49 protein-coding genes (1 of these 49 only partly in view) are annotated in these 57671 nt (G+C 48.9%); 31 read left to right on the top strand and 18 right to left on the bottom strand.

Annotation, left to right across the window (positions count from 1 at the left end):
* The 14 genes from thiF to HUF13_RS17275 all read left to right on the top strand — a co-directional run.
* Positions 1-455, top strand: the 3' portion of a protein-coding gene (gene thiF / locus HUF13_RS05970; protein ID WP_173474270.1) for a thiazole biosynthesis adenylyltransferase ThiF. The gene continues 355 nt to the left of window position 1, outside the view; 455 of the gene's 810 nt are visible here — the last part of the coding sequence; its start codon lies beyond the left edge, outside the window; it ends in the stop codon at positions 453-455.
* 160 nt (positions 456-615) lie between these two features.
* The gene (locus tag HUF13_RS05965) at positions 616-1026 is read left to right on the top strand and encodes a M67 family metallopeptidase (RefSeq protein ID WP_173474269.1); all 411 of its coding nucleotides are present in this window, start codon (positions 616-618) and stop codon (positions 1024-1026) included.
* Positions 1027-1138: 112 nt separating this feature from the next.
* Positions 1139-1531, top strand: coding sequence for a Mov34/MPN/PAD-1 family protein (locus HUF13_RS05960; RefSeq protein WP_173474268.1), 393 nt, complete (start codon positions 1139-1141; stop codon positions 1529-1531).
* Positions 1532-1866: 335 nt separating this feature from the next.
* Complete coding sequence (gene moeB / locus HUF13_RS05955; RefSeq protein WP_173474267.1) at positions 1867-3333, top strand: molybdopterin-synthase adenylyltransferase MoeB; 1467 nt, start codon at positions 1867-1869, stop codon at positions 3331-3333.
* A gap of 130 nt (positions 3334-3463) precedes the next feature.
* Complete coding sequence (locus tag HUF13_RS05950; protein ID WP_173474266.1) at positions 3464-4426, top strand: family 2A encapsulin nanocompartment shell protein; 963 nt, start codon at positions 3464-3466, stop codon at positions 4424-4426.
* Positions 4413-6155: a SufS family cysteine desulfurase gene (locus tag HUF13_RS05945; protein WP_173474265.1), complete on the top strand. Its 1743-nt coding sequence runs from the start codon at positions 4413-4415 to the stop codon at positions 6153-6155. Before HUF13_RS05950 ends, HUF13_RS05945 begins: the two co-directional genes overlap by 14 nt.
* A 100-nt stretch (positions 6156-6255) precedes the next feature.
* The gene (epsC, locus tag HUF13_RS05940) at positions 6256-7218 is read left to right on the top strand and encodes a serine O-acetyltransferase EpsC (protein WP_173388429.1); all 963 of its coding nucleotides are present in this window, start codon (positions 6256-6258) and stop codon (positions 7216-7218) included.
* Positions 7219-7425: 207 nt separating this feature from the next.
* On the top strand, positions 7426-7959 hold the full coding sequence (locus HUF13_RS05935) for an alpha/beta hydrolase (RefSeq protein WP_173474264.1): 534 nt from the start codon (positions 7426-7428) through the stop codon (positions 7957-7959).
* Positions 7960-8131: 172 nt separating this feature from the next.
* A complete protein-coding gene (locus HUF13_RS05930) occupies positions 8132-9475 on the top strand; it encodes an O-acetylhomoserine aminocarboxypropyltransferase/cysteine synthase family protein (protein ID WP_173474263.1) in 1344 nt (447 codons plus the stop codon).
* On the top strand, positions 9476-10435 hold the full coding sequence (locus tag HUF13_RS05925) for a hypothetical protein (RefSeq protein ID WP_173474262.1): 960 nt from the start codon (positions 9476-9478) through the stop codon (positions 10433-10435).
* 7 nt (positions 10436-10442) lie between these two features.
* Entirely contained in the window at positions 10443-11045 is a 603-nt protein-coding gene (locus tag HUF13_RS05920; protein WP_173474261.1) for a dimethylsulfonioproprionate lyase family protein, read from the top strand.
* Between the two features lie 96 nt (positions 11046-11141).
* Positions 11142-12038 (top strand): DMT family transporter, encoded by an 897-nt coding sequence (locus HUF13_RS05915; RefSeq protein WP_173474260.1) that lies wholly within the window; start codon positions 11142-11144, stop codon positions 12036-12038.
* 160 nt (positions 12039-12198) lie between these two features.
* Positions 12199-13221 (top strand): sulfate ABC transporter substrate-binding protein, encoded by a 1023-nt coding sequence (locus tag HUF13_RS05910; RefSeq protein WP_173474259.1) that lies wholly within the window; start codon positions 12199-12201, stop codon positions 13219-13221.
* A gap of 28 nt (positions 13222-13249) precedes the next feature.
* On the top strand, positions 13250-14893 hold the full coding sequence (locus tag HUF13_RS17275) for a bifunctional indole-3-glycerol phosphate synthase/phosphoribosylanthranilate isomerase (protein ID WP_304038867.1): 1644 nt from the start codon (positions 13250-13252) through the stop codon (positions 14891-14893).
* A 333-nt stretch (positions 14894-15226) separates the two neighbouring features.
* On the opposite strand, the gene HUF13_RS05895 is transcribed toward HUF13_RS17275, so the two are convergent.
* Positions 15227-15571 (bottom strand): hypothetical protein, encoded by a 345-nt coding sequence (locus tag HUF13_RS05895; protein ID WP_173474258.1) that lies wholly within the window; start codon positions 15569-15571, stop codon positions 15227-15229.
* Between the two features lie 78 nt (positions 15572-15649).
* Positions 15650-15892 carry a hypothetical protein gene (locus HUF13_RS05890; protein WP_173474257.1) on the bottom strand — a complete coding sequence of 81 codons (243 nt, stop codon included), beginning with the start codon at positions 15890-15892 and terminating at the stop codon, positions 15650-15652.
* Positions 15893-15944: 52 nt separating this feature from the next.
* Between HUF13_RS05890 and trpB the strand changes: the two genes are divergently transcribed.
* The 9 genes from trpB (at position 15945) to HUF13_RS05845 (ending at position 30659) form a co-directional block, all read left to right on the top strand.
* Positions 15945-17258, top strand: coding sequence for a tryptophan synthase subunit beta (trpB, locus tag HUF13_RS05885; protein WP_173474256.1), 1314 nt, complete (start codon positions 15945-15947; stop codon positions 17256-17258).
* A gap of 120 nt (positions 17259-17378) precedes the next feature.
* Positions 17379-18122, top strand: coding sequence for a tryptophan synthase subunit alpha (trpA, locus tag HUF13_RS05880; RefSeq protein WP_304038865.1), 744 nt, complete (start codon positions 17379-17381; stop codon positions 18120-18122).
* 214 nt (positions 18123-18336) lie between these two features.
* The gene (locus tag HUF13_RS05875) at positions 18337-19170 is read left to right on the top strand and encodes a hypothetical protein (RefSeq protein WP_173474254.1); all 834 of its coding nucleotides are present in this window, start codon (positions 18337-18339) and stop codon (positions 19168-19170) included.
* Positions 19171-19265: 95 nt separating this feature from the next.
* Positions 19266-20483: a hypothetical protein gene (locus HUF13_RS05870; protein WP_173474253.1), complete on the top strand. Its 1218-nt coding sequence runs from the start codon at positions 19266-19268 to the stop codon at positions 20481-20483.
* Positions 20484-20667: 184 nt separating this feature from the next.
* On the top strand, positions 20668-22941 hold the full coding sequence (locus HUF13_RS05865; protein ID WP_173474252.1) for an aconitate hydratase: 2274 nt from the start codon (positions 20668-20670) through the stop codon (positions 22939-22941).
* 113 nt (positions 22942-23054) lie between these two features.
* The gene (locus HUF13_RS05860; RefSeq protein WP_173474251.1) at positions 23055-24464 is read left to right on the top strand and encodes a GGDEF domain-containing protein; all 1410 of its coding nucleotides are present in this window, start codon (positions 23055-23057) and stop codon (positions 24462-24464) included.
* A 91-nt stretch (positions 24465-24555) separates the two neighbouring features.
* A complete protein-coding gene (locus tag HUF13_RS05855) occupies positions 24556-26247 on the top strand; it encodes a sodium-dependent transporter (protein WP_173474250.1) in 1692 nt (563 codons plus the stop codon).
* A 267-nt stretch (positions 26248-26514) separates the two neighbouring features.
* Positions 26515-29916: an MFS transporter gene (locus tag HUF13_RS05850; RefSeq protein WP_173474249.1), complete on the top strand. Its 3402-nt coding sequence runs from the start codon at positions 26515-26517 to the stop codon at positions 29914-29916.
* Between the two features lie 275 nt (positions 29917-30191).
* On the top strand, positions 30192-30659 hold the full coding sequence (locus tag HUF13_RS05845; protein WP_173474248.1) for a RidA family protein: 468 nt from the start codon (positions 30192-30194) through the stop codon (positions 30657-30659).
* 54 nt (positions 30660-30713) lie between these two features.
* Here HUF13_RS05845 and HUF13_RS05840 read toward each other — a convergent pair whose 3' ends face one another.
* The 5 genes from HUF13_RS05840 to rapA form a co-directional block, all read right to left on the bottom strand.
* Entirely contained in the window at positions 30714-31196 is a 483-nt protein-coding gene (locus HUF13_RS05840) for a hypothetical protein (protein ID WP_290922767.1), read from the bottom strand.
* 161 nt (positions 31197-31357) lie between these two features.
* Positions 31358-33997, bottom strand: coding sequence for a DNA mismatch repair protein MutS (gene mutS / locus HUF13_RS05835; protein ID WP_173474246.1), 2640 nt, complete (start codon positions 33995-33997; stop codon positions 31358-31360).
* Positions 33997-34701 carry an SMC-Scp complex subunit ScpB gene (gene scpB / locus HUF13_RS05830; protein ID WP_012820032.1) on the bottom strand — a complete coding sequence of 235 codons (705 nt, stop codon included), beginning with the start codon at positions 34699-34701 and terminating at the stop codon, positions 33997-33999. Before scpB ends, mutS begins: the two co-directional genes overlap by 1 nt.
* 41 nt (positions 34702-34742) lie before the next feature.
* A complete protein-coding gene (proB, locus tag HUF13_RS05825; RefSeq protein WP_173474245.1) occupies positions 34743-35882 on the bottom strand; it encodes a glutamate 5-kinase in 1140 nt (379 codons plus the stop codon).
* Positions 35883-35989: 107 nt separating this feature from the next.
* Positions 35990-38980 (bottom strand): RNA polymerase-associated protein RapA, encoded by a 2991-nt coding sequence (gene rapA, locus HUF13_RS05820; RefSeq protein WP_173474244.1) that lies wholly within the window; start codon positions 38978-38980, stop codon positions 35990-35992.
* 66 nt (positions 38981-39046) lie between these two features.
* On the opposite strand from rapA, the gene HUF13_RS05815 reads away from it, so the two are divergent.
* Positions 39047-39823, top strand: coding sequence for an RDD family protein (locus HUF13_RS05815; protein WP_173474243.1), 777 nt, complete (start codon positions 39047-39049; stop codon positions 39821-39823).
* 5 nt (positions 39824-39828) lie between these two features.
* Entirely contained in the window at positions 39829-41106 is a 1278-nt protein-coding gene (gene murA / locus HUF13_RS05810; protein ID WP_173474242.1) for a UDP-N-acetylglucosamine 1-carboxyvinyltransferase, read from the top strand.
* Between the two features lie 147 nt (positions 41107-41253).
* Here the strand turns inward: murA and HUF13_RS05805 are convergent, their stop codons facing one another.
* The 6 genes from HUF13_RS05805 to HUF13_RS05780 all read right to left on the bottom strand — a co-directional run bounded on the left by HUF13_RS05805 (position 41254) and on the right by HUF13_RS05780 (position 46100).
* The gene (locus HUF13_RS05805) at positions 41254-42114 is read right to left on the bottom strand and encodes a tol-pal system YbgF family protein (RefSeq protein WP_173474241.1); all 861 of its coding nucleotides are present in this window, start codon (positions 42112-42114) and stop codon (positions 41254-41256) included.
* Positions 42115-42124: 10 nt separating this feature from the next.
* Positions 42125-42706, bottom strand: coding sequence for an OmpA family protein (locus HUF13_RS05800; protein ID WP_173474240.1), 582 nt, complete (start codon positions 42704-42706; stop codon positions 42125-42127).
* Between the two features lie 17 nt (positions 42707-42723).
* A complete protein-coding gene (locus tag HUF13_RS05795) occupies positions 42724-43983 on the bottom strand; it encodes a translocation protein TolB (protein WP_304038863.1) in 1260 nt (419 codons plus the stop codon).
* An 83-nt stretch (positions 43984-44066) separates the two neighbouring features.
* Positions 44067-44999: an energy transducer TonB gene (locus HUF13_RS05790; protein ID WP_173474239.1), complete on the bottom strand. Its 933-nt coding sequence runs from the start codon at positions 44997-44999 to the stop codon at positions 44067-44069.
* The gene (locus HUF13_RS05785) at positions 44986-45402 is read right to left on the bottom strand and encodes a biopolymer transporter ExbD (protein WP_072828243.1); all 417 of its coding nucleotides are present in this window, start codon (positions 45400-45402) and stop codon (positions 44986-44988) included. The genes HUF13_RS05790 and HUF13_RS05785 overlap by 14 nt, the downstream gene beginning before the upstream one ends.
* Positions 45399-46100, bottom strand: a complete 702-nt coding sequence (locus tag HUF13_RS05780; RefSeq protein WP_173389486.1) for a MotA/TolQ/ExbB proton channel family protein — start codon at positions 46098-46100, stop codon at positions 45399-45401. The genes HUF13_RS05785 and HUF13_RS05780 overlap by 4 nt, the downstream gene beginning before the upstream one ends.
* A gap of 194 nt (positions 46101-46294) precedes the next feature.
* Here HUF13_RS05780 and HUF13_RS05775 point away from each other — a divergent pair, with 194 nt between their 5' ends.
* Positions 46295-46837: an LPP20 family lipoprotein gene (locus HUF13_RS05775; RefSeq protein WP_173474238.1), complete on the top strand. Its 543-nt coding sequence runs from the start codon at positions 46295-46297 to the stop codon at positions 46835-46837.
* A 173-nt stretch (positions 46838-47010) separates the two neighbouring features.
* Here the strand turns inward: HUF13_RS05775 and HUF13_RS05770 are convergent, their stop codons facing one another.
* On the bottom strand, positions 47011-48303 hold the full coding sequence (locus tag HUF13_RS05770) for a folylpolyglutamate synthase/dihydrofolate synthase family protein (protein ID WP_173474237.1): 1293 nt from the start codon (positions 48301-48303) through the stop codon (positions 47011-47013).
* A gap of 219 nt (positions 48304-48522) precedes the next feature.
* Here HUF13_RS05770 and HUF13_RS05765 point away from each other — a divergent pair, with 219 nt between their 5' ends.
* Both HUF13_RS05765 and rpsD read left to right on the top strand, forming a co-directional pair.
* Positions 48523-49266 carry an endonuclease gene (locus tag HUF13_RS05765; RefSeq protein WP_173474236.1) on the top strand — a complete coding sequence of 248 codons (744 nt, stop codon included), beginning with the start codon at positions 48523-48525 and terminating at the stop codon, positions 49264-49266.
* 97 nt (positions 49267-49363) lie between these two features.
* On the top strand, positions 49364-49969 hold the full coding sequence (gene rpsD, locus HUF13_RS05760; protein ID WP_072828248.1) for a 30S ribosomal protein S4: 606 nt from the start codon (positions 49364-49366) through the stop codon (positions 49967-49969).
* Between the two features lie 62 nt (positions 49970-50031).
* Here rpsD and HUF13_RS05755 read toward each other — a convergent pair whose 3' ends face one another.
* Positions 50032-50568 (bottom strand): ORF6N domain-containing protein, encoded by a 537-nt coding sequence (locus tag HUF13_RS05755; RefSeq protein ID WP_173474235.1) that lies wholly within the window; start codon positions 50566-50568, stop codon positions 50032-50034.
* Positions 50569-50812: 244 nt separating this feature from the next.
* Here HUF13_RS05755 and HUF13_RS05750 point away from each other — a divergent pair, with 244 nt between their 5' ends.
* Complete coding sequence (locus HUF13_RS05750; protein ID WP_173474234.1) at positions 50813-51931, top strand: glycosyl hydrolase family 8; 1119 nt, start codon at positions 50813-50815, stop codon at positions 51929-51931.
* 134 nt (positions 51932-52065) lie between these two features.
* Here HUF13_RS05750 and HUF13_RS05745 read toward each other — a convergent pair whose 3' ends face one another.
* On the bottom strand, positions 52066-53391 hold the full coding sequence (locus tag HUF13_RS05745) for a GntR family transcriptional regulator (protein ID WP_173474233.1): 1326 nt from the start codon (positions 53389-53391) through the stop codon (positions 52066-52068).
* A 66-nt stretch (positions 53392-53457) separates the two neighbouring features.
* Here HUF13_RS05745 and HUF13_RS05740 point away from each other — a divergent pair, with 66 nt between their 5' ends.
* A complete protein-coding gene (locus tag HUF13_RS05740; RefSeq protein WP_173474232.1) occupies positions 53458-54069 on the top strand; it encodes an FISUMP domain-containing protein in 612 nt (203 codons plus the stop codon).
* 113 nt (positions 54070-54182) lie between these two features.
* Here HUF13_RS05740 and HUF13_RS05735 read toward each other — a convergent pair whose 3' ends face one another.
* Positions 54183-55622, bottom strand: a complete 1440-nt coding sequence (locus tag HUF13_RS05735) for a hypothetical protein (RefSeq protein ID WP_173474231.1) — start codon at positions 55620-55622, stop codon at positions 54183-54185.
* A 327-nt stretch (positions 55623-55949) separates the two neighbouring features.
* Between HUF13_RS05735 and galE the strand changes: the two genes are divergently transcribed.
* On the top strand, positions 55950-56966 hold the full coding sequence (galE, locus tag HUF13_RS05730) for a UDP-glucose 4-epimerase GalE (protein WP_173474230.1): 1017 nt from the start codon (positions 55950-55952) through the stop codon (positions 56964-56966).
* Positions 56967-57126: 160 nt separating this feature from the next.
* Here galE and HUF13_RS05725 read toward each other — a convergent pair whose 3' ends face one another.
* On the bottom strand, positions 57127-57594 hold the full coding sequence (locus tag HUF13_RS05725) for a hypothetical protein (RefSeq protein WP_173474229.1): 468 nt from the start codon (positions 57592-57594) through the stop codon (positions 57127-57129).
* Between the last annotated feature and the right edge of the window lie 77 nt (positions 57595-57671).

Here is a 57671-nt window from a genome sequence, read left to right as displayed (position 1 = left end):
AGGATTACGATTTCATCATCGATGGAACCGATAATTTCCCGGCTAAGTTCCTCATCAACGATGCATGCGTCATGGCCAAAAAGCCGTTCTCTCACGCGGGCATTATCCGCTTCCAAGGTCAGCTCATGACGTACGTTCCGGGCCAGGGCCCCTGCTACCGCTGCGTCTTCAAGGAACCCCCTCCGAAAGATGCCGTGCCGACCTGTAAGCAAGCAGGCGTTATTGGCGCTATGGGCGGTGTAATCGGCAGCCTCCAGGCCATGGAAGCCGTCAAATACATTCTCGGTGTCGGCAATTTGCTCACGGGCTACTTGCTCACCTACAATGCGCTCACGATGGAATTCCGCAAAATCAAGCTCCCAACCAAGACGGACGATTGCGCGGTTTGCGGCACCCACCCGAAGATTGACCATCTGATCGACTACGAACAAGCTGTGTGCGACTTGAAGCATTAGGAGCAATGAGCACGGACCTACGGTCCTCTGAGCTGTGAGCTATGAGTAAAAAACTCTTATGCTCACACCTCAAGGCTCAAAGCGAACCTATGAGCGACCTCATACCCCAAAGTGACCGAAGGGAACGACCTCACGCCTCATACCTAAAAAGGAATTTCATGTGATTACCTTATCTAAAGAAAACTACGAAAAAATCCTGGAGCATGCCCAGAAGAACCTGCCCGAAGAAGCTTGCGGGCTGATTGCAGGGCGCATCGATGGCGAAAACAAGCATATCGAAAAGGTTTATTTGCTCACCAATATCGACCATTCCAACGAACACTTTTCGCTGGATCCCAAGGAACACCTTGCCGCCATCAAGGACATGCGACAGAACGGTCTTTCCCCGCTCGGCAACTGGCATTCCCATCCAGAATCGCCATCTCGCCCCTCGGACGAAGACAAGCGCCTCGCTTTCGACAGCAAAGCAAGCTACTTGATCCTTTCGCTCATGGACCGTGCAAATCCGGTGCTCAATTCCTTCCACATCGAAGGCGTAAACGCCACGAACGAAGGTTTGGTGATAAAGTAATAAAAAAGCGCTTCGCGCATAGCGAAGACGCTCTTTAGAGTCTCCGTACAATGGTGTCCCCGGGATCCTTGTGAAATTCCGATTCCGGGGGCACTTCATGAGGAGAACCTCAATGGAACCCAAATTTAGTAAAATAGTTTCAACACAAATGGAATCCGCAGCAAAAAAAGCGTACCCGTGCGAATGCTGCGGCATTTTGGTTGGAAAAAAGTCCGAAAAAGGCGAAATCGAAGTGACCGAAATCCGCGAAGCTTCTAACCAGATTCAAGGCGGACAAGAAGCTACCCATTTCCGCATCGACCCACTAAATCTTTACTACATCGAACGCGAACTCGAAAGCAGCAATCTTGAAATCGTTGGTTTTTACCACTCTCACCCGGATTGCAAAGCCATCCTTTCGGATGAAGACCGCAAATATATGGTGCCGGGACTCGTTTACACCATCATGTCCGTAACCGCCCATGGCGTGGTGGATGTGAAAAGCTATACGCGAGATAGAGTCTAGTTCAAAGTAAACCGTGTACGGTGATTCTGGCTCGGAGGCCGGAATGAAAGCCAACACATCAAGCTCGGCACGCCCACGGAGGTGGGCATCCTTGAATAAAAATACGCGAGGATGACAAGTCGAGAAAAACTGTTCCGAGTACGCCTCTTTCCATATTTTTAAGCGAATTTACCGCCTTAATTATAGAATAAATCAATACCTCTACATAAAAAATAAGTATTGGACAAACACATTTTTGCGTTCTATATTTTGCTTCGAAAAATCCTACAAGTTTTGTGGGAAATTTTGTACGGAATAAACGATTTTAACACTTTTTATTGTACGGAGAAAAAAAAGTGAAAGTTTATATATCAGCAACACTCAGGAATTTCTTTGGGAAGAACTCCCAAGTAGAAGCCCCTGTCGATACCGTCAGGAAGGCTCTCGCATACTTAATCAGTACTTACCCGGAAGGCGAAAAAGTTCTTTACGACGACAATAAAAAGGTCAGGGACTTCATCCAAATTTACGTCAACAACAAGAAATTGACCGTTGAAACCATTTGGGACACCGCCCTTCCAGAAGAAACAGAAATTTTGCTTTTGCCCGCCATTGCTGGCGGCGCTCCGACCGACGCCCCCGTCGAGAGCTTGATTTCGGACGAAAAACGCAAGGCCGTTTCGTTCGACGATTCCGAAATTGAACGTTTCGGAAAGCACTTGATGCTCCGCGACATTGGCGTCAAAGGGCAAAAGCGCATCAAGGCTGCAAAAGTTGTTGTCGTAGGTGCTGGTGCGTTAGGCTCGCCCGTCATTCAGTACCTCGCAGCTGCAGGCGTTGGAACCATCAAGGTCATCGATTTTGATGAAGTCTCGCTGGAAAACTTGCAGAGCCAAGTTATTCACGGCACACGCGACCTCAAGCGTCCCAAAGTCGCATCTGCTAGGGACAAAGTCAAGAACATCAACAAGAACATCGACTTTATCGCCGAAAAAGAAGAACTCAAGGCATCTAACATTTGGGAACAAATCGAAGGTTACGATTTGGTTGTCGATTGCACGGACAATTATAAGGCCCGTTACTTGATCAACGACGCTTGCGCATTGCATGGCGTTCCAGTTGTATTCGGCGCGATTTACCAGTTCGAAGGCCAAGTCGGCGTATTCAATTTGGATGGCGGTCCTTGCTACCGTTGCCAATACCCGTCGCCACCCCCGTCAGGGCTCATCCCCTCTTGTGCCGAAGGCGGTGCCATCAGCCCGCTCCCGGGAATCGTGGGCAGCATCCAGGCTAACGAAGCGCTCAAGCTGATTTTGGGAATCGGCGAACACCTGAACGGAAAGCTATTGCACATCGACAGTTTGAATTTGTCTTCAAGAATCCTCAAAGTCGAAAGAAATTGCAACTGCCCGATTTGCGGAAATAACCCGACGATTACCGACGTCGAAGAAATCGACTACGAAGACCTTTGCGGATTGAAGACAAAGGATGAAGTTCCGGTGGAAGGATTCTCTCCAGAAGAACTCGCCAAGAAAATTGACAATGGCGATCCGATGACAATCATCGACGTGCGTGAACCGCATGAACGCGCGATTCTCCGCTTCCCGAACGCCATAGTCATCCCGATCGGACAACTTGTCCGTAGAATCAAGGAACTCGACCCGAACAAGGACACCGTCTTTGTCTGCAAGCAAGGCAAGCGTAGCGAGCTCGCCATCAACACCTTGCGCGAAGCGGGTTACACGGGTCCGCTTTACAACCTGAAAGGTGGCATTGACGCCATGAAAGACATCATGTTTACTCACGAAGGTGCATGGCTCTAAAACAAAGAATGTAAAACGTAATAACAACGTAAGAATGAAAAAGCCCCAATTTATTACATTTCCCTACTAGGAAAGTAGTTAATCTTATTACAATCCATCCAATTGCCACAAAACAAGAGAGGTACTCACAATGGCAAATGAAACAGAAAAGAATGTCGGCATCAACGCGCTTGGCGCAAAGGCTGCCTATAACCTTGCTAACGTCACCAAGACCAAGCCGCAATTTGCGTCTCTCACTCCGAAGTGGCTCACCAAGTTCCTTGAATTCAAGGGCCTGGAAACCGGTCTTTTCCGCGTGAACAAGGTAGTCGAAGGCCAGACACCGCTCGACGTTCTCTGCAGCGCCACCAAGAAGTCTGATATCATCCCGGAAGGCTACGTCGAATACGAAACCGAACCGCGTGAATACAAGCTCAACTCCATTTCCACGATCATCAACGTCAACACCGCCATCGAAGACGTTTACAGTTCCCCGTATGATCAGGTTCAGGAACAGCTCGGTCTCGCTATCGAATCTCTCCGCGAACGTCAGGAAAGCCAGCTCATCAACAACGATGACTACGGTCTCTTGAAGAACATTACTGACTCCCAGCGCATCCAGCCAATCCGCGCCGATGGCCGCCCCACACCGGACGATCTCGACGAACTCATCACGAAGGTTTGGAAGGAACCGTCCTTCTTCCTCGCTCACCCGCGTGCTATCGCAGCATTCGAACGCGAATGCACCCGCCGTGGCGTGCCGCCTGTCGTCGTAGATATCGCCGGTGGCAAGTTCCTCACCTGGCGCGGCATTCCTCTCATCCCGACCAACAAGCTCCTCGTTGACGGTGTGAAGGAACCGAAGTCCAAGGGTGGCAAGACCAACATCTTGCTCATCCGTACTGGCGAAGCCAAACGCGGCGTGATCGGTCTCTTCCAGGCTGGTCTCAAGAACGAACACTCTCGCGGCCTTTCTGTGCGTTTCCGCGGTATCGACAACAAGGGTGTCGCTTCTTACCTCCTTTCTCTCTACTGCTCTGCAGCAATCCTTTCCGACGACGCAATCGCAGTCCTTGAAGACGTAGAGGTTGGCGAATACTATGATTACGAATAATCCAGAAACCAGATCGCTGGAAGAACTCGCCGGAGTTCCCAATGCGGCTGAACTGGAGCAATTGGCTAACGCATATTTCCCTGATTTGACAGATAGCGCTTATGCCGCCCCCACAGCAGCACCCGAAGCACAGAATGCTTCTGCTGCACAGGGCGTAAGTGCCGCTCAGGGTGCCGCTGCCATCAACCAATCTCCAGCCTTTGACTGGGAACATCCGTTTGCGACTTACGGCGATCAGCCAGTGACCTCGGCACCGTTTACCTACGGCGGAAACGCTACAGACACTTGGCTCAACACCGTTGAAGCCCCTGCAGCACCTGAAGCGCAGTTTTTGCCGCAGCAGGGCGATATTTCTGTAACGCAAGCCCCGGCTAACGGATACTCTCCGAAAGTCGTTTCCAAGACTCAGGCCGCTCAGCAAGACCGCAAGGTGGACGCTCCGACTTCGCTCGGTGGCGATTCTGCTAAGGGCAACTCTGCAAATTCTGGCGCAAATTCCAGAAACGAATCGATCCGCATCGGTTCCAAGACGCTTGCCCAGATCCGTGCCGACTTCCCGATTCTTTCGAAGCAGATCAACGGTCATCCGCTGGTTTGGCTCGATAACGGTGCTACGACGCAGAGACCGCAGCAGGTCATTGACCGCCTCAAGTACTACTACGAAAATGAAAACTCGAACGTCCACCGTGGTGCGCACACGCTTGCCGCCGCTTCGACGGATGCTTACGAGAACGCCCGCGGCATTGTCCGTGACTTTATCGGCGCTCCGTCTGCACAAGAAATCGTTTTCGTCCGCGGTACCACCGAAGCCATTAACTTGGTTGCAAACGCCTACGTAAAGCCGACACTCCAGCCGGGCGATGAAATCATCGTCTCCATTTTGGAACACCACGCCAACATCGTTCCTTGGCAGCTCATTGCCGAAGAAACGGGTGCCGTGATCAAGGTGATTCCGTGCGATTCTACGGGTCAGCTCAAGCTCCACGACTACGAAGCTCTCTTTACAAAGAGAACCAAGTTCGTTTCCGTCACACACGTTTCGAACGTTCTCGGTACAGTCACCCCGATTGAAGAATTGATCGCCATCGCTCATAGACACGGCGTGAGAATCCTCATTGACGGTGCACAGTCTATTGCGCACATTCCGGTAAATGTTTCCGCCCTCGATGCAGACTTCTTCGTGTTCTCAGGACACAAGGTGTTCGCTCCGACAGGTATCGGTGTCGTTTACGGCAAGAAGGAATTGCTGGAAGCAGCCCGCCCCTACCATGGCGGTGGCAACATGATTGCCGACGTGACCTTCGAACGCACCATCTACAACGGAATTCCGAACAAGTTTGAAGCCGGTACCGGAAGCATCGCCGACGCTGTTGGCCTTGGCGAAGCCCTCAAGTACCTCTCCGAAATCGGAATGCCCTGCGTATTCAGATGGGAACATGAATTGTTGCAGTATGGCCTCAAGGAACTGAAGACCGTCAAGGGAATCCACCTTGTAGGAACCGCACTCAACAAGGCATCTGCGCTAGCCTTCAAGCTCGACGGATACTCCGACGAAGAAGTGGGCAAGAGACTCGACGCTTACGGCATCGCCGTCCGCACCGGGCATCACTGCGCACAACCTGTCTTACGCCATTTCGGATACGAAAGTACCGTGCGACCCACTCTCGCATTGTACAACTCGCCCGACGACATCGATGCACTCGTAAGAGCGTTGAAGACATTCGCGTGATAAATAGTGGTTAGTAAGCAGTGGTTAGTAAACAGGAATGTTTTCCTAACCACTAACCACCAACCACTAACCACTTTTCATTTTTACTTCGCATCAATCTATGCACGAACTTATCCAAGAATCTGAAGTTGCAAAAGCCGTACAAACTATTTTCGATGATTACAATCGCGGCAAGCATATCGATAACATCGACATCTACAATCGACCCGACCAGGCCGAAATCCAGACGATTTTGCAGAATTTGATCCGAGTCGTTTATCCAGGGCACTTCAGGGATCGTTCGCATAAGATTTACAACCCGAAAAACAGTTTCGCGGTTCTTATCGAAGATACCTTCTACCACCTCCACAAACAGGTGGCCATCGCCTTGGATTACTGTAAACTTCGTGGCACTATGGCTTCTGACGAACGCAAAATCGAAAGCTATAGAATTTGTAAGGAATTTTTCTCCAAGATTCCGCAAGTCCGTGAATTTTTGGAAACCGATTTACACGCCGCCTACGACGGCGACCCTGCTGCCGGCTGCCTTGACGAAATCATCCTCGCCTACCCCGGCCTCATGGCAACAACCATCTACCGCATAGCCCATGAGCTCTACCTTTTGCACGTACCAGTTCTCCCACGACTCATGACCGAATACGCCCATTCCAAAACGGGCATCGACATCCACCCGGGCGCAACCATCGGCAAGTATTTCTTTATCGATCACGGTACCGGCATCGTGATTGGCGAAACTGCAATCATCGGTAAAAACGTAAAGATTTATCAGGGCGTAACGCTAGGCGCGCTCTCGACAAGAGGCGGCCAAAGACTTTCCGGCAAAAAACGCCACCCGACAATTCAGGACAACGTCACCATTTACGCTGGAGCATCCATTCTCGGCGGCGATACTGTTGTCGGCGAAAATGCAGTTATCGGTGGCAACGCTTTCATTACGCGCTCCATTGACGCCAACACTCGCGTAAGCATCAAGAATTTAGAACTCGACTACACCACTACCGACAGCAAAAAGCACAAGACCACCGAATTCACGCAAAGTGACGAGTGGTATTATATTATTTAGTGGTTAGTGATTAGTAAACAGTAGGCAGTAGGCAGTAGGAAGTAGGAAGTGAACGCAGGGTATGGAGTCGGCACTACATGCCTTTGGGGTATGGGCAATGCCCGGAATGACATGAGATATGGAGATTGCTTCGGCCCTTAAAGGACATCGCAATGACGAACTCGCATAAACTTCCTATCTTTCAAATAGGAAACACACGGAGATTTTATGCATTACTTGATTGTTCCGGGTTTGAATAATTCTGACGAAAAGCATTGGCAAACTTTTTGGGAAAAGAGTCTGCAAAACACCAGCCGAGTAAAGCAACGCGATTGGGATTATCCGCAAAGAGATGAATGGGTTCAAGCGCTAGGCGATACCATTCAAAAACTTGACAAAGATACAATTATCATTGCACACAGTTTAGGCGTTGCAACTACAGTCATTTACCTTACTCAAAATCAAGGTAAAATTCCGTTGAATCTCAAGGGTGCTTTTCTCGTTTCGCCAAGCGACGTCGACAACATCGAAGTCATCAAGTCGTTTGCGCCAATGCCATTAGAAAAATTGCCAATTCCCGCTTGCGTTGTCGCGAGCGAAAACGATCCGTTCGTTTCCATGGAACGTGCAGAATTTTTCGCATCCGCTTGGGGTGTAAAGTTATTCAACGCCGGCAAGCTCGGGCACATCAATTCTGCAACAGACTTGCGTGAATGGGAACAGGGCCGCGCATTCCTCGCCGCATTCGAGCAATCAATTTAGCGTTTACCCAAACCGATGCAAACGCAACGTTTCAAATTTTATATTTAAAACAACGTTTCAAAAAACTACTAATAAATTAAATCTATAATACACGATATTAATTTAGTATTGGACAAAGCTATAACTGCGTTCTATATTTTCAAAAAAAATATAGCCACATGGAGGCTTTTGAATGTCCAAACTAAATTCGAAAAAAGATATCAATACAGCAAACATCGCTGATTCAAATAATTGGAATTTTGCAACAAAGTGTCTACAAGCCGGCTGGAAGCCCAAAATTGGCGAACCCCGCGTCCTCCCAATTTTCCAATCAACCACATACAAGTACGAAGACGTTGACGAAGTCGAAAGACTTTTTGCATTAAAGCAATCCGGCAACAAATATACTCGCACCGGAAATCCAACCGTAGCTGCATTCGAAAGTAAAATTACGGAGCTCGAAGGTGGCGTAGGCGCTGTAGCCACAGCATCAGGGCAATCCGCAGTGCTGTTGGCCATTTCGAATCTCGTAAAAGCTGGCGACCACATTGTTGCAAGCAAGCACATTTATGGCGGTAGTTACACACTGCTTAGCGTTCGACTTGCAAAACTCGGCATCGAGACCACATTCATCAATCCCGAAGATCCCATTGCAGAACTCCGCAAGGCATTCCGCCCGAACACCAAAGTTCTTTTCGGCGAAACGATTGGCAACCCCGCCTTGGGCATTCTGGATTTCGAAAAATTTTCGAAGCTCGCCAAAGAATTTGACGTTCCCTTTTTAGTGGACAACACGCTCGCCACACCATTCCTCGTAAAGCCTTTACAGCATGGCGCAAACATAGTCATTCATTCCGCAACAAAGTATATCGATGGTCACGCAATTGCACTCGGCGGTGTCGTAATTGACGGCGGCAATTACAACTGGGAAAACGGGAAATTCCCAGACCTCGTAGAACCCGATGCTCAATACGCAAACACTTCCTATACTAAAAAATTTGGTCGCGCCGCATTTATCGCAAAGGCCCGCGCTCAATATTTGCGTGATTTCGGCGCCGCTTTAAGTCCGTTCAACGCATTCCTTTTAAATCTCGGTCTCGAAACGCTCCACTTGCGCATGCCGCAGCACAGCAATAACGCATTGGCTTTAGCAGAATTTCTCTCCAAGAATCCTGCGGTCAATTGGGTCAGCTATCCAGGACTCAAATCTAACCCAAATTCCAAGCGCATCCGCAAATACTTCGATTATCAAGGCGGTAGCGGCGTGCTCACATTCGGTCTCAAAGGTGGCCGAGCAGCCATTCGCTCTTTCGTCAAAGCATTGAAAGTCGCAGCCCTCGTGGTGCATGTGGGTGACGCCCGTACAAGCGTTTTGCATCCAGCAACTAGCACGCATTCGCAGCTTTCTCCTAAAGATAGGCTCGCCGCAGGAATCCCTGATGATATGATCCGCGTATCCGTCGGTATCGAAGATCCTCGCGACATCATTGCAGACTTCGAACAAGCTATTAACGCAAGCGTAAAAGGCGGTAAATAATTGAGTATCATTGTTGATGTAAAAAAATACCTAGCCCTAGATAGCGCGCCCAAGCGCATCAAAGAATTTCTATCCATTGATGTTGCTGATCACGCTTATTTGCCGAAAGTCGAAGACATCAAAAGCGATTGGGTCGCCTATATTGCAGCCCCCGCATTCAAGCTCATCCGCGAAAGCTTAGGCAAAGATATCGAAGCCTTTGCCTCCATCGGCACAGGTTCCGGAATTGACGTTTTGACAGGAATCGAGCTTTTGGGCGCAAAGCGAGTCGGCTTCACGGATTTGCAAAAAAGCGTTGTCGCAACAGCCGCACAAAACGTTAGGAATAACATAAAAGACTTTAAATCCATTGAATTTGAATTCGGTAACGGAGATCTTTTGCAGCCGATTCAACACGGCAAGCGGAAATACGATGTTATTTATGAAAACCTGCCCAATGTCCCGCTTGCAAGCAATACAAAGATTGAAGACAAACGCAATAGCGGCCATTACCTCGAAAAAAGAGAAGAGCCTATTCCGCAATTTGTGCATGAACAGATGCTCGATTTGCACTACCTTGCGCTCAAGCAAGCCCGAGAATATCTTGCAAATAACGGAGCTGTCTATTCAACGCTCGGTGGCCGCGTTCCTTTAAGCGCATTTATCAAGCTTGGTGAACTTGCAGGGCTCTCTTCCCAAATTTTCACATATTCATGGAAAGTACAAGCCGAGCCCAAGGATGTCATTTCAGGGTACGCCACACAAGAAGAAGCTGGGCTTGGGCCATTCCACTTTTATCGCGCCAAAGATTTGCAAAAAGCATTTGCTTCTGTACCAATCCATGAATCTGGATGCCGAGCGTTTGAAATCGAGAAGAGTCTCGAACCCTCAAAACTTACAGCCTCCGAAGCATACGAAGCTTTTAAGCAAGGCGAAATCATTGGCCATACAGTCGCAGTTCTAAAGTCCAGTTTAAAATAAGGTATTCATGAAAGATGTCATTTACAATTTAATTGAAGAATCTCAAAAGTTTCTTTTCAAGCGCGCCAAAATAGACGATAAAATAGGTCTAGAAGCCGCCAAATTTGCAGTCCGCGACATTCCCGAACTCAGCGGTAAATTCGAGAAAAGCAATTCGCCTTTAATCCGTTGGATCAAAGAAGCCGTCAAGCATGGTAGCCCCGAGACAAAGGAACTGCTAAACGCTTTGGAACCAGCGCTCCCCTACTTGCCATGGAAATACAATTACGAGCCGCGCCCCGACATGCCTGATTTAGGAAATCAAATAGGTTGGGGTGAAATTCTCGGGCCAGAAGCTCCATATCACGATGAGCACTTTTGCTTCGGCTTCACGCTCCTTGGGAAAAATACTTTTTACCCCTCCCACTTGCACCCCGCCACAGAACTGTATGTAGTTCTATCAGGGCATGCCATTTGGACATTAGACGGGCTTTCTAAAATCAATGGTCCAGGTGAATTTATATTGCATCCCTCAGACCACATTCATTCCATGCAAACAGAACAAGAACCGATGCTCGCCCTTTATACTTGGAGCGGAAAGGATGTAAAAACTCTTTCGAAATACGTGTAAAAGAAATTCTATCAAATCACACAAACAACACATCATCTTAGCTGGTTATCCCTTACGCGATACCAGCTTTTTTATTAAATTAAGCCCCTAGAAATCATGAACAACATCAAAAACATTGGACCCATTCTAATTACTATTGCCGCCTGTTTTTGGGGAAGCATGGGCATTTTCGTGAGAAAGCTCAGCGAATACGGTTTCACTCCTATTCAAATTGTTTCGATTCGAATCACACTCGCCGCATTGACATTTAGCGCAATTCAGCTTTTCAAAAGCCGCTCAGGTTTTAAAATTTCAACACGTGACATTCCGCTTTTTCTAGGTCTTGGATTCGGAAGCATTCTATTCTTTACAATCTGCTACTTTACGGCCATTACCATCATGCCGCTATCAACCGCAGCGATACTCCTATACACCTCGCCCATTTGGATTGTACTGATGTCAGCAATGTTCTTCCGCGAAAAAATGAACTGCAAAAAAATTATCGCGCTAGCGCTTGCATTCGCAGGCTGCGTGCTGGTTTCAGGAATTTCGGGCGAAGGCATAACGCTAAAAGGATTGCTGATTGGCCTTGGCTCTGGCATTGGTTACGGGCTGTACAGCATCTTGGGCACAGTAGCATTGCGTAGACACTCGCCATACACCGTCACAACTTACACATTTTCACTTGCTGCAATTGGTTCTCTATTGATTTGCCAACCAACAGATATGTTGTCTAAATTTTCAAGTACAAATAATTTAACTGGATTAATATTCTTCTGCATTTTGACAGCTTTAGTAACAGCCGTAATCCCATTCCTTTTCTACACACTCGGTCTCCGCACTGTAGAAGCTAGCAAAGCAGGGATTCTCGCCACCATCGAGCCCATGGTCGCCACCATCGTCGGCATCACGTGTTTTTCCGAAGCTTTGACTTTAATGTCCGGAATTGGCATATTTCTGATTCTTGCAGCAGTTATTGTTTTGAACTGGAGCAAAAACGCAAATTCAAGATGATTGCATAATGTATAAATCCGGCGGCTGCAAGCTTGTAAATGGGAATACGAAAAAAAAGAATTCCTTCGCTTCGCTCCGAGAATGACAGACTCCGACAATGAATGGTTTGTGTGGAATCGAAAAAATATTACTATCATTCTCAACAAGAAGGAATTTCACTATGAATCTGCATTTTTTCAAGGCGTCTTTCGCGACAGCTCTTTTCCTCACCGGCTCGTGCTTTTTCGGTTGCTCTTCGGAGGCGCCCGCGATCGAAAACAACACGCTTGTCAATGCGTCTTACGATCCGACGCGTGAGTTCTATTCCAATTACAATCATATTTTCATGAAGCATTGGAAAGAACTGACCGGCAAAGATGTTAAAATCACGCAATTTCATGGCGGTTCCGGCAATCAAGCACAAGAAGTTATCAACGGCCTTGAAGCCGATGTGGTCACGCTAGCACTTGAATATGACGTCAATACCATTCGAAACGCAGGCTTTATTGACAAAAACTGGATCCAAAAATTTCCCCAAAATAGCGCCCCCTATACATCAACCATCGTATTTCTTGTGCGCAAAGGCAACCCCAAGAAAATCAAGGATTGGAACGACCTCGTAAAAGACAGCATCGGCATCATCACCCCCAACCCTAAAACTTCAGGCGGTGCACGTTGGAACTATCTTGCCGCGTGGGCTTACGCCGAAAAAATTTATAATGGGGATGAATCCAAAGTCAAAGAGTTTGTACAAAAACTCTACCATAATGTATTAGACCTATCCTCAGGCGCACGCGGTTCTACAAATAAATTTATCGAAGACCAATTAGGCGATGTGTTGCTTTCTTGGGAGAACGAAGTATTCCTAGCAATCAGGGAATACCCCAACAAGTACGAAATCATCATACCAAGCGTAAGCATTTTAGCCGAGCCATCCGTCGCTATTGTAGATAAAGTCGTTAACAAACGCGGTTCCCGCAAACTCGCCACGGAGTACTTAAATTACCTTTACTCAGACGAAGGTCAACACGTTGCGGCAAAGAACCATTACAGACCGACAAACAAGTCTATTCTCAACCAGTATAAAGAATTCGATCAAAATATAAAATTGATTACCATTGATTATTTTGGCGGTTGGGAGAAAGCTCAAAAAGTGCATTTTGCAGACGGTGGAATATTCGATCAAATTTACGAAAAGAAATAATTTTTCTAAAGTTGGGCGAAGAGGACTTATGAGCGAAGATATTTTGCAAAAAATTGTGCGGAAGCGCCGCGAAGACATCGAAAGACTTGGACTAAATTTCGGCATTGAGATTCCAGCCACACGCCGTCGTGGGCATGTGGAATTTTTGGGAACACCCGGTGCCATCCTAGAGGTCAAGAGGGCTTCGCCATCGAAAGGCGACATCGCTCCAGACTTGAATCCTGTCGGACTTGCAACAACATATGCAGAAGCTCACGCTCAGGCGATTTCGGTGCTAACAGAAATGAACTTTTTCAAAGGTTCGCTCCGCGACTTGATTGAAGTCGCCGACGCCATGGAAGAACGCGCCAAGCAAGGTTTGCACGCTTGTGCCGTGCTCCGCAAAGATTTTCTTTTATTCGAAGACGAAATTGATATCGCCTATCGCTGCGGTGCCGATGCTGTATTGCTCATCGCACGCATCCTCGACGACGCACAGCTCGTGAAAATGGCCGAACGTGCACAGAAATTCGGAATCCAGGCGTTTGTCGAAGTCCGCGAAGCAGACGATTTCCGCAAACTCGCTGTTGTCACAAATGCGCTCGGAGACGCTGCAGCCAAGACGATTGTTGCAGGAGTCAATTCCCGCGACCTAGCCACGTTCCATACGGATCCGTTGATTCCCGCAAGCGTACGCAGCAAGCTCCCCGCCAAAGCCGTTTTTGAATCGGGCATTCTGAGTGCCGCCGATGCGACATACGCCCGCAATCTCGGATTCACGGGAATCCTTGTCGGTGAAGCCGTTGCCAAAAATCCGCCACTCGCAAAAGACGTGGTCAGCGCCTTTGAAAGCGGATGCGAAAACGCTCGCGGGCAGTTCTGGAAGAAATTTGCCGCCCTTCGGCAAGCTCCTGCGCTGAATAACCTAGCACGTCATTGCTCTTCGAGCCATGACTGCGTCGGTCATCTAATGCATGAGCAAGCTCCTGCGCTAGATAACCTAGCACGTCATTGCGAGGAGAGTAGCGACGAAGCAATCCATAAATCCAATCCCATGGTCAAAATCTGCGGCATCACCCGTGAAGAAGACGGTCTTCTCGCCACTGAACTCGGCGCCGACATGCTCGGATTCGTGTTCAGCACCACCAAGAGACTCACCACCGAAGAATTCGTAACGTCATTCTCGACCAAGCTCCGCGCGGGAGGGAATCCACACAGGCCGCTTCTCGTTGGCGTCATTACCGACCCGAATTCCGAAGAAGGCAAAATAGCCATTAAGCTTGCCCGCGAAGGCGTGCTCGATGCAGTGCAGTTCCACGGCGTTGACCCGCACAATTCCATCGATGCAGCATCCAGTAATGCCCTCCCCTACTACTGCGCAGTCCGCGTCGGCGAAGCATCAGATTTTGAAAAAGTCGAAGCAATCCGCAAAAACGGCGAACCCCGCATTTTGCTGGACGCCAAAGTCGAAGGTATCCCCGGCGGCACAGGCAAGCAAATCCCCGAAAGCTTGCTCCGCGAAAAAGCCGGCGACATTCCGCTGTGGCTCGCCGGCGGCATCAATCCCGAAAACGTTTCTGAACTCGTGAGCAAGTTTAACCCCGAACTCATTGACGTTTCGAGCGGCATCGAAGACGCCCCCGGCATCAAGAATCATGACAAGATGAAGGATTTGTTCGCGAAACTGCGCTGATACAGCCTCCGAATAACGAAAAGCTCCGCAAAATCGCGCCGCGAATGTTAAAATCTTATTACAAAAATAGTTCAATAACCTATTGACTATCAACGAGTTACAGTGTATATTAATCAATGTAAAGGTGAAATCGGTAATCCAACTCAAACCGCTTGCGGGAGGGGTTCCCGTAAAACGGAATCGGCTTGCTGGTTTCATCAAGTGTTTAGTAAAATGGCTTCCGGAATGTCCCGGAAGCCTATTTTTTTGCAATCGTTCGAAATTCCATAGAAAAAGGCTCTCGGTTTTCACCGAAAGCCTGTTGTTTTAGGTGGTTTTCAAAGAAATATCGTTTTACATTTCTTGCAATCTCTGGCATTGAGCCATAACTTCTTCGTAAAGTTCGTCTCTATTTTGTCCCGTCATCGTCTTATCATCTTTGTCCATGTGGTAATTTTTTGCATAGGTTTTGTATTCCACAGTCGTTTCATCGACCCAAGTATATTCTTCAACGTATTCCCATGAAGAATACTTGAACTTCCATACATTATCCGTCTTAGCAAAGTTACATCCTGCTGCGGGCAAGCCATCACCACCGCCCGGAGTAGAAGTGCCAGCAGACGTGCCGGAATCATCACCACAAGCCGTAAAGAAAGCCATTCCCAAAACGAGCGGAAGGCCGAACATAAGTTTTTTCATATTTTACTCCTTATTTTTACAGTATCGACAAATTACAAATCACTTCACAAAAAAAACAAGTTTGTACAAAAATTTTTGTTATTTTTCATTTTTATGGGAAAACAGAAAAGATCGATTCCAAAACTTACCATTTTTTTTCACAATTCCCTTGCCAAAATAATTTGTCGTTCCTATATTTTTTGCCATGAAGATGATTTCTGCAATCCGTTTCAACCGTTGGTGGTGGGGCTCTACGAAATAGAGTCCGGTTTTGCCGATTTCATCAAGTGTTTGCAAAAGGCTTTCGGACTCACCGAAGGCCTTTATTTTTTTAACCTTCAAAAGCGAAATTCAAACGCCCTAACCACTAACCACTGTTTACTAACCACTTCTTATGAACATCCTCTCTCCTCAAAGCGCCGAAGACGCGACCTCACCTCTCACAACCTCTTCCAACGGTTTCTTTGACAAGTTCGGCGGCAAGTACGTTGCCGAAATCATCCGTCGCCCGCTCGATGACCTCGAAGCGGCATTCAACAAGTACATTCACGATCCGGAATTCCTGGAAGAATTGCGCATTATCCAGCGCGATTACATCGGTCGTGAAACGCCGCTGTACTTTGCCCCGACGGCAACCAAGCTTTTGGGCGGTGCGCAGATTTACATCAAGCTCGAAGGTCTCGCCAACACAGGTGCCCACAAGATCAATAACGCTATCGGCCAGTGCCTTTTAGCGAAGAAGATGGGCAAGACTCGCATTATCGCCGAAACGGGTGCTGGTCAGCACGGCCTTGCCACTGCAGCCGCTTGCGCTAAGCTCGGCCTCGAATGCGTCGTGTACATGGGCGAAGTTGACGTCCGTCGTCAGCAGCCGAACGTAGCAACGATGGAAATGTACGGCGCAAAGGTCGTGCCGGTCACAAGCGGTAGCCGCACTTTGAAGGATGCCGTGAACGAAGCTATGCGCGATTGGGCAACAAACTTCCAGAACACGCACTATGTGCTCGGTTCCGCACTCGGCCCAGCCCCGTTCCCGGATATCGTTCGCACATTCCAGTCCATCATCGGTGAAGAAGTCAAGCGTCAGGCAGCCGAACGTAAAATCGACATCGCTGCCGTTGTCGCTTGCGTGGGTGGCGGTAGCAACTCCATCGGCGTGTTCACGCCGTTTATCGAAGACAAGAATGTGCGATTGATCGGCGCAGAAGCTGGTGGCGTCGGCCCGAACGTCGGCGAAAACGCGGCCCGCATGACGGGTAACGCCAGCCGCGAAGGCATTGTGCAAGGCTACAAGAGTCGTTTCCTCATTGACGAAGACGGTCAATCCATGCCGACGCGCTCCATTTCCGCAGGCCTCGACTACATGGGCATTGGTCCGCAGCTCGCCGCTCTCGGTGAATCAGGCCGCGTAGAATTTACCGCCATTCTCGACAAGGAAGCTTTGGAAGCAGTGAAGTTTTTCGCCCGTAACGAAGGCATTCTCTTTGCACTCGAAAGCGCCCACGCCGGTGCCGCCGCCATGAAGATTGCGAAGGAACTCCCGAAGGACAAGGCTCTCGTCATCAACATGAGTGGCCGTGGCGACAAGGATATCTTCATCACGAGCCCGGTGTTCCGCCCCGAAAAGTGGAAGGAATTCCTGAAGGCGGAACTCAAGCGCCTCGAAAACAACGAAGACATCCACGACGCGGAGATTATGAATAAGTAGACAGTAGGAAGTAGACGGTAGACAGTGATGTCCCGTATTCCACTTCCTACTTCCAACTTCCTACCTCCTACTAAAAACCTTTTAACAGCGGCAAAGCCGCGAGAATTTATTATGAACCTCATGTCTCACTTAATTGCGGGTTTCCCTGATGCGGAAACGTCCGTTGCCATCGCCGATGCCCTTGTGAAGGGTGGCGCCAACATCCTCGAAATCCAACTTGCCTTCAGCGACCCGAGCGCAGACGGCCCGGCCATCCAGACCGCCTCCACCATCGCACTCGAAAAAGGCTATTCCACCAAGCAGGGCCTCGCCATCGTGAAGCAGATTCACGAACGCCACCCCGAAACGCCGATTTACATCATGACTTACGGCTCCCTCGCCTTTACTCCGGGCGTCGAAAACTTCGTCAAGATGTGCAAGGACGCAGGCGTTTCTGCTTGCATCATTCCCGACCTTCCGTTTGACCATGACGAAGGTCTCACGGTCGCTTGCAAAAAGCACGGCCTCGAAAACATCCCGGTTGCCGCTCCGAGCATGACCAAGGAACGTCTCGAAACGATGGCTTCTGCAGGTTTCAAGTACATCTACGCCGCACTCCGCGCAGGTACAACCGGCAGCGAAACCACCATTGACCAGGCAACGCTCGACTTCCTCGACACCGTCGGTAAGCACGGCGCCAAGGTGCTCGGCGGTTTCGGTATCCGCAACGGCGAACAGTCCAAGGTGCTCTGCAAGCATGTCCACGCAGTTGTCGCCGGTTCCGTTTTCGTGAACATCGTCCTCGCCAACGAAGATTCCGCCGAAGGCCGCGCAAAGGCCATCGCCGAAATCGAAGCAAAGGCAAAGGAACTCACGAGGAATTAAAGCCCGCGCGCATTTTCGTGTACATTCCACGAGCATCCTGGAATGCGCTTTTTCAGCATTTCACAAAAGAGGTCTTTACGGCCTCTTTTTTTTTGCGCGATCCTTTCATCTTCACTATAAAACATTTATCATACAGAAATCTGTATTTTGTCACAAATTACAGTTCTTTACAGTAGAACTAATTATTTTTTTACTAGACTTTGGCTTAAACATTATGCAAAAAATTTTTGTCATCCTATTAATTTTCATTTCTACTTCGGTATATGCAAACGAATTAGTCTCTGCAGCACCAAGTTTAACGCCACAGGCAATTCTTGCAAAACAAATTATTCCCAGAACAACAAGAGCAATTACATTTAGCGTTGTTAACGGCGGATGTGACTCTTGCTTCAAAGACATCAAAGATAAAGTAGACGGATGGAGCAATCGCTTTGATGTAAATTTATTCAATTTTATTTGGCCCAGAACACAACAATTAGATGGAGCAGAAAATTGGAAGGGTAATATTTGGGGCGGAGGCTTTTTTATAAACACACACTACGGATTTTTGATCAATGCTGGCATATCCCCCATGGTAGTACAGTGGATTGGACCATTTTACATAGGAGCCTCTTACGAATTTACGATAAGCCATAATTTTGGAGAAGATGCTAACAATCGCTTTAAAACTTCAATTAGTACTACAAAGGCCACAGGAACATTCAACGTTGGCGGCGGCACCATAAAATTTATGAACAACCACGGATTAGGCTTTGGCATTCACGGAGGTTTAAGAAATCTCCATATCATAAGCGCAGGGCGAGAGGTTTACACATCTTATAATTCCTACACCGGAAAGAAAATCAACCCCAATTTTAGAGAAGGCTATCACGTCAACGATTGGATTTTTTATTACGGAATAGACTTTGTAAACTACACAAATCTTCCTTTATTAAAAGAATCCAACCGAGCCAATCATTGGGGGTACTTAATATCTATTGAATTTGGAATTCCAACAAAGGCTCATCCATTTTATTTCAGCAATTTTTCTCTTAGCATTCTTTTATGATCAACAAACATATACATTGGATTCTATTAGCATGTGCTGCATTTATATTTTCAAGTTGCAGTTCTGTAATGCGTCCGCCTCCGGCTAGCCCATTCATGGATAGTTACAACAAAAATAATGTTGTTCAGAACCAAGCATTTACATATTACGCAGGTGATTTAGACAACGGCAAGCACGAAAAATCTAGTTCCGGTCACTACAGCTATGCCGAATGGTGGGGTGATTTCAATTTTGCAAGATATATAAATAGCGACAACTTTACAATTGGATGGGGACAGCAAACCATAACGCAGTTTTTTCAAACTGGTTTTGTTTCTCCATATTTGGGCATAACCGGTTGGAGTAATTTATTCTTCTTTACAGAAGACACTCGAAAAAAATTCTCTGGCGGAGTCATGACCATCGAACAAATTCCACTGAGCGACAAGTGGACCCTTGGCTTTACAGAGCACTTTTCAAGAAATGGTCGTGAATTTTATTACACAAATGATGAATCATGTGAAGGGGTCTCCATGTTTTGCAATACTTCTGAAAGGCACCCTAAATTCTATACAGAAATAGGTGGCGGTTTTTACATTTCCCGAAAATTAAAACAAGACAAACTCAAGATTGCTCTTGAAGCTCGATATGGAAGAGACATAACCGAAGAAAAAAATCGTTACACACTGACTCTTAACTTTTGGACAACAACACCAATGATTCCATTCGCAGGAAATGACGGAATGAGAAAAGCTGCCAAAAACAACCTTAAAAAAACAAATAATTTAAAAACAGCATTCATAAACAAAAGAACCCGAAAAATAGAAGACAACGATTCCCTTTTTTCGACAAGAACAGACTCTCTTCATTCAATAAGTCGCCAATGGTTTAAACTATTCAACAAGTCACAAACGCTATCCGAAACATACACTCCAAGAGATTCAGTAACAGCTGTAACAACCACAGGAATTTGTTATGACTCAAAAGCCAATGCAGTATGGTTAATGCAAGATTACGGAAACATTGTTTATCAAGTATCCGCAGATTCCTTGGATTATTGTCAAAAATCCGAACGAGATAGTCAAATTGCTCCAGCCATTACAGAAGGCATTGTAGCCTCCTTAATCGGAGGGCCACTCACAGGCAGTTTCTTCGGCGGCATTGCAATCGGAGTGGGTGTTGGAACAGCCTTTGGCATACCCCTTACATTTATATTAGATGAGCCGAAAAAAAATGCAAATGTGTGTTTCGAAAAGCACTCCAAAGAGCAAATTATTGAATGGCTCAAGCAATACCCGTGCGGCGGAGATTTGCAAACAAAAACAATCCCTTAAATTACATTTCCTGTTTGCATATTACATTTGCAAGCCCCGCCTTTACACTTTCTAGAGGTCACTTCGTCAGACCTCTTTTTTTATGCATTTTGAACCACAACATATCCCCAAATACGCTTAATTTCTCCCTTTTCCACGCCTTTAAAATTTCTATCTTTACGCTCGAAAAATTCATGAGGTAACTATGCTTTTTAATTTCGACATGATCCAGGCCACATACGCTCGCATTCCTGCACGAGTCGCTGTTGCCCGCAAGCAGCTTGGCCGCCCGCTCACTCTCGCCGAGAAGATTCTCTACAGCCACCTGATCGATGGCGCAGAAAACAGAACCTACAAGCGCGGCGCTGATTTTGCCGAATTCCACCCGGACCGCGTTGCCATGCAAGACGCAACCGCCCAGATGGCCCTCCTCCAGTTCACGACTGCAGGCAAGTCCCGCGTGGCTGTGCCGAGTTCCGTGCACTGCGACCACTTGATTATCGCCCGCGAAGGTGTCGAAAAGGACCTCCCGCGCGCCAAGGAAGAAAGCAAGGAAGTGTACGACTTCTTGCAGTCCGTCTCCGCCAAGTACGGCATTGACTGCTGGCTCCCGGGTGCAGGCATCATCCACCAGGTGGTGCTCGAAAACTACGCCTTCCCGGGCGGAATGATGATTGGTACCGACTCCCACACCGTGAACGCTGGCGGTCTCGGCATGCTCGCGATTGGCGTGGGCGGTGCAGACGCAGTGGACGCCATGGTCGGCCTCCCGTGGGAACTCAAGTACCCGAAGATGATCGGCGTGAAGCTCACCGGCAAGCTCCAGGGCTTCGCTACCGCCAAGGACATTATCCTCAAGCTCGCAGGCATCCTCACTGTTAAGGGTGGCACGAACGCTATTATTGAATACTTTGGCGAAGGCGCTCGTAGCCTCTCCGCAACAGGCAAGGCAACGATTGCCAACATGGGTGCCGAAGTGGGCGCTACCTGCTCCACCTTCAGCTACGACGATTCCATGAGCCGTTACCTCCGCGCAACAGGCCGTGCTGACGTCGCTGACGCCGCCGACAAGATTGCCGCCGACCTCAAGGCCGACCCGGAAGTTGAAGCCGACCCGGAAAAGTATTTTGACCGCGTTGTGGAAATCGATCTCAACACGCTCATCCCGCATTACAACGGCCCGTTCAGCCCGGACCGTGCATTCGCCGTGACCGACATGGCAGAATCCCTCAAGGCTACCGAAACGAAGCCGGAATCTACGCCGGTCGTAAGCGCCGCCCTCATCGGTTCTTGCACGAACTCCAGCTACGAAGACCTCTACATGGCCGCTAACATGATTAAGCAGGCTCTCGCCAAGGGTCTTACCCCGAAGTGCCCGCTTCTCATCAACCCGGGTTCCGAACAAGTTCGCTACACTGCTGAACGCGATGGCCTCATCGATTTGTTCAAGCAGTTCGGTGCAACGATCATGACAAACGCTTGCGGTCCTTGCATTGGCCGCTGGGACCGTGCCGGAGCCGACAAGAAGGAACTCAACACCATCGTCCACAGCTTTAACCGCAACTTCGCGAAGCGCGCCGACGGCAACCCGAACACGCACGCATTCGTTGCCTCCCCGCTCATGGCCGTGATTGCAGCTCTCAGCGGCGACATCCGCTTCAACCCGATGACCGACACCCTCGTGAATAAGGTCGGCGAGGCCGTAAAATTAGATCCGCCGGAACAGTGCGAACTCCCGCCGAAGGGCTTCGACGTGAAGGACGCCGGCTACCAGGCTCCGGCTGCTGACGGTTCCAACATCACCGTTTCCATCAACCCGGAAAGCAAGCGCTTGCAGGCTCTCGCTCCGTTCGCGGCTTGGGACGGCAAGGACATCGCTGGCGCCCCGCTCCTCATCAAGGCCAAGGGCAAGTGCACCACCGACCACATCTCCATGGCCGGCCCGTGGCTCAACTACCGCGGTCACCTAGAAAACATTTCGAACAACATGCTCATCGGCGCCGTGAACGCTTTCAACGGCGAAACGAACAAGGTCCTCTGCCAGTGCGGTAGCTACAAGGAAGTCCCTGAACTTGCGAAGATTTACAAGGCCAAGGGCACGGGCTCCATCGTCATCGGTGACGAAAACTACGGTGAAGGCTCCAGCCGCGAACACGCTGCCATGGAACCGCGCTTCCTCGGCGTGAAGGCCGTGATCGTAAAGAGCTTCGCCCGTATCCACGAAACGAACCTCAAGAAGCAGGGCATGCTCGCCCTGACCTTCAAGAACGCCGCTGACTACGACAAGATTCAGGAACAAGACGTGTTCGATATCACAGGCCTCACCCAGTTCGCTCCGGGTTCCGAATTCACTCTCGTTGCCCACCACAAGGATGGCTCCGTCGATAACATCGCCTTAAGCCACACCTACAACGAACAGCAATGGGCTTGGTTCAAGGCCGGTTCTGCGCTGAACTTGATCCGCGCGAACAACAAGTAATCGCGTCTTCTACAGAACACCCGAATCTGTAAAAGTCCTCACACTTGTGAGGACTTTCTTTTGCATTTTTCCCCCAAAAGGGCTATATTAAATCTAATGTTAAGGAGCAGTGTATGGCAAAACGCAAGAAACCAATCCATAAAAGTCTCATTGTCGGAAGCGCAGTATTCGTGGCATTCTTGTGCTTCATGCTTTCAATCCAGTCTTACATAACCTACTCCAGGTCACTCTACAAGCGATACGACAACAAGTTGGAAAATATTCTAACTTACATTTCGAACCAAATCGACATGGACGATCTTTACCAATGCACGCTCACTGGTAAAAAAAGCGAAAAATACGACAAGCTCCAAACATTGCTCAACGGCATGGTCGATGATTTCGAACTCTTCTACTTATACTCACTTTTCACGCGTAGCGATTCCGTATATAATATTTGCTCCGCCACCAATAGAGAAGAGCGCGCCCGCGGCGAAGAAGACATGCAGCTCCTAGAACCTACAGACGCTTACCCACCTTCTGAAATTCTAAAATTTACCAAAGCCATTAAAGAAGAAAAAACTTCATTCTTTGAAGAAACCTCCGATTACGGAGCAGCCTACACTGCATGTAAACCTTACGTCAATTCAGTTGGAGTTCACTTCGGAGTCCTTTGCGCCGACATTTCCATTGAAGAACTGCACAAGACAGTCAACCACTATGTTGTCTATAACGTTCTCTTAACACTGTGCTTGGGTGTTCTATTCGGGCTCGTATTGCTTATTTGGCTACGCCATAACGTAACAGGCCCCATCCTTGCGCTAGAAAAGAGCGCCCGACATTTTGCAGAAAAGAGCCGAGATAAAAAGACTCCTGACGAACTCATCTTTGACGATCCCGATATCCATACGAATAACGAAGTCGAATCCCTTGCAAACGCCATTTCTCAAATGTCCGAAGACATGCGTAATTATGTTCAGGGAATTTTAACAGCTGAAGAAAAGGCGCGTTCGGCACAGGAACAGGCCCAAGATATGACGGAGCTTGCGTTCAAGGATCCTTTAACCCATGTCAACAGCAAAGTCGCCTATGACAAGATGAAGGACTCCTTGCAAGAAGAAATCGAGACCAAAGGCGCCGCTACATTCGCCCTCTTGATGATTGACGTCAACAACCTTAAAGAGGTGAACGACAACTATGGTCACGACTGCGGCGACAAATACATCTGCGGTGCATGTCACCTTTTCTGCAATATCTATAAACAATCCCTGGTTTATAGAATCGGTGGTGACGAATTTGTGGTCTTGCTACAAAACAGCAATTACAAAAACAGAACGAGGCTACTAAAAACATTGGATGCCGAATTCCAAAAGACAAAGAACAATACCTCGCGCGATCCTTGGGAACGATACTCCGTTGCTTACGGCATGTCGGAATACAAGCCCGGTGACAGCCTGGAAGACGTTTTCAAGCGTGCAGACGAAAGTATGTACCAAAAGAAAATGGAAATCAAGGGCCTGAAAAAAGCCCAAGCCCCTTCGTAACATATTTCGAAGTTGCCATATTTTAAGGAATAGCTAAATTATAGCCGATACTCACTGAGTTTCGGCTCACTATTTTTTTAGGAACAGAAACATGGCAAACAATCGTGAAAACTGGGGTTCCAAACTTGGCGTGATTCTCGCTGTAGCAGGTTCTGCAGTCGGCCTTGGCAATTTTCTTCGATTCCCTGTGCAAGCTGCAACAAATGGCGGCGGCGCATTTATCATCCCCTACCTCATCGCATTCGTGTTCCTCGGGATTCCGTTGGCATGGATCGAATGGACGCTAGGGCGTTACGCAGGCTACCACAATTACGGTACATCGCCTAGCACCTACCACATCATTTTCCAGAAAAAGAAAAAGTGGGCGAAATACCTGGGTTCGCTTGGGCTCCTCCCCCCGATTTTCATCATTTTCTATTACGGGTTCATCCAGTCGTGGATTTTGGCGTTCGCGTTCTACTCCGCAACGGGCACGTTGATGGAAGTAGTCGCACAGGGGCCCGAAAAGATGACAGAATTTTTCGGCAACTACATCATGCTGAAAACTTGCGTTGGCGGCATTCCGGTCGCTATCATCTTCTTCATCATTACATTTGCCGCAAACATGGTGGTGCTTTCGTTCGGTGTGCGCAAGGGCATTGAACGCGCGAACAAGATTTGCATGCCGATCCTCTTGATTTTGGGCCTCGTGCTCGTGGCGCGTGTGCTTACGCTTCCGGGTATCGGCAAGGGTCTCGCATTCATGTGGAATCCGGATTTCTCGGAACTTGCAAGCCCGAAGGTTTGGATGGCAGCCGCAGGACAGGTGTTCTTTACGATGAGCCTTGGCATGGCCATTATCTTCTGCTACGCCAGTTACCTCAAGCCCAAGGAAGACCTCGTGCTTTCTTCGCTTACGGCTAGCGCCACGAACGGTTTTGCCGAAGTGATTATCGGCGGCACAGTCGTTATACCGATGGCAGTGCTTATCGCAGGCGCCAACATCGAAGAATGTGCGAAGCTCGGCACGTTCGGTCTTGGATTCCAGACAATGCCTTACGTTTTCGGAACGCTCCCGTTCGGCGGTGTTCTCCAGACCGTTTGGTTCACCATGCTCTTCTTTGCAGGCATCACAAGCGCCATTTCCATCATCCAGCCGCTAATCAGTTTCTGCGAAGACGACCTCAAATTTACGCGTAAAAAATCAGTCACGACAATCAGCACGATTACCTTTATCGGAAGCCTCACCGCTATTTTCGGCCTTGCCGCAGGAACGGTGGACGAGCTCGACTTCTGGGGCGGTACGTACCTTATCGTGTTCGTGGGCATGATCCAGGCTATTCTATTCAGCTTTGTGCTCGGGCGCCGCAAGGCCAAGGAAGCCCAAGCAAATGGAGACCTCCCCGCCGAAGTTGTGGTTGAACCGGGTGAAAACGAAGCATTTGCCACCATGAACGACGGCTCACTTCTCAAACTCCCGAGATTTCTCCGTCCGATTATCATGTATGTCTGCCCGATTTACTTGATCGTGCTTCTGGTTTCGTTCACCGCAACAGACGGTCTCCCGTTCATCACGCTCAGCAACGTAAACCCGAACGACACCGTTCAACTTCTCGGACATACGTTCTCGAAAATCGGATTTACTTGGGCATTCCGCGGATTCCTATTCGTCCTGTTCTTGCTCTTGAACTTGGCCATTGCATACGCTTGGCGCAAGGGAGGCCCTGCAGAAAAAGGCCGCAGCAAGAAGATTAAAAAAGTAGAAATCGGAAACTCCGACGAAAACATGGATAAGGAGGCTTAAAATGAACGCAGAATTTACAATAGGTGGACTCGTATTCATGATTTGCGCTTGGGGTGCCATCACAGGCCTTTGCGCATTCTGTTTCTACAAGGTGTTTAAGAAGAAATAGTTACTAGATAAAAACGTCATCCTCGCTAAGCGAGGATCCATACATGACCAATCACAATGATCTCAGTCCGCCTCGGAGCGGACTTTTTCTGTTCTATATAGGCGGGGACTTTTGCTATATTTACCCCAACATTTTTCTTAACTTTTTATTAAAGCGATATGAAACATACCAAGCGCCCAGGCGAACTCCCCTATTATATTGCAGTCTTTTTTAGTTCATTCATGCAATTGGGGTTATTCATTCATTTTCAACGCTGGATAACATTCAACTCCGAAGGAACGCGATTCTTTTGGTTAAGTCTGCTGCTCCAGTTCGCCATGTTCTCGCCAAGCATTGTCATGATGCATGTGGCAAGCTACTTCGCTGGGCGTTTTTCCAAAAGCAAAGTCATGGGCTGGACCTCCATCGGCATGGCGGTTTCCGTTTTAATGATAGCGTTCTTCTTTGGCGACAAGCTTGACTTTGGAGCGTTTGCACTCTTGTTCCTGTACGGCGTTTTCCTTGCGATTTTCAATCCTGCAAAGATTGGCCTCATGAAAGAAATCACCGATGGAAACGACCTCGTCAGAATCAATGCGAAACACCTGATATTCATGGCTTTTGGCATAACCGTAATATCGTTCCTAACCTTCGATTACAGTCCGACCGACAATTCCAGCATCAGCTACACGCTCTTACCCTTTATTCTTTCGGGCGTAAGCATCATCGCCGCCATTTCGTCTTTCTGCATTCGCGTGAGCAAACCGAACCGCTTTGTAAAGCTCCGCTCCCCCATGCGCAATTTTTCTTCCACGTGGTCGAACCCGATGCTCAAGCTTTCGATGCTTGGCATTGCCGCATTCTGGAGCGTGACGCAGTTTCTCATCATGATTTCACAGAACATGACAGGCACGCAGAGCTCAACGCTATTCCAATGGACGTTCATCTTTACGGGTATCGGTTACGTTGCAGGAGCTATCAGCGCTGCCAAGTCCTCCAAGAACTTTGTTGAAACAGGCCTTATCCCGCTTGCCGCCATAGCCTCCTCCATTACGATGGTCGTGACGCCGTTCATCAACAACCAGTACGTTCTTGCGTTCCTCTATGCGTTCATCGCCTTCTGGGCCGGTTCCGCATTCGTCGTTCTCCGCACCGTCATCCAGGAAGTCACGCGCCCCGACACTTCAGGCCGAATCCACGCCGTCTCGTTCATGATCCAGATGAGCTTCTTGTTCATCTTGCTTGGTTTCCAGGTCATCCTCTTCCTCATGACGGAACTGAGCCTCCACAAGCAGATGTTCTTCCTCGCCGTGATTCTCGCCCTCACGTTCGTGTTCACGCTCAAGCGCACCCCGATGACGCTCCTTCGCGCAGGACTCCGCTTTGCATTCTCGTTCGTGTTCCGCTACAAAGTGAAAGTGCATGGCTTACAGAACATGCCAGAATCAGGTCCGCTCCTTTTGGTTGGCCCGCACTACAGCTTTATTGACTGGGCCGTACTCCAGATGGCAAGCCCCCGCCCGCTCCTCACCGCAAGCAACAGAAACACTTTTGCAGATTGGTACTTGCGCTGGTTCGCCCATGGCAAATCAGTCATCGATATCAACCGCCGCGACCCCAGCGAAGCCATGGAAAAAATCCACGAAGCGCTCCTGAATGGCGAAGCCGTCGTGATTTTCCCCGAAGGCGAAGTTTCCAAGGCCCCGTTCATCTCCAAGTTCTCGCTCGATTACTCCAAGGCAATCGAAGGCACCGACGCACAAATTGTACCGTTCTACATCCAAGGTCTTTGGGGCAGCCGTTACAGTAACGCATCTGAAAGCGTGAACCGCCCGCAGTACTTCAACCGCACCATCAGCGTGGGCTTTGGCAAGGCCATGCCCGCCACCACAACCGACGAAGAAATCCGCAAGGAAATCCAGCATTTAGGCGCCGACATTTGGAATATCGCCATGGACCATTCGGCAACCATCGTTCCGCTTTGGTTCCGTGCCATGCTCAAGCGCCGCTCCCGCCCGATTTTGATTGACCCCGCCGGCAACCACGTGACCGGTTACGACATGATCCGCCTCTGCCACCACTTCGGCAAGAAGATCAAGTCCATCGCCAAGAACGACCAGAACGTAGGCTTCATGCTCCCGACAAGCCGCGACGCCGCCCTTGGTATTATGTCCATTCTTGGCACCGGCAAGACGACGGTCAACTTGAACTACACGGCTCCGGTAGACACGCTCATCGGATGCATCGACAAGGCCGAACTTACGGCAATCGTCACGACACGCGCCTTCTTTGAAAAGCTCTGCGGCAAAAACCCAGACTTCAAGTTGCTTGCAGATAAATGCAAGATGATTTTCTTGGACGAAGAAGAAGCAAAGATTTCAACATTCAGCCGACTCATTTGTGCTTACTTTGTATCCATCAGTCCGGCAAAACTGCTTCGCTGGCTGTGGTTCAATTCTTCGGCAAAGCTCGATGACGACGCCGTGATCCTGTTCAGTTCCGGCTCGGAAGGCACTCCCAAAGGCGTGGAACTCACGCACAAGAACATTATAGCCAACGCCCAGCAATGCGATTACATCGTCAAGCTTTGCCGTACCGACGTTATGACAGCACTTCTCCCGCTGTTCCACTCGTTCGGCTTCACATTGACATTCATGATGCCGCTCTTGGACGGTGTGCCGATGGTGCTCTGCCCAGACCCGACCGACATCAAGACTCTTGCCCGTGTGTGCGCCCAGTACAAGACGACCATCCTCATGGGTACGCCAACGTTCCTCCGCGCTATCGCCATCAACCGCTGGGTCCACCCGATGTGCCTCGATTCGCTCCGCTACATCGTCGCCGGCGCAGAAAAACTCCGCCCCGAAATGCGCGAAACATTCAAGCTCAAATTCGGTAAAGATGTTTACGAAGGTTACGGCTGCACAGAACTTACGCCGCTCGCCTCCATTAACGCCCCGAACGTGTTACTCGACGACTTCTTGACGATGGAAAAGTGCTGCGACAATTCCAGCATAGGCCTCCCGCCTCCGGGAACGGTTGCCGCTATCATCAACCCCGAAACGAACGAATTCTTACCGCAGGGCGAAGAAGGCATGCTCGTGGTCACGGGCCCGCAAGTCATGAAGGGGTACCTCAAGGACGAAGCCAAGACCGAAAACGTCATCCTCGAAATCGATGGACGCCGTTGGTACAAGACCGGCGACAAGTGCACCATCACCAAGGACGGGTTCATACAAATTCTCGGTCGCTACAGCCGCTTCGCAAAGCTCGGCGGCGAAATGATTTCGCTTACCGCCGTGGAACTCCGCATTGCCGAAACGGGCATTCTGGGCGAACACGAATTTGCAATCACCGCCGTTCCGGATTCCGTCAAGGGCGAACGCATCGTGCTCCTCGTCAAGGGCGACGAAACGCTCGACACCGAAGAAATTTCGAGAAGTTTGCGCAAATCGGGCATCCCGCCGCTCATGCAGCCGGGTTCCGTATTCTGCGTCGAAGCAATCCCGAAGCTCGGCAGCGGCAAGTGGGACTTCAACGGAATGAAGAAACTCGCCACGGAATTAGTCGAAAAGAAGTGACGCGGCTAAGCCGCAGTTGGCAGAACTTAGAGCTTAGAACTTAGAATGTCATCCTGAGTCCCCAAGGGACGAAGGATCCAGTTATAGTTCAAGAAACCCGCCAAGCATCTGTGTCATGCCCCGCCTCGACGGGGCATCTCTTTTTTATAAACGCTACTAATAGCCTTAGAATATACCCATACGCAAAAACATGCGCGCGATTTAAATAGCGGGTCCTGAACGCCCCAAAAGCCCCTCAATTATTGTATATTAATGGCGCAAAACAAGGAGATTACATGAGTCAAATTGTCTCTAAATTCCAAGAATTGGGCCTCACGCTCCCCGCCTGCCCCGCACCGGTTGCCGCTTATGTTCCAGCAACGCGCTTTGGCGATACGATTATTGTTTCTGGGCAGTTACCGTCTGTGAAGGGCGATTTTTCTGCTTTTACGGGCGTTGTTCCGAACCAAATTTCTGTCGAAAAGGCAAAGGAAGCGGCACAAATTTGCTTCTTGAACAACATTGCGGCCGCCCTCACGCAGCTAAAGAATGGAGAAACGCTCCGACTTGTGCAAATTCAGGGATTTGTGCAGTCCGCAAGCGATTTCCACGACCAGCCGATTGTGCTGAATGGCGCCAGCGAACTTGCTGTGCAAATTCTCGGTGAGAACGGCAAACACGCCCGCACCGCTGTTGGCGTTTCGGCGCTCCCGAAGAACGTCGCTGTCGAAATCAGCTGCACGTTCCAGGCGATTGCGGAGTAAAATATCCGTAAATAAAACTGTATGAATCCCCTCACTTCGTTCGAGGATGACGGATTACAACACCAATGTGCGGATCCACTCGCGCATGTGAAAAACAGAAAAGCCCGATGTCAATGACATTTGGGCTATTTTTGCGCCCCAGTCGGTCGCCATTTTCTCTGGATTCAGCGGAAATCCGACACGCCCCAAATCCAGACGGTCCGCATCAAAGCAGGTATCTACCGTCACAATTCCCGTGCGCGGTTGGATTGTGTGGAGGCAGCAAGCATCATAAAGCCAGCCAAAGCGCTCGTCGTCCAGTTCAAAGAGTTTTTCTTCGCGACAACGCTTTGCAAATTCCGCGCCACGTGCGCCATGCTCACGGTCGTACGCATCATCCAAGCGCTGCGAATCATGGAAAATTGCAAACAACCTCACCACGTCAATGTCGGCTCCCGTCTTTTGGGCAAGCAGCATTCCGTTATATTCCACCTGATGCCAATGCTCAATGCCATGAACCTCGGACTCGTAGAGCCGATTCTCAAAAGCAAAGTTCATTAAAGCCGCGAAATCGATCATTGTTTAGTGGTTAGTGGTTGGTGATTAGTGGTTAGGAATTAAATCAAAAGTGGTTAGTGATTAGTGGTTGGTGGTTAGGAATGCAATAAGAACGTTCCTTTTACATTCCTGCTTACTAACCACTGTTTACTAGCCACTTTCTATTTCCCGTAATTTTCCTTCAGGTCCATTAATCTTTGTAGCGCTTGCATCGGAGTCATTTCCTCGGGCTTGAGCCTGCGGATTTCATCCTTGAGCAAGAGCGTGTTTTCGTCTGGCGGTGCAAACAAGTCCATCTGCGGCTGCGCCTTGATTTTCTTGTTTTGCGCCTCGTCGCTGGGGTCAATCTTCTGCTTTTCCAAACGGAGCAAAATCTTGCGAGCTCGGCGCACCACGTTAGGTGGCAGCCCCGCCATCTCAGCCACATGAATGCCATAGCTCGAATCGCAAGCGCCTTCGAGAATCTTGTGCAAGAACGTAAGCTTATCGCCCTTTTCCTGCACGGCGACCTGGAAATTGCCAGCGTGTTCCAGCGATTCCACAAGCCCCGTCAATTCGTGATAGTGCGTTGCAAACAGCGTAAGCGCCATGCGGGCAGGCTCGCTGTGGAGCGTTTCGACAATCGCCCATGCAATCGAGAGGCCGTCAAACGTACTCGTACCGCGACCAATTTCATCGAGCAGCACAAGGCTATGCGGCGTCGCATTGCGGAGGATGTTCGCCGTTTCGATCATCTCGACCATGAACGTACTGAGGCCACGACTCAAGCGGTCGCTTGCGCCCACACGCGTAAAGATGCGGTCCACCACGCCAATGCGCGCACTTTCAGCAGGCACAAAGCAGCCAATCTGCGCCATAAGCACAATAAGTCCCGTCTGGCGCAAATACGTCGATTTACCGGCCATGTTCGGGCCCGTAATGAGCATCAGTCGCGTACCGTCCGGCGAGAGCGTCACATCATTCGGGACAAAATTCAAATCGGGGTTCACCGCGACAATCACCGGATGGAAACCGCCGCGAATTTCAATACCCGTTCCTTCAAAAACTTCCGGGCAAACGTAATTGTACTTGCGTGCCGCGCGGGCAAAACTGTACAAACTATCCACACGGGCAATCGCATCGGCAATGCCCTGGAGTTCGGCGCGCCAGCTGTTCACGCGTTCGCGAAGTTCACAAAAAATCTTGTATTCCAGCGCATGGATGTTGACTTCGGCATTGCTGATAACGGATTCGCATTCCTTCATCTCCGGCGTGATATAGCGTTCGCCGTTTACCGTCGTCTGTTTGCGGATATACTCGTCAGGAATCGGCTGCGTGGCCTTTGCCATCTGCGCCTTCGTGATTTCGATGTAGTAACCGAACACGCGGTTGTAACCGACCTTGAGACTCGGGATGCCGAGGCGTTCGCGTTCACGACCTTCCAAAGAAGCAATCCATTCGCGGCGCTCCTTGATGTCCTCGTTCATGGCATCAAGTTCCGCACTGGCGCCCGGGCGAATCATTCCGCCTTCGCGCACGGTCATCGGCAAGTCATCATTGAAGTACTTGAGCAAATCTTCGCCACGGCCCTTTGCCGCATTCAACGTTTCACGCAAGCCTTCAAAAAGCGGCGCATGCAAGCCTTCCAAAACGTCAGCGACTTTCGATGCCTGCGAGAGAGAACGCCCCATTCCCGCGAGGTCACGGGCATTGGCACGACCGCTACCCACACGGCCCATCAAGCGTTCCATATCGAGAATCGACGTCAAGGATTCCTTAAGTTCGTCAAGCGCCACGGGATTCTGGACAAGCTCGCCCACCGCTTCTTGACGTTCGCGGATGCGGTCCACAGCAATCAACGGATGGCTCACCCAGTCCTTGAGCGTTCGCCCACCCATTGCCGTCACCGTAAAATCGAGCACCGAGCAAAGCGTGCTGGAATAATCGTCAGCATTCAGCGGACGCACCAATTCCAAATTGCGTAGCGTACTCGGGTCGAGCGTCATGTAATCGTCCAGATTCAAAATCTCAAGCGTCGTAAAGTGCGACAGTTCAGACTTTTTCTGGTTGATCAAATACTGGAGCAAAGCGCCCGTCACAGACGTTTCAAAAACACGACCATCCAAGCCAAGGCCATCAAGCGCTTCAACCTTGAAGTGCGTAAACAGCACATCCTTTGCCTGGTCTTCTGCAAACAAAATCGCCGGGAGTTCAGTGACCAAGACGTTTTCGGCCTTGATCAAATCCATAATCGCCGAGGGGATTGTCGTCCCTTCGGGAATCACAATTTCCTTGGGCATGCGGCGGCTGAATTCGCATTCAAAAGCCTGCACACTGCTGCGGCACGTGGCCAAGTAACCCGTCGTCACATCTGCAATCGCAAACGCTGCAACATCGCCGTTTCCGCCCTTGCCGTCATCGCTTGTCGCAGGCACATAAGCGCAAAGGTAATTCGCCTCTTTTGCATTGAGGTTTTCTTCGTTCATCGCCGTGCCGGCGCTGATGATTTCAACAATGTCGCGCTTGACAATGCCCTTCGCGAGTTTCGGGTCTTCGACCTGTTCGCAAATGGCGATGCGGTAGCCGGCAGCCACCATCTTTGGCACATAGCGTTCGGCAGCGTGGTGCGGGAACCCGCACAAAGGCGTTGCACCGGAGGCGCCGTTATTGCGGCTCGTGAGCGTTAAACCTAAAATTTTCGAGGCGATTACAGCGTCATCTTCAAAAAGTTCAAAGAAGTCGCCCATGCGGAAAAACAAAATGCAGCCAGGATTTTCTTTCTTGATTTCGTAATATTGCTGCATCAACGGAGTAACGGCCATTAAGCATCTCCCATAGACAATTCAATCTGGTCAGTCGATTCTTCGAGCGGAGTCGGTTCTTCCGGAGCGTTATCAGGTTTGGAGTACTGCGGCACCAAAGCGCCCGCTTCCAAAAGTTCACTGAATTCGCGCAAGCGCGGCAAGTCTTCAGGAATGCGATTGATACCAAAGTATTTCAAAAATTCCTGCGTAGTCACGTAAGTATAGGGGTTACCGACCGTTTCTGCTCTTGCGCCCAAAGTAATAAAACCTTTGTCGAGCAAGTTACGGATCGGACCATCCGCAGACGAAACGCCACGCACTTGTTCAATGGCAGCCTTCGTAATCGGCTGCTGGTACGCAATCACGGCAAGCGTTTCAAGAGCCGCCTGGCTGAGCCTGCGGGCATTTGCTTCCGGGAAGAGCTTACGCACCCACGGATAATACTTTGCACGTGTTCTAAAGCGGTAACCGCCCGCCTGTTCCACAATTTCAAACGGAGACTGAATCTTGTTCAAAGAATCGTTCGCGGTAATGAGCGCATCCGCCACAGAACGAGCATCCAAAAAATCGCCAAGAATTTCGCGAAGCTTCTTAAGCGTCACGACATCCGGAGACGCAAACACAAGCGCCTGTATAATGCGAGCCAGGTCTTCCCTACTTTCAACTTTCGGGAGTTCCGCCGATTCTTCGGCCAGTTCTTCGACATTCTGATCTTCAGCCATACGTTTGATCCTTTTGTCTAAAGCGGTCTAAAGTCACCTAATTAGAATACAACCAAGTCGTTCTTGTGGATAAGTTCATCAGGAACATTCTTGCCCAAGATTTCATGCACCTGAGCAGTCTTTTTGCGGAGCACAAGCTTGAGCGTTTCGCTATCAAAACCAGCAACACCGCGAGCCACAGGATTCTTCTTTTCGTCCTGGACTTCAATCAAGTCGCCCTTGTCGAAATGCTTCTGTACAGCAATCACGCCAACCGGCAACAAGCTCGAATGATTTTCACGCAAGGCCTTCACGCCGCCTTCATCGACAATCACGCTTCCACGCGGAGTTGTGATAAAGCTCAGCCAGCGCTGACGGCTATTGAGCTTTTTCTTGGAGCCTGCGAACAAAGTACCATTTGCATTTTCAAAGAACACCTGATGCGGGAGCACCTTCATGCCATTTGCGAGGAACGCATTGGCACCGCTCTTCGTCACATTGCGAATGGCTTCCAGCTTGCTACGCATACCGCCCGTACTCACGGCGGACCCAGCTTCGCCCGGCTTTCCAGCGAGTGCGAGAATCGCAGGCGTAATTTCAGGAACAAAATTCAACAAGCGCGCATTCGGGTTCTTCTTCGGATTGTCATCGAACAAGCCATCTTCATCCGTAAAAATCAAGAGCAAATCAGCATCCAAGAACAGCGCCACATCGCTCGAAAGCTTGTCATTATCGCCCACCTTGATTTCGGCAACAGCCAAGGAGTCGTTCTCGTTAATAATCGGAACAATCTTGCGAGCAAGCATTGCCTTGATGGTGTTCTGTAAATTCTTGTAACGTGCACGGTCGCGGAAGTCTTCTGCAGACAAAAGAATCTGACCGACGGAGAGTTGCACCCAGCGGAACATTTCGCGATAAGCATACATGAGGTCAATCTGGCCCACGGCAGCACAAGCCTGCTTTTCGGCAAGCACAGTCGGCTTTTGTGCATAGCCAAGTTCAGCCATGCCTGTGCCCACAGCACCACTCGTGACAATGACCACTTCCTTGCCGGCATCCATCAAGCGCGCCACGGAATCCGCGAGCTTCTGGATGTAACGCGTACGAACGCCACCACGCTCAGAATCCACGAGAATGCGAGATCCAATTTTCACCACCACGCGGCGAGCTTCATCTAAAATGTTCTTTCTTAATTCACTCATAATCTTTTCGCGGCTTCGCCGCAGTTGGCAGAACTTAGTTGGTAGAACTTAGAAAATCCAAATTATCTAAGTTCTAAGCTCTAAGTTCTAAGTTCTAAGATCAACCCCTACTTGCACACCACCAAGCGGATGGCATCCAAACGGAGTTGCGGATTTGCCACAATTTTCTTGCGTTCTTGCACGTTCTTGCGGAGCTGCTTAAGAGCTTCACTCGTACCCGCCTTGCCACGCATCGAAAGCAAATGGTTCATGCGCTGGTATTCCTGTTCCGAACGCGCTTCCACGGCATTCGCCGCTTCTTCAGCATACTTTTTAGCTTGTTCAGAAACAATCAAGCGAGCCTTCGCTAGTCCATCTTTAGCAAAGTAACGGATTATCATATCGACAGCAGCATTGCCCTGCGGCATACCCACATCCTTGAGAGCCGCATTCGCAAGCGCTTCAAAACATCCGGATTGATTTTCACCCTTTGCATCCAAGAGCACCTTGAAGTACTTAGGTCCTGCGATATCGGCACAGCCCCATTCTTCGGACACCGGGAGTTCCACAGCAAAATTATACTGCATCATGAGCCCGCGCTTTCCGGAATTCGGCCAAATAGCACAAGCGACCGTTCCGCGTCCCATGCCGGTTTCGTAATCGAACACACCTTGAGCAAGCGGATGATCCAAGCTGATAAATTCAATATCGTCATGCGTCATTGCCACTTCACGATCGAACGTGACCGTCATGCAAGTGCCACCATTCGTACGGCCATCGCCTTCCGAATCGCCGCCACCTTCGCCACACAAATCCGTTTGGCTATTCACGCGGCCACCTCCAGCGCTATACACGCCAGAAGCAAGTTCCGGCATGCCCGGCACGGAGCCCGCTTCAACTTGCGGTCCCATCGTAATAAGGAAGCATCCCGGCACAGAACTCTTCTCGACATCGAGCCCGCGGTTCATCAAAGAATCGAACACAAGATTCTTGAGTTCCGGTTCCGCATCAAGTTCGCGAATTTCGTCCGTAATTTCCTTTGCCTTTTCGGGATTGCGGGAGTTAAATTCCAGCAAGCGGTCACGACCGTTTTCAATATTCTTGCGCATGAGTTCGCAATCTTTCTTGACTTGCGGAATCACGTTCTTCACAAAGTTTTCAAGGCTTGCCTGCGGAGTTGCAAGAGCCTCAATCAAAGCTTCCGTGTACTTGAGGAAAAGTTCGCCACCGCTCATGAGAGGTGCACCGAACGAATTCAAACCTTCATTGTACCAGCGGAACATCACTTCCTGACCAGAGCCCTTCACGTACGGCACGTGGATGATGATGTCCTTATCCTGACCAATGCGGTCCAAGCGGCCAATACGTTGTTCTACAAGTGCAGCATCAAGCGGCAAGTCAAACAAGACCAAGTGATGCGAGAACTGGAAGTTACGGCCTTCCGAACCAATTTCAGATGCGATGAGCAAGTTGGCGCCATCGGGCTTGCTAAAGTTTGCGGCAGCCTTGTCGCGCGCCATGATGCTCATATCTTCATGGAACATCACAAACGCACCAGGACCCAAGAATTCAACGAGCAAAGTTTCAAGCGCCTGCACCACCTGAATCGATTCGCAAATCAACAAGACCTTTTCGTTCTTGTATTCCTTGAGGAATCCCTTGAGCCATTCAAAGCGTTCATCCATATGCCAAGCATCAGAGAACCGCGTGCAGAGGAGGCCGTTCTCTTGAATGTCCGTCGATGCTTCGAGGTCGCGATCCGCAGCCACTTCCACCATTTCACGATAAGCCGGATTCGGTTCCAGCGGGATTTCATCGAGCACACGCTTCGGGAATCCGCCCACGCCCTTACGCGTATTGCGGAACACCACAGAACCCGTGCCCATGCCATCGACAATGCGGCGCATCCATTCGCCAGCCGTCATCGCCTTTGAATTTTCCTGTTCCAACCACGGACGAATCATCGAGTTTTTCGGAACGCATTCGTACAAATCGTCCCAGCTCATGTGATGGCTCGGATCCGTCGGGAGCTTGCTCAAATCTCTCACAAGCTTGAGATAAGTTTCTTGGTCCTTGATAAAATCGTTGTAGTCCGCAAAGCGCACCGGGTCGAGCATCTTGAGGCGGTTGAACTGCGATTCCGGATGCAACTGCAACGGCGTTCCCGTCAAAAGCAACACGCCCTTCGAACGTGCAATCACTCGGTTCGCAAGCATATACTCGTGACTCGTGAAACCATCCTCGCACACCAGATGGTGAGCTTCGTCGATGATGGTCATGTCCCAGTTCGTCTTCAAGAGGTCTTCAATCAACGCCGGTTGCGCCATCAAAAAGTCAATGGAAACGATGATGTCGTTACTCTGCATGAACGGGTTCGGCTTCGTCTCATCTTTCGCAACACCGACAAACAAGCCGCGAATATAACCTTCGTCCACAAGTGTAAAGAGCTGGTTGAAACGACGCTTCATTTCAATCATCCACTGGTGCTTTAGCGTTTCCGGAACAATCACAAGCGTACGCTGAATACGGCCACGAGACTTGAGCGCATGCCAAATCATGCCCGCTTCAATCGTCTTACCCAAGCCCACTTCATCAGAAAGCATGAGCCTCGGGAGCGTCGAGCTAGAGCATGCACGATAGCAAAGGTAATACTGGTGCGGGATCATGTTCACACGTGGGCCAATCATGCCGCGAACTGGCGACGATGTCCACTTGTAATACATTTCCATCGCATCTTCATGACGCAAAAAATCACGCGACGAGCAAACTTCGTCATCGGACAAAGCCTTGAACAGCACAGCCGGTCGAGCCGTCGAAAGTTTCGAACTCAGCTCGGATTCCTTCATCTCCTTGCCGTTTCGCCCGACATAAACCATGATTCCCGAATCTTCACGAACAGAGTCCACCACAAAAGAGGCACCCTTTTCGCTCTTGACAGTCTCACCCACTTGCAACACAAAACGTTCAATAGGAGCTTCTTCGGTTCTGTAAATTCGAGCTTGACCGATAGAAGGGAACAAAATCTTGACAGTACGTCCCTGGACTTCGGAAACAATGCCAAGTCCCAGGGTGGGCTCGGCTTGGCTAACGTAACGCTGACCAATTTTAAACATCATCATAACCCCTAAATTTACAATTTTTTCAAAATTTCGGCTTGCGAACTTTTTACTAAATTATTCCACAACATGAAATGGTTTTATATCGACACTTCAATCACCGACGGGGACAGGCGTCAAGGCCCTTTCTCTATCGACGAAATCAGGAATTTTGTCAACGAAGGCAAAATAAAAGATGAAACTCTTGTTTGGCATAGCGGTGAAACAAATTGGAAAGCTTGGAAGGACTATCCCGAAGCAACCGAAGTTCCAGAGCCCACTGAAGAAGAACTTCTAAAACAGACCATCGAGACTTTACTCCAAAGCAGGGTGACTCGCAAGCGCTTCGCAGGCTTTTTTGTACGTGCGAACGCCTTTATTATAGACAACATAATTCTATCTATAATCGGAGCCATTTTCCTTTATGTCATGAGCCTTGCAGGGCTGATTGACATAAACGCCGTTATCGAAATTGTAAAGCAATTCACCGAAGACCCGGCATCATCAGACATCGTTTCCAATGCTCTCAAGCTCCCCGGAATGCAAACGTTCTTTACGATTTGGAGTTTCGTCCAAGCGGCTTACTTTATCGTATTCCACGCCGTTTGGGGCGCAACACCGGGCAAAAAGTTATTCCGCATTCATGTAGAAATGGCTGACGGAGAAAAACTCTCGTGGGCATTTTCGATTTTCCGCTTTATAGCTAGCATAGTAACGCAAGCGACTTTGTATTTTTATGGTCTGGGCTACCTCATTGTCCTCATCGATCCGCAAAAGAGGGCTTTGCACGATTATATCGCAAGAACACGCGTTGTCCACGACCCAATCGCACAAAAGAACAGCAAAGAGATTAATAAAGAGGTTTAGTTTATATGGATCAGTTTATCGTTCCGCAAGTAAAAGCACCTGTCAATGGTGAAGTCGAAATTTCCGGTGCAAAGAACGCTGTACTCGCAGTTATGGCCGCAGCGCTCCTCGCCGATGGCGTTTCTGAAATCGCGAACGTTCCGCACTTGAAAGACATGAAGACCATGTCCGATGTGCTCCGCGTTATCGGTTGCCACATCAACGGAGGAAGCCATACTCTAAAAATCGACACTCGCGGCGTAGACCATTTGGAAGCCCCGTATGAACTCGTGAAAACCATGCGCGCCAGCTTCTATGTGCTCGGTCCGCTCGTTGCCCGTTTCGGACGTTGCCGCGTTTCGCTCCCTGGCGGATGTGCCTGGGGCCCGCGTCCCGTTGACCTTCACCTCAAAGGTCTCGAAGCTCTCGGCGCAAAGATTACCGTCACGCACGGTTACGTCGAAGCCACATGCGAAGGCAGACTCCCCGGCGGCAACTTCAACTTCCCGATTTCTAGCGTCGGTGCAACAGTCAACGTCCTGATGGCGGCAACACTTGCAAAAGGCGTAAGCGTCTTGCAAAATGCAGCCCTTGAACCCGAAATCGACAACCTCATCGACTTTCTTACCAACATGGGCGCCAAAATTCAGGGCCGCGGAACGCGCACCCTCACCGTCCAGGGCGTTGAATCGCTGCGCCCGGGCACAGGCGTCACCATTCCGGACCGCATTGAAGCAGGCACGTTCCTCTGTGCCGCCGCCATTACGCGCGGCCGCGTGAAAGTCACGCACATCATTCCAGAACACATCGCATCAACGCTCGATGCCTTCCGCGAAATCGGTTGCAAAGTGAATGTCGGCCCCGACTGGGCCGAAGTCGATGCCCGTCAGCAAGAACTCAAGCCCATGAGCCTCATGACGCTCCCATTCCCTGGCTTCCCGACAGATATGCAAGCTCCGTTCATGGCAACGCTTCTTTCCATTCCAGGAAACAGCCTCGTGCAAGATACCGTTTATAACGACCGCTTCAAGCACGTCGCCGAACTTGAACGCTTAGGCGCTTCTATCCAGCTGAACGGCAACACAGCAACAATCAAGGGCGGCCTCCCGCTCGAAGGTGCCGACATCATGGGTTCTGATCTTCGTGCAAGCGCAGCGCTCGTTCTCGCAGGCCTCATTGCCGAAGGTGAAACGACCATCAGCCGCATTTACCACCTGGACCGTGGCTACGAAGATTTCGAAGCCAAGATGGCAAAGATCGGCGCCACCGTCAAGCGCTTCAACCCCGACGCCCGCGACGAATAACGTTCAATGTCCCCCTGGAGGGAGCCGCAAAGCAACTCTGATAGGGTCCAAGCAATTACACAAAAAGCCGGCTTCATCAAGCCGGCTTTTTTTTTCACCTCGTCACCCTGAGACCCAAAGGGTCGAAGGGTCCATCATTTCTTGTATTTACCGCATCTGTTCGCGGCAAACTTGTTCTGCCGAGCGCCCGTCTGTAGACCTAAAATCAAGCATCGACTGCAATTGCAAGGCAGCCTGTTCCAGTTCCGGCGTCGAAGCGCAAGTATTGCTCGAAATAATTTTCTGCAAGTAGTGCTTCTGGCGTTCCAAATCGCATTCCTTGCCGTAAAGTGACGCCAGTTTGAACATTCCGGCGCAAGCCTTCAACCCTTGCGGGTTCGAATCGACGAGATTCGTCAAAAGCGTTTTTGCCTTTGCGGCCTGATTCGCTTCGATCAAGCAAAGCGACATCCAGTAAAGAGCACCTTCGGCCATTTCGCCTTTCTTTACAAGTTCATAAACCTGCTTAAAGCCGTTGTACGCCAACTTGTATTCACCGCGATGGTAATCCGAATGAGCGGCATTGAACATCGTCTCCGCTTCTACCATTTTTGCGGCATCCGCATCGGATTCCATGACAGCGCTAGCTGCGCCATTGTTCACCACAACCTTCTTCGCCAAAATCTTGTCAGACTTGCCAAGGAGCAAATCCAAGCGATAAATAATCTCTTCTTGGCGAGTATCGCGGCGAACAGTTTCTTCGCTCATGCGTTTCGAAAGGAGAGTCACTTCGGCCTGCAAGCGTTTCTGCGCCACCGCAGCCGCATCCAATTGAGACTTTACGCTATCCAGCTGCACTCGAAGCGAATCATTCTCTGCCGAAAGAGCCTTATAAGCAGAATCATTCTTGACCATGATTTCATCGCCAACAGCTTTCATTTCTTTTGTTCGCAGTATCGTAATACTGCTACATCCCGAAAGCATAAACGATGCAAAAAAAACACCTAAAGAAATCGCTTTCAAATTCATGATTCACCCCCTATTCAATATTTGCAATAGATACGCGGAAATGGGCTCTACGGTTTTTGGAATAAGCGGATTCATCGGAACCCAGAACTTTCGGACGTTCTTTTCCATAACTTACCGACATAAGCCTATTGCCATCCACGCCATACGCAATCAAGAAATCCCTCACAACAGTCGAACGACGAGCGCCCAACGAGATGTTGTAATCTTCGGTGCCGCGAGCATCCGTATGCCCTTCAACCGTCACAATAAAACGAGTTTCATTGACCAATATTTCCGCCACTTGAGCAAGCAAACGCTTCGCATTTTCCGTCAAGTCGGAGCGGTCATAATCAAAATACACATCTTCATCCATAATGCGGTTGATCATTTCTTCCAAGTGAGCTCGTTCAGCTTCGAGGCGTTCCGCTTCCAAGCGAGCCAACGAATCAGCACTCAGCGTATCCGCAATAAGCGCGTCAAGATTCAGCGAGGAATCCACAGGGGCTTCGGCCGTTTTCGGTTGAGGATCCGTCTCCGGTTTTTCCTTGCTGCAGCCCCATGCAAATAAGGCAACAGCAGTTACCATCAAAGCGACTTTAAAAAACTTACCCATAATTAACACTCCTCTTTTTACTTTTTCTCATCAAAGAACCAAGACCATGTAGGCGAAGTATTCTCGTTACCATTCGTAATGCGAGTCACGCCGCTGCCGTCTTTACGCATAATATAAATTTGATAATTGCCACCGCGGTCACTGGCAAACGCAATCAGCTTACCATCTGGCGACCAAGACGGATGTTCGTTATTCCCGGCATTCGATGTCAACTGGATAATATCCGTTCCATCAAGAGCACACGTATAAATATTCATTTTGCCATCGTCCATTGATGTATAGACAATGCGGTCACCTTCCGGAGACCAACTCGCACGTTCATTGTAATGGCCCATGTACGTAATGCGCCTTACGTCTGAACCATCTTTACCAACAGCATACACCTGCGGAGAACCGCCACGATCGCTCGTAAACAGCACTTCACTAGCAAAAGGGCTCCAAGAGGGGCTTACCTGATTGGATTGCAAATGCAAGAATTTCTGAGCGGAACCCGTCTTGATATCGCCACGATAAATTTCAGTTTTGGCACCTTCCGTCACCGAGAAAAGGAGTTCTCCTGTCTTCGGGTTCACAGCCGGACTAAACGTCTGCTTGTATTGCGTAAAGAGCGGAGTTTCCTTGCCGCCAAAAGTAATCGCATAAAGGTTCGGGCGCTGCTTGCGGAAGTTCACATACACAAGTCCCTTATTGCCTTTTTGCCAAACAGGCATGATGTTGATCGAAGAATCACGCGTAATTTGGCGACGGGAAAAACCATCGTAATCCGAAATCACCACCTGCTTCACGCCATCGATTTTCGAAACGTAAGCAAGCTTTGTCGTAGCAATACCGCGTTCCCCAAACAAGCGATAAACAACCTTGTCAAAGAAAGAATGCACCGCCTGACGCACGTCATAAGGCTTTACAGTATAGCTTTCGCCAAGCAACAAATCCTTCGTTTCGGCGGCATACAAAAAGCAATCGAGCTTGATTTTTCCGTTCGAGAGCTTCGTTGCATTGCCGGTCACATACTGGCGAGCGCGCTTCTTGCTAAAAAGCACCAAGTCAAACTTGTCCGAAGCAACCGCTTCAAAGCGCCCAGAAAGATTTGCATCTCGTGCCAAAATCAAATGCGGAGCTTCGCTTGTCCACTTGATTTTTCCGTCTTCTTCAAAAGGCACAATACCAATCGGCATCGTCTGGAACACAGAAATTCCCACATCCACAGCAATCGTGTCAATCGCCGCAAACGAGGGCGCAACAAGCATCAACGCTATCGCACAAAAAAACAGTTTCATCTTTTTCATCATTAAAACCTCAATTCCAAACTTCTCATACCTCAAAGGCGCCTGCGCCGACCTCATCCCCCACGACCTCACTCCTAGTTCGGCGTAAAGTTAAACTGCAACACAAGACTTGAGCCATTGTACGTTGGCGGAAGTTCCGGCAACTTCGAAATTTTCACCGCACGCACCGACAAGTGATCCCAGGCGCTGTTCGTCGAAGAACGCTTGAGGAATACACTCGTAATAAGCCCAGAACGTTCCACCGTAAACTGAACCGTCGTCTTTGCATCTCGATCAATCGTAAGTCCATTCGGCGGATTGAAATTGCTCATGATTTTTGCCTTCGCGCGTTCCAAGAACACCTGCATCAGCGGATCCATATCAATCGGATTCACCGCCTTGAGGCTTGGCATTTCAAAGGACTTCTGCAACTTCAAATCATCGATATCAAAGTCGTCATCCTTTGGCTTTTTCGCAGGCTTCTTTTCGACTTTTTTCTTTTCGATGGTCTTCTTCGCAATTTTTTCTACCGGCTTTTCAACAGGCTTCTCGACGGGCTTCGGCTGTTCAACCTTTTCTTCCGGCTTCTTTTCTTCGACCTTGGGTTCCGGCACAGGCACTGGCTCCGGCGTATCCGGCTTCATCTCGGGCGCAGGTTCCTCAGGAACTTGCGGAGCCTCTGGCTCAAGCGTCTTTTCTGGCGTAGGCTCTGGAGCGGGCTCCGGTTCCGGCGTTACTTCGGGAACGGGCTCCGGCGGCACTTCCGGCGGAGTTTCTACCTTCGGCGCTTGCTGCGGTTCTGGTTCCGGTAGCGGAGCTTGAGCCGCTGGAGCTTTTACCGGTTCATCCACTTGCACCATTTCGAACACGGGAATTTCTTCGGCTGGCTTCGATAAATCAATATTGTTGAGAGCGATCAAAGTCCCGACAACCGCCAAATGAAACACGACAGCACACACGATGATCTTGAACAAAGATCCATCGTTTTCCGTCTCGAAATATTGGATTTGGTCCCTATTTCTTTTCATTTACCAATTCGTCTTTAGGGGTCATCGTCAAAAAACCGAGTTTCGTTACACCAAGTTTTTGCACTTGAGTCACAACCTTCATCACAAAGCCATAGCTGACTGCTTCGTCCGAGTTGATGACCACCGCCATCTCGCCATTCCACAGCGACTTGAAAATGCTTTCGAAACTTTCCATATCCACCTGCATATCAGCGATGAATATCTCCAGATTCTTGGTGATCGAAACTTTTAAAAGCTTCTGTTGTTCCATCGTTGGAGCCTTTACTTGCGGGAGATTAACCTTTACTCCCTGGCTCATCAACGGTGCACACAAAATAAACACAATCAAGATAGCGAACACGATATCGATCATGTTCGTGAGGTTCAGTTCCTGCTTTAAGTCCTTACGGCGGCTGCGTTTCACGCTTCCTCCTCGGCAACTCCTTCAACAGTAAGCAAGTCCCCTCTTTTGAACAAACTTAAAACTTGAGAGCCAAAATTATAGTACGATGTTTCGTTGCTTCCGTTTTTCGAAGTGAAGTAATTGTACCCAGCAGAGGCAGGAATTGCAACCACGAGGCCAGCAACCGTCGTAATAAGAGCCATAGCGATACCCGGAGCGACAACAGTCAAATCCGCAGAGCCGTGATGACCAATCTGGAAGAACGCAATCATGATCCCCCAAACAGTACCCAGCAAGCCAAAGAACGGAGCCAAGTTAGAGCTTGTAGCCAAGAAAGTCAAATAGCGATCCTCGCCCATGCGAATGCCTTCAATCGAACGCTGGATAGCATCTTCGAGCAACGACGCACGATGCTGAATGGATTCATAACTCACTTTTCCCTTGAACTTAGATACTTCGTTCAAGACTTCGACGCTCAACAAACGCAATGCGCTATCATTTGAAACGGTGCAAAGCTTTTGCAGTTCCGAAAAACGTTTAAGCTTGCCGAACTCCTTAAAGAACTTTGCATTAGCGCGCAAATTCGATTTGTGCTTAAAGAACTTCACGATGATGATTCCCCAAGAGCCGAGCGACATAAAGGCAAGGATTCCGAGAATAATCATCGTTACAATATCGGACTGCGTAATCATTTGCCAAACAGGTACAGTATTGTTCAAGACAACCTCCAAAAAAATTTTACACAATTATACGAGCTATATTATAATACAAAAAAGCCCTATAAAAAGTAAAGCCCTATCGATTATCAACACTTTTTTTGACAAATACCGTAAATTTCCATTTTTACATGATATTTTTTGTATATTAAAATCACAAAACAATGTTAATGGATTTTTATTCCAAGGAGAAAACAATGAAAAAACTCATCGCATGTCTCGCCCTTGCAGCAATGTTCGCTGGTTGTTCTAGCAATCCTCCGCAGACACCGCAAGAAAAGCAAGCTAGCCTTCTCATCGAAATGCAGATGCAGAAGAAGAGCTATCTCAAGCAGCACATCCCGGCTGGTATCGGCATCGGAGAATCTGCTGACGAACAGATTGCCTACGAAAAGGCTGATCAGAACGCCCGCGTAGACCTCGCCAAGTCTATCGACGCTCAGACCAAGGCTTTGGTCAAGAACTTCAAGGAAGATGTGAGCGATGAAATTGCAGAACACTTCCAGAGCACGTCCAAGACTGCTGTTAGCCAGCGCCTCAACGGTGCAACGCTCAGCGATGTCAAGGTCGAAACCACTGCTGATGGCAAGTTCAAGGTTTATGGCGTGATGACGCTTGACTCTGACCTCGTCTCCGAATACATCAAGATGCTCGAACAGCAGGAAAAGAAGGCCGAAGTGGAAAAGATTCGCGCCGCTGCTGAAAAGGCTTACGCAGAACTTGACGAAATGGACGACTAATTTCGTTTAAATTTCAAGCGACTTAAAAGACCTTGGCATTTGCCAAGGTCCTTTTTTTTCACAACGTCATCCTGAGCCCCGAAGACAACTCAGAGGCGAGTGTTGCGCCCATGCTTGCATGGGCATAACCAAGCCAAAGAGTTGGGGCGTAGCCCCATCCAGTCATTTTCTTCTTAACGATGTTCGTTGGTGGTAGGCTTCATCCCACGGAAGAAGCTCAACCCATCAAAGTCATCCTTGAGCGCCTGCACGGTCGCCCCTATCATATAAAGGCTACCCGTAATAAGAATCGGAGTCGAACTCTCGCCCACGCTTGCAGCGATCTCATCCAGATATTCTCGCGAGAACTCACCTGCACTCGCAACGTGCAACCCGAGTTTTTCAAGTTCCGCCTGCAAGTCTTCCAGTTCGCGGAATCGCGGGTACGGTGTACGCGTGATATGCCAATGGCTTACATGCGGAGCCATGAGCTTTAACATTTCGCCCACATCCTTATCGCGGAGAGCGCCGAAAACGCAATGGAACTTTTGTTCCGGGTAATACTTATCCAACGCTTCGACCAAGCGACGAACCGCATGGGAATTATGAGCGCCATCTAGAACAAACTTCGTCACGCCGTTTGCATCGATCAGCTTTTGCATACGGCCCGCCCAAGAACGCGTCGAGAGAGTCTTGAGTGCAAGAGTTTCATCAAAATTATTCAAGAACAGCTCCGCCGCCTTGAGCGAAAGGCTTGCATTTTCAATGTAATGTTGTCCTAAATTTGGAAGTTCGACATCATTACGAATCTCGGGAACAACACAAGAGCATCCGTGCGAGGCCGCATAAACATTAGCTTCAGCAATTAGCGCTTCACTCAGACCACCAAGAACAAAAGTCTTGCCACGACCATTCGATAGAATACTTTGTGCAGAACCTGCAACACCCATTTTTTCCTTAAGAATTGCAGATTCCGTGCTACCAAGAACTTCCGTGTGCTCTAGCCCAATGCTCGTGAGCACAATCAGTTCGCCATCGGCAACGGCAGTACTGTCCAAGCGACCGCCCATGCCCGCTTCAAGAACGGCAACATCGATATGTTGTTCGGCATAATAGAGGAACGCCACAATCGTTAAAACTTCAAAGAACGTCGGTTCCACTTGAGCTTTTTCGGCTGCCGCCTTGACCTGCATAATCAAGCGGTCAAGCGAGCCATCGTCAATCGGCAAATCATTTACACGAATGCGTTCGCGCATGCTCACCAAATGCGGACTCGTATAAAGCCCCGTCTTGACGCCATGCGCCTGCAAAATTCCAGAAAGATAATAGCTCGTGGATCCCTTGCCGTTCGTACCCACAACATGAATTGTCTTGAACTTTTTCTGAGGATTCCCAAGAGCTTCGCAAAGTTTACGTGTAGAAGCAAGCCCAGGCATCATCCCGAAAATGAGGCGGGAATTCAAATATTCCAATCCGTTCTGAATCATGGGCAACAATATAGAAAAGACAAGAGACGAAAGACCAGAGACGAGAGAATATAGCAATGAGCAGTGAAAGCAAGGCATCGCCACAGTAAGCAGTGGTTGGTGGTTAGTGGTTAGGATTGCAATAAGAACGTTCTTTTGGCAATCCTGTTTACTAACCACTGCATACTAACCACTAAAATGATTACATTTCTATCACACACAACACGAGGTTTTAATTATATGAAAGTTTCAGCAAGCGCTGTCGCTTTGCTTTTCTGCATTTTTGCAGCAACATCCTTCGCCAAAGTCGATCCTCTGGCCGCACAACAGCACTACAACTACCGCGATGCGGGCAAGCAAATGCGGCGCATCTACTACGGTGAGCTCCAGGAGACCCTCTACTGCGGATGCCGCTACCTCGACAAAAAGAAAGTCGACTTTAGCACCTGCAATTACAAGCCGCGCGAAAACGAAAAACGCAAGAGCTTCAAGCGCACCCAACGCATCGAATGGGAACACATCGTCACCGCCCACAACATGGGCCAGCACCTCCCCTGCTGGCGTGACGGTGGCCGCAAAAATTGCAGCGCAAACGACACCACGTTCAAAATCATGGAAGGCGACCTCCACAACCTCTACCCCGCCATCGGCGAAGTGAACGGAGACCGCAGCAACTTTATGTTCAGCCAATGGACGAACAACCCAGTTCCCATGTACGGCGAGTGTGAAACCATCGTGGATTTCAAGGACAAGAAGGTCCAACCCCGCAAAGAAGTCCGAGGCTTAATCGCCCGCGTGCATTTCTACATGGAAAAGACCTACAACATCAACCTCTCCAAGCAAGACCGCAGGCTTTTCGAAACCTGGGACAAGATGTACCCCGTCACCGAGCGCGAATGTGAACGCGACCGCCGCATTTTCAAGGTCCAAGGCGATCACAACCCATTCGTCTTCGAGAAATGCCCAGATTCTGTTGACAAGTAGTGAACATTTGACTAAATTTGAAGTCCAAATCTTGCAAGTCGTGCCAAGCTCTGCCAACTTGTAAGCGTAACCAAAGAGCTTCCTCAAAGAGGTAAATATGTCCTCCTTCCGCGGACCTAAAGGTAAAGTAGCACGCTCTCTCGGCGTTGCCGTTTCTCAGAAGACTCAAAAGGCTCTCGACCGCCGCAACTTCGCACCTGGCCAGCATGGTCAGACCCGCAAGAAGTCTGCTTCCGTTTACAAGCAGCAGTTGGTCGAAAAGCAGCGTCTTCGTTTCACCTACAACATTTCCGAAGCTCAGCTTGCCAAGGCATACAAGGAAGCTAACCGTCGTGAAGGTTCTGCAGGTGATAACCTGATGATCTTGCTCGAAACTCGTCTTGACGCAGTCGTCTACCGCATGGGTTTTGCCCGTACGATATTCGCTGCTCGTCAGTACGTAGCACACGGTCACTTCACTGTGAACGGTGTTCGTAGCTTCTCTCCGAGCCGCCTCATCAAGGCTGGCGACGTGGTTGCCGTTCGTGAACAGTCTAAGGAACACGTGCAGATCAAGGAAGCAATCGCTTCTGCAGCTGCTGCTCCGGAATACTTGTCTGTCGATCTCGGCAAGATGCAGGGTACTCTCGTGAAGCTCCCGCTCCGCGACCAGATCCCGGTCAAGCTCGAAGAACAGCTCGTCGTGGAATACTACTCCAGGTAGTAACCCGCTTAGAGCCAAGAAGACTCAAGCTTTTAAAGACGCTCGCAGAAATGCGGGCGTTTTTAGTTTCGTTGACGTTCCTTTTTAACTTTATGTTTTATCTTAAGCATAGCCAAATTCAATTCTATTTCAGTTTCTGTTTCGGATTCTTCCAAATCACTAGTAAGAACATTTGAAATAATTTCTCCGCTACGTTTTAACAAAGACTTTCGTTCCGATTCATCTACGACATGGGGAATACTAGCTACAGCACGAGACAATTCCCTAATTTCAACAAAAGTATCTATGATACTTATCGTTGTCTGAACAGCAATTTTTCCCTTTAATATCGTAGCTAGCATATATAAGCCACGTTCTGTAAATGCAGTTGGATTAACAGGACTATATTTCAGCTTCTCGAGGTGGTCAAAATTTTTTACCACCTCACTTTTTTCATCATCCGTCGTTTGGAATATGTACCCCTTGGGGAATTTTTCTGGATTATTCCTAACGGCTTGATTTATTTCTTTTGTAGGTACGCCATAGAGACTGGCTACATCACAATCCAAGATAACACGTTCATTGCGAATCGTTAATATTTTTTCTTCAACATTCTTCATTTTCTCTCCTTTCCCGCCTACATGCAAAAAAAAACGGGATTATCTATTTTTAATGAATATAGAATTATCGAATGTCAAATCATGACATTTTCAATTTTATTTGAACATTTAATTTTTTTCACAAATGTCGCGAAAATTCAATCATGGCAATAATTCAAGCATTGAGAGAAACACCCACAACACTTTTTAAATATTTCACCTTGCAAACAGGACGGCGGCCCAATACATTTCTATTTTACTTGTCATGAGAAACATTTTTGAAGAAATTGGTAAGACTCCCGCCGAAATCGAGGCAAAACTCAACAAGGCATTCACGCAACTGTTTGAAGGCGACCGCGAAAACGAACGCATTTGCTTTGACAAAGGCAATGACATGGCGTACATCGTGGATATCGGCCACAACGACATCCGCTCCGAAGGCATGAGCTACGGTATGACAGTTGCCGCTCTCCTCGGCAAGCAGGACCTTTTCGACAAGCTTTGGAAATTCTCCAAGACGCACATGAAGAACACCGAAGGTGACCTCGCCGGTTATTACTCTTGGCAAGTTTCGACCGCCGATTTCACGATGATGGACCCGGGTGCCGCCCCAGATGGCGAAGAATACTTTGCTGCAGCGCTCCTTTACGCTGCCAAGATTTTCAAAAACGAACAATACAAGTGCGACGCCGTCGAGCTCATCAATGACATGGCTCACAAGCCGCAAGCAGGCGACGTGTACACGATGATGGACGTGAACGCAGGCCTCGTGCGATTCTCACCCATGAAAGGCAACGATTACACCGACCCGAGCTACAACACGGTCGCATTCTACAGAATGTATGGTGAAGCAAGCGGCGATGAAATTTGGAACAAGATTGCGGACAACAGCGTAGCCTACTTGAAAAAAGCTTGCCATCCGGTCACGGGACTTGCCGCCGACTACAGCGAATTTGACGGAACGCCCAAGAAAACGCCTTGGCACCCGGAAAGCGACTGTTTCTGCGGAGACGCTTGGCGCGTTGTATGGAATATCGGACTTGACGCCGCCACATTGCAAGACAAAGGCGAACGTGCCGATGTGAGCGAATGGGAAATTTCTGCAGTCCGAAAAATTCTCGGCTACCTCCACGGGCGTCGCCCGTACCTCGCCGACATGCGTGTCGACGGGAGCGCGTTCCCGCGCGAGGCAAGACTTGCCACGGGCGGCCTGATTGCCATGAACGCGGCATCAACTGTCGCACTCCCTGCAGGCGATCCGCTTATCAAGCCGTTCGCCGAAGACCTCTGGAACATGGAAATTCCGACCGGACTCTGGCGTTACTACGACGGACTCCTGTATATGCTCGGACTCCTCGCCTGCTCCGGGAAATTTAACGTTTGATTTTTATTGCATTACGTCATCCTTCGGGCTAATAGCCCGAAGGATCCAGTAAAGTCTTGTATTGCGTAACGAGACTTAACTGGACCCTTCGCTACGTTCTGGGTGACGAAGATGCGTACGTTCTTCTGTAAAACCTAGTGTTTCTCGACCACTCTACCCAGCGGCGTCTGCATTTGGCGCCGCTGTTCTGCATATATGGTTGGTGCCACAATGTGATAAATCGCTTCTTTCACCATCGTCCCGACGTTGAAAGCAAACGAGTCAAATACGTAGCGGTAGCTCTCAATCGTATCGTCAAACCCCACCACGTACGGCGTGGGCAACTTTTTCGCTTTGAAAAAATCTATCAGCGAAGCCGCCACTCTATCGTTAGAACAAACAAATTTATCCAAAGTAGCCTTTTTCAAAAGCGATTCAAGAACGCTATTCAAAAGCACTTGACTATCTATGCCACCGCGATTCGCGACATCAATCAAGTCAAACGGAGAAGCAAAGCGATCATCGACAAGCGGAACCACATCCGTCCCGGCCTCTAACAACCCTTGCAATCTCGCCTTCGACCAAAAGCTAGCATGGTATGGTGACAAATAATGGACCGGTCCCATATTTTTGCTCTTGAGGTAACGACCGACAATCACGCCCGCTTCTTTGCCAAACGCCACATTATAGAACGCCCACTTTTTCTTGTTCCGCGCACTCATTGGCACCATGTCCGGTGCATATTCCCACCAAACCGAAATCGGATTTTTGAAAGTTGCAAAATACGCAAACAACTTTGATGCATCATAGACAAGCCATGTCGAAAGGAACACGCCCAAACAATGCACATCGTTCTTGATTGTATAAACGCGACCATCCGACAAAAAGAATTGGTTCGACGATTCGTGGTATCCGATAAACTTCACCGCAATTTTCTGTTCCGCAGCAATCTGCGCAAACGTGCGGAACACATCCGATTCGCGCTCCGATTCAATTTTCAAACGACCAAATTCGTCTGAGCGGTGTACAAATAAAACGTAATTCGATTTTCCAATCGGGCGCTCTTCGCTAAAAAAGAAACGATGCCCGACATGGCGCAAAATTCCCTGCGCACTTTTTTGCAATAAAAATTTTTTGACGATGTACGGCGAAACGGCGTAACGGCTCGAAAGCTCCTTGCACGACGGAAGTTCGTCAAAAGCATTGAGGAAGCCGCTATCTAAGTCGTTTTGGAACAGGCGCTCGACAACCGAATACACACTCTCTTCGGGCTTTACATCGAACGACGGAGCAGCACCCCAAAAACAACCTTTGCCATGGACCAGCTGGATACGACCATCAATTGCCAACAGCTTGTACGCCCTGTGAACCGTATTGACCGAAAGCCCAAGGCGTTCCGCCATTCTGCGTACAGAAGGCATTTTTTCGCCATCTTGAAAACCGGCGTTTACAATAGATTTTTTAACATCTTCAATCAGCAACTTTAAACCTCGTCAATTCATAAAATAACAAAATTTTCCTTCATAAAATTTTGTACATTTCTCTCTATGAGAATTGGTTTAGGATTTATGCTTTTGGCGGCCTGCATTACTGTAGCCGCTCCCGCGAAGAAAGCCTCTGCGAAAAAGTTCAAGGACCCTCGCGACGGACACACTTATAAAATTGTCAAAATCGGGAACCACAACTGGCTCGCCGAGAACCTCACGTACAAGACAACAAAAGGCAGCTATTGCTACGACGACGACAAGACGAACTGCCACAAGTACGGACGTCTTTACACATGGAAGGCAGCCATGAAGGCCTGTCCCACCGGCTGGAGACTCCCCGACCGCAAAGACTGGAATTTCCTGAGCAAGTACCTTGGCTCTAGCAAGAAGAACGGATTCAGAGTCAAGCAGGCCGGCCAGAGAATTTGCTTTGGCAACAACGAAATGTGGAGTCCTTACTGCGAAGAGACTAAATCGTCATTCAACGCGTCTGGCAAAAGTGACACACATTTCGCTTACGAAGACATGGAAAAATCCGCATTCTTCTGGACTGCAACCGAAGAAACAACTTACATTGCAAACTTCGTGACCATCGGCGGTTACAACGAACGTTATGCGGAACGCGCCATCGAAGAGAACAACGCATTCTCCGTCCGCTGCATCGAGAAGTAGTTGGCACCCGTAATAGCCGCTCGCATCATCACACAAGCGAGAATCTAAACTTTACAGAAAAGGCCCTGTCCGATGGACAGAGCCTTTTTTACCAAGGAGCTGCTATCATTTCTTTATTTCGTTTTCGATAACGGAATAGAGCCTCCGTTATTAAAGACAACATAATTAACATCAGTAAAACGAGAATCCTTTTCTATTTCGAGTGAAATACGAGACGGGCAAATGCAATTAGTTGCATACAAGCTTTCAGCGTTTTTCGAATTCACATACAAAACACCTTCGTACGCAACAACTTCAAACTCAGCTTCTTTCACGCCACAGCCCAATTGAATATTATCAAGGCGAAGAGAAACAAAGCCGTTTCCATCATCAACCATATAGGCCGTTGACTGATTCGAGGCCGTATCCATAGCCACATCTTGAACATCGGACAATACAGCATTTGTCGAACCCACTAAATCAGCCGTACGTCTATCATTTTTGCATACAACAACAACATTCTTTGCTTCTTGACGAGGCTTGATTTCATCAATCGTGATAACATCCATATCCACGATATCCATATTATTGTGGAAATTTACGCTAGAACCATCATCAAAGACAAGCCAACGCGCCCCAGAAAAAGACGGATCGTTATCCACGGCAAAATTCACCTTTGAGTTGCAGAGACATCTTTTGGCATTCGTATAGTTCATTTTGGCATTCACGTAAACCGTTTCACCAGAGACATAAACATCCAAGGTATCAATAGCAGCATCACAGGCAAACGAAACATTTTCTATGGTAAACCCAGTACGTTCCGTGCCCACATAACGATAGGCAACCGGTGGAAGCACTTCATCTTTCGGCCTAATCGCTTGAACTGGGGTCGAGCCATCTAACATAGGATCAACAGCATAACCTTTCTCATGACACTGAGCATTCGCATCCGTAATAATCAAATGCGACGGGCCCTGTGGCGCAACAGAAGACGAACTTTCCACTAGCGCCGAAGACGACGAGGGAACCGAAGTTTCAGAGGACGACGAAACAACCGCACTCGACAACGCCATTACGCTCGAAGAAGAAACAGTCGCATTAGACGAAGAACTCCTTTCAGGGAGCGGTTCTGTCACGACTTCATAAACCGTCCCCTGATACACGAAATACTTGATGTTGGCGTCAAACGGATCGATAGTAAACCATTCGTCGGTAATGCACATGCAATCTGCCGGATCCCCATCAAAATTGATTTTTAGCGTATCGAGTACACGTTGATTATTGAACACAATGTTTGCATAATCGCAAGCATCAGAGATATTCGGAACAACCACATGGTATCCCGCTTCATCGACAACCAAATAAGCCTTTGGATTTGCCGCAGCGGATTTCTTCAAGGCATAATCATAGGGATGGCCGTAACAACCTTTAAAATTGACAGACATATTGCGCGTGGAATCCAACACGGTTCCACCACCTACAGGCGAAACTGCCCCCGCCACGGGTTCATCGCTACAAGCGGCAAACATAAATGCAGCAAACATCGAGCAAGCAAAAATCGAAAGCTTTTTCATAATAATCTCCTTTATCTTTTCACACTTCCAATATAACCATTATTTTTCGCAAAGTCAATACTTTATGCAACAAAATTTAAGAAATTTAATTAAAATCAAGCAATTTTAACAAAATACAGCACAAATATACTACATATGCAACACCATGTTGTATATAGAAACAAGGACTACAGAACCGGAAAAACATTTTTGGGAGAAACGCAAAATAGGCCTGAAGAATGCGATATTTTTCTGTTGAAGTTAAGCATGTCCCCACACACTCACTCATAAAACACAATCTAAAAATTTTCGTATATTATGTCCCAAACTATAATCTTTGGAGCAATCATGAAAATAGCAGTTATGGGAGGCGCCGGTTACATCGGAAGCCATACGATTATTGAACTTTATAAAGCAGGCCATTCTGTCGTTGTAGTCGATAACCTTGTGAACTCAAGCAACGAATCTCTCCGACGCGTGGGCGAACTCGTAGGCTCCACTATCCCGTTTGTGAACGCCGACGTCCGTGACGCAGCCGCCATGGACAAGATTTTTAGCGAAAATAAATTTGACGCATGCATCCATTTCGCTGGGCTCAAGGCCGTGGGCGAATCGGTCACCAAGCCGCTCGAATACTACGAAAACAACATGAACGCCACGTTCGTATTGTTGAACGCCATGCGTAATCATGGTTGCAAGAACCTCATTTTCAGTTCGTCAGCCACGGTTTACGGTAATCCAGCCATCATCCCGATTACCGAAGAATGCCCCAAGGGTGAATGCACCAACCCTTACGGTAAAACAAAGTCCATGCTCGAAGAAGTACTCCGCGATGTGCAAAAAGCAGATCCGGAATGGAACATAGTTTTGCTCCGCTACTTCAACCCGATTGGCGCACACCCGAGCGGTCGCATCGGCGAAGACCCGAACGGCATTCCGAACAACCTAATGCCGTACATTACGCAGACCGCAGTCGGTCTCCGCAAGGAACTCGGCGTATTCGGCAACGACTACAACACTCCAGACGGCACAGGCGTTCGCGACTACATCCACGTTTGCGACCTCGCCGCAGGTCACGTCGCAGCACTCCAAGCAATTGAGCGCAAGTGCGGACTCGCCATATACAACCTCGGTACGGGCCACGGTTATTCCGTGCTTGACGTTGTCCATGCTTTCGAGAATGTAAACAAAGTAAAAATCCCTTACAGCATCAAGCCGCGACGCGCAGGCGACATCGCCACCTGTTACTGCAATCCGCAAAAAGCATTCGATGAACTCGGCTGGAAGGCTCAATACGGCATCGAAGAAATGTGCCGCGATTCCTGGAACTGGCAAAAGCAAAACCCGAAGGGATACAAAGGTTAAAAATTCATGGATTCTATTGCCTCTTCGAGGCAATAGAATGACATTTATGATTATCGACATTCCCGGCCCTGAGCCGGGATTTCCATTAAAAAGAAAAGCCGCAGCAAACAGCTGCGGTTTTTCGTTAACTACGCGAGCGAAAGCTCGCCATTTTTAAGACTTAGTCGCGGTAGTTACGATGATGATGCTTTTTACGCGGCGGTTCCGGACGGTTGTAATCAGCATGGAGGTCTTCGCATTCGCGAACACTGCGAGCGACAAAGTACTTATGACGCTTCGGGTCCATGCATTCGATACGGTCAGCGCGGTCGCGACGGTAATCAATCTGCATCCAAACTTCGCCGTTAGTGCAATAGAAATCGAACTTACGTTCCTTTTCACCACGATAGCATTCGCCACGGCTATACATTTTCTGATCGTTGTCGTAACGTTCTGCATGAATTCTGTCGTGACTGTCGCACTTCGGTTCAGCAAACTTGCAGGTGACCATAGGCTTTACCGGAGAAGGAGGCGAAGGAAGAGCGCGGGAGCGTTCATCCTTCTTGGGTTCAACGTTAATCGTCAATGCCAAAGCAGATGTGCTAAGCAGCATCAGCGACATAGCGCAGGTAAGCATAAGCTTATTCATATGACCTCATTATACTTTAAATGTTACATCGAAAACAATATATTAAATATTTTATTACAAAACCATCTTTTCCCAAA

Origin of the sequence: Fibrobacter succinogenes, from assembly GCF_902779965.1 — a bacterium.
Classification (GTDB): Bacteria; Fibrobacterota; Fibrobacteria; order Fibrobacterales; family Fibrobacteraceae; genus Fibrobacter; species Fibrobacter succinogenes_F.
Note: the sequence above shows the minus strand (reverse complement) of the source record. Positions and strands in the feature narration are given on the sequence as shown.

What these genes read in the sequence shown, in the direction of transcription:
- HUF13_RS05840 (WP_290922767.1), bottom strand. Translation starts at nt 31,196, where the DNA reads ATGAACTTTGCTTTTGAGAATCGGCTCTACGAGTCCGAGGTTCATGGC.
- HUF13_RS05960 (WP_173474268.1), top strand. Translation starts at nt 1,139, where the DNA reads ATGGAACCCAAATTTAGTAAAATAGTTTCAACACAAATGGAATCCGCA.
- proB (WP_173474245.1), bottom strand. Translation starts at nt 35,882, where the DNA reads ATGAGTGAATTAAGAAAGAACATTTTAGATGAAGCTCGCCGCGTGGTG.
- HUF13_RS05935 (WP_173474264.1), top strand. Translation starts at nt 7,426, where the DNA reads ATGCATTACTTGATTGTTCCGGGTTTGAATAATTCTGACGAAAAGCAT.
- HUF13_RS05910 (WP_173474259.1), top strand. Translation starts at nt 12,199, where the DNA reads ATGAATCTGCATTTTTTCAAGGCGTCTTTCGCGACAGCTCTTTTCCTC.
- HUF13_RS17275 (WP_304038867.1), top strand. Translation starts at nt 13,250, where the DNA reads ATGAGCGAAGATATTTTGCAAAAAATTGTGCGGAAGCGCCGCGAAGAC.
- mutS (WP_173474246.1), bottom strand. Translation starts at nt 33,997, where the DNA reads ATGGCCGTTACTCCGTTGATGCAGCAATATTACGAAATCAAGAAAGAA.
- HUF13_RS05875 (WP_173474254.1), top strand. Translation starts at nt 18,337, where the DNA reads ATGCAAAAAATTTTTGTCATCCTATTAATTTTCATTTCTACTTCGGTA.
- HUF13_RS05845 (WP_173474248.1), top strand. Translation starts at nt 30,192, where the DNA reads ATGAGTCAAATTGTCTCTAAATTCCAAGAATTGGGCCTCACGCTCCCC.
- rpsD (WP_072828248.1), top strand. Translation starts at nt 49,364, where the DNA reads ATGTCCTCCTTCCGCGGACCTAAAGGTAAAGTAGCACGCTCTCTCGGC.
- HUF13_RS05850 (WP_173474249.1), top strand. Translation starts at nt 26,515, where the DNA reads ATGAAACATACCAAGCGCCCAGGCGAACTCCCCTATTATATTGCAGTC.
- HUF13_RS05855 (WP_173474250.1), top strand. Translation starts at nt 24,556, where the DNA reads ATGGCAAACAATCGTGAAAACTGGGGTTCCAAACTTGGCGTGATTCTC.
- murA (WP_173474242.1), top strand. Translation starts at nt 39,829, where the DNA reads ATGGATCAGTTTATCGTTCCGCAAGTAAAAGCACCTGTCAATGGTGAA.
- HUF13_RS05750 (WP_173474234.1), top strand. Translation starts at nt 50,813, where the DNA reads ATGAGAAACATTTTTGAAGAAATTGGTAAGACTCCCGCCGAAATCGAG.
- trpB (WP_173474256.1), top strand. Translation starts at nt 15,945, where the DNA reads ATGAACATCCTCTCTCCTCAAAGCGCCGAAGACGCGACCTCACCTCTC.
- HUF13_RS05870 (WP_173474253.1), top strand. Translation starts at nt 19,266, where the DNA reads ATGGATAGTTACAACAAAAATAATGTTGTTCAGAACCAAGCATTTACA.
- HUF13_RS05930 (WP_173474263.1), top strand. Translation starts at nt 8,132, where the DNA reads ATGTCCAAACTAAATTCGAAAAAAGATATCAATACAGCAAACATCGCT.
- HUF13_RS05755 (WP_173474235.1), bottom strand. Translation starts at nt 50,568, where the DNA reads ATGAAGAATGTTGAAGAAAAAATATTAACGATTCGCAATGAACGTGTT.
- HUF13_RS05770 (WP_173474237.1), bottom strand. Translation starts at nt 48,303, where the DNA reads ATGATTCAGAACGGATTGGAATATTTGAATTCCCGCCTCATTTTCGGG.
- HUF13_RS05775 (WP_173474238.1), top strand. Translation starts at nt 46,295, where the DNA reads ATGAAAAAACTCATCGCATGTCTCGCCCTTGCAGCAATGTTCGCTGGT.
- HUF13_RS05795 (WP_304038863.1), bottom strand. Translation starts at nt 43,983, where the DNA reads ATGAAACTGTTTTTTTGTGCGATAGCGTTGATGCTTGTTGCGCCCTCG.
- HUF13_RS05865 (WP_173474252.1), top strand. Translation starts at nt 20,668, where the DNA reads ATGCTTTTTAATTTCGACATGATCCAGGCCACATACGCTCGCATTCCT.
- HUF13_RS05920 (WP_173474261.1), top strand. Translation starts at nt 10,443, where the DNA reads ATGAAAGATGTCATTTACAATTTAATTGAAGAATCTCAAAAGTTTCTT.
- HUF13_RS05950 (WP_173474266.1), top strand. Translation starts at nt 3,464, where the DNA reads ATGGCAAATGAAACAGAAAAGAATGTCGGCATCAACGCGCTTGGCGCA.
- HUF13_RS05790 (WP_173474239.1), bottom strand. Translation starts at nt 44,999, where the DNA reads ATGAAAAGAAATAGGGACCAAATCCAATATTTCGAGACGGAAAACGAT.
- epsC (WP_173388429.1), top strand. Translation starts at nt 6,256, where the DNA reads ATGCACGAACTTATCCAAGAATCTGAAGTTGCAAAAGCCGTACAAACT.
- HUF13_RS05740 (WP_173474232.1), top strand. Translation starts at nt 53,458, where the DNA reads ATGAGAATTGGTTTAGGATTTATGCTTTTGGCGGCCTGCATTACTGTA.
- HUF13_RS05725 (WP_173474229.1), bottom strand. Translation starts at nt 57,594, where the DNA reads ATGAATAAGCTTATGCTTACCTGCGCTATGTCGCTGATGCTGCTTAGC.
- galE (WP_173474230.1), top strand. Translation starts at nt 55,950, where the DNA reads ATGAAAATAGCAGTTATGGGAGGCGCCGGTTACATCGGAAGCCATACG.
- HUF13_RS05815 (WP_173474243.1), top strand. Translation starts at nt 39,047, where the DNA reads ATGAAATGGTTTTATATCGACACTTCAATCACCGACGGGGACAGGCGT.
- rapA (WP_173474244.1), bottom strand. Translation starts at nt 38,980, where the DNA reads ATGATGATGTTTAAAATTGGTCAGCGTTACGTTAGCCAAGCCGAGCCC.
- HUF13_RS05805 (WP_173474241.1), bottom strand. Translation starts at nt 42,114, where the DNA reads ATGAATTTGAAAGCGATTTCTTTAGGTGTTTTTTTTGCATCGTTTATG.
- HUF13_RS05800 (WP_173474240.1), bottom strand. Translation starts at nt 42,706, where the DNA reads ATGGGTAAGTTTTTTAAAGTCGCTTTGATGGTAACTGCTGTTGCCTTA.
- trpA (WP_304038865.1), top strand. Translation starts at nt 17,379, where the DNA reads ATGTCTCACTTAATTGCGGGTTTCCCTGATGCGGAAACGTCCGTTGCC.
- HUF13_RS05735 (WP_173474231.1), bottom strand. Translation starts at nt 55,622, where the DNA reads ATGAAAAAGCTTTCGATTTTTGCTTGCTCGATGTTTGCTGCATTTATG.
- HUF13_RS05895 (WP_173474258.1), bottom strand. Translation starts at nt 15,571, where the DNA reads ATGAAAAAACTTATGTTCGGCCTTCCGCTCGTTTTGGGAATGGCTTTC.
- scpB (WP_012820032.1), bottom strand. Translation starts at nt 34,701, where the DNA reads ATGGCTGAAGATCAGAATGTCGAAGAACTGGCCGAAGAATCGGCGGAA.
- HUF13_RS05860 (WP_173474251.1), top strand. Translation starts at nt 23,055, where the DNA reads ATGGCAAAACGCAAGAAACCAATCCATAAAAGTCTCATTGTCGGAAGC.
- HUF13_RS05765 (WP_173474236.1), top strand. Translation starts at nt 48,523, where the DNA reads ATGAAAGTTTCAGCAAGCGCTGTCGCTTTGCTTTTCTGCATTTTTGCA.
- HUF13_RS05915 (WP_173474260.1), top strand. Translation starts at nt 11,142, where the DNA reads ATGAACAACATCAAAAACATTGGACCCATTCTAATTACTATTGCCGCC.
- HUF13_RS05945 (WP_173474265.1), top strand. Translation starts at nt 4,413, where the DNA reads ATGATTACGAATAATCCAGAAACCAGATCGCTGGAAGAACTCGCCGGA.